The 57671-nt window shown below is 72.7% G+C and carries 44 protein-coding genes, 9 tRNA genes and 1 riboswitch (1 of these 54 only partly in view); of the genes, 28 read left to right on the top strand and 25 right to left on the bottom strand.

Annotated elements, in window-relative coordinates; all coding sequences use genetic code 11:
• Positions 1-425, top strand: partial view of a phosphoribosylaminoimidazolesuccinocarboxamide synthase gene (locus tag ACZ5DC_RS36610; RefSeq protein ID WP_468660121.1) — the 3' portion only. 475 nt of this gene lie to the left of the window's left edge; 425 of the gene's 900 nt are visible here — the last part of the coding sequence; its start codon lies off the left edge, out of view; it ends in the stop codon at positions 423-425.
• Between the two features lie 58 nt (positions 426-483).
• Here ACZ5DC_RS36610 and ACZ5DC_RS36615 read toward each other — a convergent pair.
• From ACZ5DC_RS36615 to ACZ5DC_RS36630, 4 genes are all read right to left on the bottom strand, one after another.
• Positions 484-556, bottom strand: a tRNA-Gly gene (locus ACZ5DC_RS36615).
• 352 nt (positions 557-908) lie between these two features.
• Positions 909-981, bottom strand: a tRNA-Gly gene (locus ACZ5DC_RS36620).
• 80 nt (positions 982-1061) lie between these two features.
• Positions 1062-1133 (bottom strand) — tRNA-Gly (locus ACZ5DC_RS36625).
• Positions 1134-1300: 167 nt separating this feature from the next.
• Complete coding sequence (locus tag ACZ5DC_RS36630) at positions 1301-1618, bottom strand: histone-like nucleoid-structuring protein Lsr2 (RefSeq protein ID WP_171154906.1); 318 nt, start codon at positions 1616-1618, stop codon at positions 1301-1303.
• Between the two features lie 311 nt (positions 1619-1929).
• Between ACZ5DC_RS36630 and purS the strand changes: the two genes are divergently transcribed.
• The 9 genes from purS to purM all read left to right on the top strand — a co-directional run bounded on the left by purS (position 1930) and on the right by purM (position 11938).
• Positions 1930-2193 (top strand): phosphoribosylformylglycinamidine synthase subunit PurS, encoded by a 264-nt coding sequence (gene purS, locus ACZ5DC_RS36635; RefSeq protein ID WP_014673609.1) that lies wholly within the window; start codon positions 1930-1932, stop codon positions 2191-2193.
• On the top strand, positions 2190-2870 hold the full coding sequence (gene purQ / locus ACZ5DC_RS36640) for a phosphoribosylformylglycinamidine synthase subunit PurQ (RefSeq protein ID WP_468660123.1): 681 nt from the start codon (positions 2190-2192) through the stop codon (positions 2868-2870). The genes purS and purQ overlap by 4 nt, the downstream gene beginning before the upstream one ends.
• Entirely contained in the window at positions 2867-5125 is a 2259-nt protein-coding gene (gene purL / locus ACZ5DC_RS36645) for a phosphoribosylformylglycinamidine synthase subunit PurL (RefSeq protein WP_468660125.1), read from the top strand. The genes purQ and purL overlap by 4 nt, the downstream gene beginning before the upstream one ends.
• A gap of 282 nt (positions 5126-5407) precedes the next feature.
• Positions 5408-5758, top strand: coding sequence for an effector-associated constant component EACC1 (locus ACZ5DC_RS36650; protein WP_468660127.1), 351 nt, complete (start codon positions 5408-5410; stop codon positions 5756-5758).
• Positions 5755-7779, top strand: coding sequence for a caspase, EACC1-associated type (locus ACZ5DC_RS36655; RefSeq protein ID WP_468660129.1), 2025 nt, complete (start codon positions 5755-5757; stop codon positions 7777-7779). The genes ACZ5DC_RS36650 and ACZ5DC_RS36655 overlap by 4 nt, the downstream gene beginning before the upstream one ends.
• A 38-nt stretch (positions 7780-7817) precedes the next feature.
• Positions 7818-8615, top strand: a complete 798-nt coding sequence (locus ACZ5DC_RS36660; RefSeq protein ID WP_468660131.1) for a maleylpyruvate isomerase family mycothiol-dependent enzyme — start codon at positions 7818-7820, stop codon at positions 8613-8615.
• Between the two features lie 36 nt (positions 8616-8651).
• Positions 8652-9107, top strand: a complete 456-nt coding sequence (locus ACZ5DC_RS36665; protein WP_468660133.1) for an META domain-containing protein — start codon at positions 8652-8654, stop codon at positions 9105-9107.
• Between the two features lie 201 nt (positions 9108-9308).
• Positions 9309-10838, top strand: coding sequence for an amidophosphoribosyltransferase (gene purF, locus ACZ5DC_RS36670; protein ID WP_468660135.1), 1530 nt, complete (start codon positions 9309-9311; stop codon positions 10836-10838).
• Between the two features lie 32 nt (positions 10839-10870).
• Positions 10871-11938 carry a phosphoribosylformylglycinamidine cyclo-ligase gene (gene purM, locus ACZ5DC_RS36675; protein ID WP_468660137.1) on the top strand — a complete coding sequence of 356 codons (1068 nt, stop codon included), beginning with the start codon at positions 10871-10873 and terminating at the stop codon, positions 11936-11938.
• Positions 11939-12004: 66 nt separating this feature from the next.
• Here purM and ACZ5DC_RS36680 read toward each other — a convergent pair whose 3' ends face one another.
• Both ACZ5DC_RS36680 and ACZ5DC_RS36685 read right to left on the bottom strand, forming a co-directional pair.
• Entirely contained in the window at positions 12005-12253 is a 249-nt protein-coding gene (locus ACZ5DC_RS36680; RefSeq protein ID WP_189890681.1) for a DUF3073 domain-containing protein, read from the bottom strand.
• A gap of 289 nt (positions 12254-12542) precedes the next feature.
• Entirely contained in the window at positions 12543-13649 is a 1107-nt protein-coding gene (locus ACZ5DC_RS36685) for a Leu/Phe/Val dehydrogenase (protein ID WP_468660140.1), read from the bottom strand.
• Positions 13650-13849: 200 nt separating this feature from the next.
• Between ACZ5DC_RS36685 and ACZ5DC_RS36690 the strand changes: the two genes are divergently transcribed.
• Positions 13850-14692, top strand: coding sequence for a DUF8083 family protein (locus ACZ5DC_RS36690; protein ID WP_468660142.1), 843 nt, complete (start codon positions 13850-13852; stop codon positions 14690-14692).
• Between the two features lie 517 nt (positions 14693-15209).
• On the top strand, positions 15210-15416 hold the full coding sequence (gene bldC, locus ACZ5DC_RS36695) for a developmental transcriptional regulator BldC (RefSeq protein ID WP_003949541.1): 207 nt from the start codon (positions 15210-15212) through the stop codon (positions 15414-15416).
• 475 nt (positions 15417-15891) lie between these two features.
• Here the strand turns inward: bldC and ACZ5DC_RS36700 are convergent, their stop codons facing one another.
• From ACZ5DC_RS36700 to hrpA, 3 genes are all read right to left on the bottom strand, one after another.
• Positions 15892-16086: a DUF6274 family protein gene (locus ACZ5DC_RS36700; RefSeq protein WP_468660144.1), complete on the bottom strand. Its 195-nt coding sequence runs from the start codon at positions 16084-16086 to the stop codon at positions 15892-15894.
• 311 nt (positions 16087-16397) lie between these two features.
• Positions 16398-16472: transfer RNA gene (locus tag ACZ5DC_RS36705), tRNA-Asp, on the bottom strand.
• A 94-nt stretch (positions 16473-16566) separates the two neighbouring features.
• On the bottom strand, positions 16567-20511 hold the full coding sequence (hrpA, locus tag ACZ5DC_RS36710) for an ATP-dependent RNA helicase HrpA (RefSeq protein WP_468660146.1): 3945 nt from the start codon (positions 20509-20511) through the stop codon (positions 16567-16569).
• A gap of 87 nt (positions 20512-20598) precedes the next feature.
• On the opposite strand from hrpA, the gene ACZ5DC_RS36715 reads away from it, so the two are divergent.
• Positions 20599-21657 carry an ABC transporter permease gene (locus ACZ5DC_RS36715; RefSeq protein ID WP_468660148.1) on the top strand — a complete coding sequence of 353 codons (1059 nt, stop codon included), beginning with the start codon at positions 20599-20601 and terminating at the stop codon, positions 21655-21657.
• Here ACZ5DC_RS36715 and ACZ5DC_RS36720 read toward each other — a convergent pair.
• The 5 genes from ACZ5DC_RS36720 to ACZ5DC_RS36740 form a co-directional block, all read right to left on the bottom strand.
• Positions 21654-21974 (bottom strand): hypothetical protein, encoded by a 321-nt coding sequence (locus tag ACZ5DC_RS36720; RefSeq protein ID WP_468660150.1) that lies wholly within the window; start codon positions 21972-21974, stop codon positions 21654-21656. The genes ACZ5DC_RS36715 and ACZ5DC_RS36720 overlap by 4 nt on opposite strands.
• Positions 21975-22077: 103 nt before the next feature.
• Positions 22078-22151, bottom strand: a tRNA-Phe gene (locus tag ACZ5DC_RS36725).
• 24 nt (positions 22152-22175) lie between these two features.
• Positions 22176-22250: transfer RNA gene (locus ACZ5DC_RS36730), tRNA-Asp, on the bottom strand.
• Positions 22251-22286: 36 nt separating this feature from the next.
• Positions 22287-22359, bottom strand: a tRNA-Glu gene (locus ACZ5DC_RS36735).
• Between the two features lie 80 nt (positions 22360-22439).
• Complete coding sequence (locus ACZ5DC_RS36740; protein WP_468660152.1) at positions 22440-23966, bottom strand: metallophosphoesterase family protein; 1527 nt, start codon at positions 23964-23966, stop codon at positions 22440-22442.
• A 98-nt stretch (positions 23967-24064) separates the two neighbouring features.
• On the opposite strand from ACZ5DC_RS36740, the gene ACZ5DC_RS36745 reads away from it, so the two are divergent.
• The 5 genes from ACZ5DC_RS36745 to ACZ5DC_RS36765 all read left to right on the top strand — a co-directional run bounded on the left by ACZ5DC_RS36745 (position 24065) and on the right by ACZ5DC_RS36765 (position 29419).
• A complete protein-coding gene (locus ACZ5DC_RS36745) occupies positions 24065-24415 on the top strand; it encodes a metallopeptidase family protein (protein WP_058081062.1) in 351 nt (116 codons plus the stop codon).
• A 197-nt stretch (positions 24416-24612) separates the two neighbouring features.
• Positions 24613-25125, top strand: coding sequence for a hypothetical protein (locus ACZ5DC_RS36750; protein ID WP_468660154.1), 513 nt, complete (start codon positions 24613-24615; stop codon positions 25123-25125).
• Positions 25126-25364: 239 nt separating this feature from the next.
• On the top strand, positions 25365-27584 hold the full coding sequence (locus ACZ5DC_RS36755; RefSeq protein ID WP_468660156.1) for a DEAD/DEAH box helicase: 2220 nt from the start codon (positions 25365-25367) through the stop codon (positions 27582-27584).
• A gap of 157 nt (positions 27585-27741) precedes the next feature.
• Positions 27742-29247, top strand: coding sequence for an amino acid permease (locus tag ACZ5DC_RS36760; protein ID WP_468660158.1), 1506 nt, complete (start codon positions 27742-27744; stop codon positions 29245-29247).
• A 99-nt stretch (positions 29248-29346) separates the two neighbouring features.
• Positions 29347-29419 (top strand) — tRNA-Lys (locus tag ACZ5DC_RS36765).
• Between the two features lie 131 nt (positions 29420-29550).
• Here ACZ5DC_RS36765 and ACZ5DC_RS36770 read toward each other — a convergent pair.
• Both ACZ5DC_RS36770 and ACZ5DC_RS36775 read right to left on the bottom strand, forming a co-directional pair.
• Positions 29551-30204 carry a hypothetical protein gene (locus tag ACZ5DC_RS36770; protein ID WP_468660160.1) on the bottom strand — a complete coding sequence of 218 codons (654 nt, stop codon included), beginning with the start codon at positions 30202-30204 and terminating at the stop codon, positions 29551-29553.
• Between the two features lie 187 nt (positions 30205-30391).
• A complete protein-coding gene (locus ACZ5DC_RS36775; protein WP_468660162.1) occupies positions 30392-31078 on the bottom strand; it encodes a TetR/AcrR family transcriptional regulator C-terminal domain-containing protein in 687 nt (228 codons plus the stop codon).
• A 148-nt stretch (positions 31079-31226) separates the two neighbouring features.
• On the opposite strand from ACZ5DC_RS36775, the gene ACZ5DC_RS36780 reads away from it, so the two are divergent.
• Entirely contained in the window at positions 31227-31823 is a 597-nt protein-coding gene (locus ACZ5DC_RS36780) for an NADPH-dependent FMN reductase (protein ID WP_468660164.1), read from the top strand.
• 12 nt (positions 31824-31835) lie between these two features.
• The gene (locus tag ACZ5DC_RS36785) at positions 31836-33278 is read left to right on the top strand and encodes a DHA2 family efflux MFS transporter permease subunit (RefSeq protein WP_468660166.1); all 1443 of its coding nucleotides are present in this window, start codon (positions 31836-31838) and stop codon (positions 33276-33278) included.
• Here ACZ5DC_RS36785 and ACZ5DC_RS36790 read toward each other — a convergent pair.
• Positions 33275-33919, bottom strand: a complete 645-nt coding sequence (locus ACZ5DC_RS36790; protein ID WP_468660168.1) for a GTP cyclohydrolase II — start codon at positions 33917-33919, stop codon at positions 33275-33277. The genes ACZ5DC_RS36785 and ACZ5DC_RS36790 overlap by 4 nt on opposite strands.
• Before the next feature lie 150 nt (positions 33920-34069).
• A complete protein-coding gene (locus tag ACZ5DC_RS36795) occupies positions 34070-34597 on the bottom strand; it encodes a MarR family winged helix-turn-helix transcriptional regulator (protein ID WP_468660170.1) in 528 nt (175 codons plus the stop codon).
• Positions 34598-34679: 82 nt separating this feature from the next.
• Here ACZ5DC_RS36795 and ACZ5DC_RS36800 point away from each other — a divergent pair, with 82 nt between their 5' ends.
• Positions 34680-35810, top strand: coding sequence for a dihydrofolate reductase family protein (locus tag ACZ5DC_RS36800; RefSeq protein ID WP_468660172.1), 1131 nt, complete (start codon positions 34680-34682; stop codon positions 35808-35810).
• 150 nt (positions 35811-35960) lie between these two features.
• Here the strand turns inward: ACZ5DC_RS36800 and ACZ5DC_RS36805 are convergent.
• Positions 35961-36034, bottom strand: a tRNA-Met gene (locus ACZ5DC_RS36805).
• A gap of 124 nt (positions 36035-36158) precedes the next feature.
• Here ACZ5DC_RS36805 and ACZ5DC_RS36810 point away from each other — a divergent pair.
• The 3 genes from ACZ5DC_RS36810 to ACZ5DC_RS36820 all read left to right on the top strand — a co-directional run bounded on the left by ACZ5DC_RS36810 (position 36159) and on the right by ACZ5DC_RS36820 (position 39839).
• Positions 36159-37340: a PP2C family protein-serine/threonine phosphatase gene (locus tag ACZ5DC_RS36810; protein WP_468660174.1), complete on the top strand. Its 1182-nt coding sequence runs from the start codon at positions 36159-36161 to the stop codon at positions 37338-37340.
• A 242-nt stretch (positions 37341-37582) separates the two neighbouring features.
• Positions 37583-37750, top strand: a riboswitch (cyclic di-AMP (ydaO/yuaA leader).
• Positions 37751-37760: 10 nt separating this feature from the next.
• The gene (locus ACZ5DC_RS36815; protein WP_468660176.1) at positions 37761-38798 is read left to right on the top strand and encodes a M23 family metallopeptidase; all 1038 of its coding nucleotides are present in this window, start codon (positions 37761-37763) and stop codon (positions 38796-38798) included.
• A 96-nt stretch (positions 38799-38894) separates the two neighbouring features.
• Complete coding sequence (locus ACZ5DC_RS36820; protein ID WP_468660178.1) at positions 38895-39839, top strand: aldo/keto reductase; 945 nt, start codon at positions 38895-38897, stop codon at positions 39837-39839.
• A gap of 24 nt (positions 39840-39863) precedes the next feature.
• Here the strand turns inward: ACZ5DC_RS36820 and ACZ5DC_RS36825 are convergent, their stop codons facing one another.
• From ACZ5DC_RS36825 to ACZ5DC_RS36840, 4 genes are all read right to left on the bottom strand, one after another.
• Entirely contained in the window at positions 39864-41159 is a 1296-nt protein-coding gene (locus ACZ5DC_RS36825; protein WP_468660180.1) for a PrsW family intramembrane metalloprotease, read from the bottom strand.
• Between the two features lie 42 nt (positions 41160-41201).
• The gene (trmB, locus tag ACZ5DC_RS36830) at positions 41202-42035 is read right to left on the bottom strand and encodes a tRNA (guanosine(46)-N7)-methyltransferase TrmB (protein ID WP_468660182.1); all 834 of its coding nucleotides are present in this window, start codon (positions 42033-42035) and stop codon (positions 41202-41204) included.
• A gap of 33 nt (positions 42036-42068) precedes the next feature.
• Positions 42069-43286, bottom strand: coding sequence for an L-2-hydroxyglutarate oxidase (lhgO, locus tag ACZ5DC_RS36835; protein WP_468660184.1), 1218 nt, complete (start codon positions 43284-43286; stop codon positions 42069-42071).
• 97 nt (positions 43287-43383) lie between these two features.
• The gene (locus tag ACZ5DC_RS36840; RefSeq protein ID WP_468660186.1) at positions 43384-44808 is read right to left on the bottom strand and encodes an MFS transporter; all 1425 of its coding nucleotides are present in this window, start codon (positions 44806-44808) and stop codon (positions 43384-43386) included.
• 735 nt (positions 44809-45543) lie between these two features.
• On the opposite strand from ACZ5DC_RS36840, the gene ACZ5DC_RS36845 reads away from it, so the two are divergent.
• Both ACZ5DC_RS36845 and ACZ5DC_RS36850 read left to right on the top strand, forming a co-directional pair.
• Positions 45544-47619, top strand: coding sequence for an asparagine synthase-related protein (locus ACZ5DC_RS36845; protein ID WP_468660188.1), 2076 nt, complete (start codon positions 45544-45546; stop codon positions 47617-47619).
• Positions 47620-47728: 109 nt separating this feature from the next.
• Positions 47729-51163 (top strand): AfsR/SARP family transcriptional regulator, encoded by a 3435-nt coding sequence (locus ACZ5DC_RS36850; RefSeq protein ID WP_468660190.1) that lies wholly within the window; start codon positions 47729-47731, stop codon positions 51161-51163.
• Here ACZ5DC_RS36850 and ACZ5DC_RS36855 read toward each other — a convergent pair.
• Both ACZ5DC_RS36855 and ACZ5DC_RS36860 read right to left on the bottom strand, forming a co-directional pair.
• Positions 51150-53102, bottom strand: coding sequence for a sigma-70 family RNA polymerase sigma factor (locus ACZ5DC_RS36855; protein ID WP_468660192.1), 1953 nt, complete (start codon positions 53100-53102; stop codon positions 51150-51152). The genes ACZ5DC_RS36850 and ACZ5DC_RS36855 overlap by 14 nt on opposite strands.
• Before the next feature lie 246 nt (positions 53103-53348).
• Positions 53349-54125: a TetR/AcrR family transcriptional regulator gene (locus tag ACZ5DC_RS36860; protein WP_468660194.1), complete on the bottom strand. Its 777-nt coding sequence runs from the start codon at positions 54123-54125 to the stop codon at positions 53349-53351.
• Positions 54126-54501: 376 nt separating this feature from the next.
• Between ACZ5DC_RS36860 and ACZ5DC_RS36865 the strand changes: the two genes are divergently transcribed.
• Together ACZ5DC_RS36865 and ACZ5DC_RS36870 are read left to right on the top strand one after the other, a co-directional pair.
• Positions 54502-55881 carry an NAD(P)/FAD-dependent oxidoreductase gene (locus ACZ5DC_RS36865; protein ID WP_468660196.1) on the top strand — a complete coding sequence of 460 codons (1380 nt, stop codon included), beginning with the start codon at positions 54502-54504 and terminating at the stop codon, positions 55879-55881.
• Between the two features lie 132 nt (positions 55882-56013).
• Positions 56014-57666, top strand: a complete 1653-nt coding sequence (locus ACZ5DC_RS36870) for an ATP-binding SpoIIE family protein phosphatase (RefSeq protein ID WP_468660198.1) — start codon at positions 56014-56016, stop codon at positions 57664-57666.
• The last annotated feature ends 5 nt before the right edge of the window (positions 57667-57671 follow it).

A 57671-nucleotide genomic window follows, 5' to 3' on the forward strand; every position in this document is an offset into this window, starting at 1 on the left:
GCGAGCACGACGAGAACGTCTCCTACGAGGAGGTGGCCCGCCAGGTCGGCGCCGAGACCGCCGCCCAGCTGCGCCAGGCCACGCTCGCGGTGTACTCGCGCGCCCGGGACATCGCCCGGGACCGGGGGATCATCCTGGCCGACACGAAGTTCGAGTTCGGCTTCGAGGGCGACACCCTCGTCCTCGCCGACGAGGTCCTCACCCCGGACTCCTCCCGCTTCTGGCCGGCCGACCAGTGGCAGCCGGGCCGGGCGCAGCCGTCGTACGACAAGCAGTTCGTGCGGGACTGGCTGACCTCGCCGGAGTCCGGCTGGGACCGCAGGAGCGAGCAGCCCCCGCCGGCCCTGCCGGAGGAGGTCGTGGCGTCGACCCGGCGGAAGTACGTGGAGGCGTACGAGCGGCTGACCGGCACCAGCTGGTCGTAGGGCGGGAAGAGCAGGGCATGAAAAAGACCCCGGTCCAGTGGACCGGGGTCTCATCCCGAGCGGACGACGAGGCTCGAACTCGCGACCTCAACCTTGGCAAGGTTGCGCTCTACCAACTGAGCTACGTCCGCGTTGCGCCGTGGCGCGAGAGCAACTATACCCAACCTCGGGCGTGCGTGAGACGCACTGCCCGACGCCGGTTCCCGGCGCCGGCCTTCGTGGCCGCCGCGCAGGGCGGGCGGCCCGCCCGGCGATCTGCGCGTCCGGCGCTCCGCCGGCGGCCAACTCGGGCTCCGCGCAGCGGTTTCCCGGTGTGCGGGGTAGCCGAGCCGCCGGGCTCGGGCCGTCCTCGTGGCGACCGGACCGTCGTCAGGGAAACAACAGCCGTACCGCAGTGCTCAGGAGGTGACTCCTCTCACACCATCAGAGTCCCTGCCCGGACGACGAAAAGACCCCGGTCCAGTGGACCGGGGTCTCATCCCGAGCGGACGACGAGGCTCGAACTCGCGACCTCAACCTTGGCAAGGTTGCGCTCTACCAACTGAGCTACGTCCGCACTGCTCCCGATCGGCTCCCACCGATCGGTGCGAGCACCAGCCTACCTGATCCACACATGTGGTCGTGTCGGCGGTGCAGAGCGGGTGACAGGAATCGCACACTGCGCCTTCCCCCTGGAAGGGGGATGTTCTACTACTGAACTACACCCGCACGGTCCTCGGGATCCGGCCTGTCGGCCTCGCCCCTCGGCGTGTCCCAGACATTAGCTGATCAACGGGGGGGTAGCGCAAGTCGGGTCGCTCCGAGGCCCCGTATGCCCCAAGTGCACGGTCCCCAGGGCCGTCTGACGGACCCTGGGGACTCGCCCCTTCGCGGGCTCACTGCGCGGCGCTGAACGCCTCGTAGACCTTCTTCGGGATGCGTCCGCGGGCGGGGACGTCCATCTTGTTGGCCTGGGCCCAGGCGCGGACGGCCGCCGGGTCGGGGGCGACCTCCGTCTGCTTGTACGCCTTGCCGGACCGCGACCGCTTGCGGCCGGCCTCGACGTAGGGCGCGAGCGCCTCGCGGAGTTTCTCGGCGTTGCTTTCGTTCAGGTCGATCTCGTACGACTTGCCGTCGAGTCCGAAGGCGATCGTCTCCGCCGCTTCCGAGCCGTCGATGTCGTCAAAGAGAGTGACCACGACCTTTTGCGCCACGAATAATCGGTCCCTTCGTGCAGCACGTCGTTACAGCTCAACGCCGACGACGTGCCGAGTATCGGCTATTGCCAATTCATTTGTACAGTGCCCGGCAATGCAAAGTGAAGCCCGACTAAATCCGTCCGCGCGTCCGGGTGCAATAGGTGCCGCGGACGGACTGTGGAACTTTCCCAGAACTTTTCACGGGCGTGTGGCTTCGACACCCGATCGTGATGCGCCTCACGTACTTTCCTCCAACTCTACCCGCGTAGAAATTTCGTGCGGGTAGTCTGAAGGAACCTGCTCAGCACCACACACCGGGAGTGCCAGTGGCACGCGTCGTAGTCGACGTCATGCTCAAGCCGGAGATCCTCGACCCCCAGGGCCAGGCGGTCCAGCGTGCGCTGCCGCGCCTGGGTTTCGAAGGGATCTCGGACGTACGTCAGGGAAAGCGTTTCGAACTGGAAGTTGACGGGCCGGTCGACGAGGCCGCGCTCGCCCGCATCCGCGATCTTGCGGAATCCTTCCTCGCCAACACCGTGATCGAGGACTTCACCGTCCGGGTCGATGAAGTCGCGGAGGCGGCCAAGTGACCGCTCGTATTGGCGTCGTCACTTTCCCGGGAAGCCTGGACGACCGGGACACCCGGCGCGCGATCCGTATCGCCGGGGCGGAACCGGTCGCCCTCTGGCACAAGGACAAGGACCTCAAGCAGGTCGACGCCGTCGTGCTGTGCGGCGGTTTCTCCTACGGCGACTACCTGCGGGCCGGCGCCATCGCCCGTTTCTCGCCGGTGATGGAGCCGCTCGTCGAGCAGGCGAGGGCCGGACTGCCGGTCCTCGGCATCTGCAACGGCTTCCAGATCCTCACCGAGGCCCACCTCCTCCCGGGCGCGATGCTCGGCAACGACCACCTCCACTTCATCTGCCGCGACCAGAAGCTGCGGGTGGAGAACGCGGAGACCTCCTGGACCGCCGACTACCGCGCCGGCCAGGAGATCCACATCCCGCTGAAGAACATGGACGGCCGGTACGTCGCCGACGCGTACACGCTCGACAAGCTGGAGGCGGAGGGCCGCGTCGCCTTCCGCTACCTGGACTTCAACCCGAACGGCTCGCTCAACGACATCGCCGGCATCACCAACGAGGCCGGGAACGTCGTCGGCCTCATGCCGCACCCCGAGCACGCCGTCGAGCCGCTGATCGGTAGCGGCCGTACCGACGGGCTCCCGTTCTTCACCTCGATCCTCAAGAAGCTGGTCAACGCATGAGCCGGACGCCTCTGGACACGGTCGAGCACGCGGCCGCGACCCCCGACGTCGAGCTGCCCTGGGCCGAACTGGGCCTGAAGAAGGACGAGTACGAGCGGGTGGTGGAGATCCTCGGCCGCCGCCCCACCGGCGCCGAGCTCGCCATGTACTCGGTCATGTGGTCCGAGCACTGCTCGTACAAGTCCTCCAAGGTCCACCTGCGCCAGTTCGGCGAGAAGGCGCCGCAGAGCGACGCGCTGCTCGTCGGCATCGGCGAGAACGCCGGTGTGGTGGACGTCGGCCAGGGCTACGCCGTGACCTTCAAGGTCGAGTCGCACAACCACCCGTCGTACGTCGAGCCCTACCAGGGCGCGGCCACGGGTGTCGGCGGCATCGTCCGCGACATCATCGCGATGGGCGCCCGCCCGGTCGCGGTCGTCGACCCGCTCCGCTTCGGCGCGGCGGACCACCCCGACACCAAGCGCGTCCTGCCCGGCGTGGTCGCGGGCATCGGCGGCTACGGCAACTGCCTGGGCCTGCCCAACATCGGCGGCGAGGTCGTCTTCGACGCCTGCTACCAGGGCAACCCGCTGGTCAACGCCGGTGCCATCGGTGTGATGCGGCACGAGGACATCCACCTCGCGAAGGCCTCCGGCGCGGGCAACAAGGTCATCCTCTACGGCGCCCGGACCGGCGGCGACGGCATCGGCGGCGCGTCCATCCTGGCCTCCGAGACCTTCGACGACGCCAAGCCCTCGAAGCGGCCCGCCGTGCAGGTCGGCGACCCCTTCCAGGAGAAGCTGCTGATCGAGTGCACCCTGGAGGCGTTCCGGGAGAAGCTGGTCGTCGGCATCCAGGACCTCGGCGCGGCCGGCCTGTCCTGCGCCACCTCCGAGCTGGCCTCCAACGGCTCCGGCGGCATGCGCGTCACCCTGGACGACGTCCCGCTGCGCGACTCCACGCTCTCGCCCGAGGAGATCCTCATGAGCGAGTCCCAGGAGCGCATGTGCGCCGTCGTGGAGCCGGACAAGGTCGACCGCTTCCTGGAGATCTGCGAGAAGTGGGACGTCATCGCCACCGTCATCGGTGAGGTCACCGACGGCGACCGGCTGGAGATCTTCTGGCACGGCGAGAAGATCGTCGACGTCAACCCGCGCACGGTCGCGCACGAGGGCCCGGTCTACGAGCGCCCCTACGCGCGCCCCGAGTGGCAGGACGCCCTCCAGGCCGACGACGCGAACAAGCTGCCCCGCCCGGAGACGGGTGAGGAGCTGAAGGCGCAGGTCATCAAGCTGGTCGGTTCGCCGAACCAGGCCTCCAAGAAGTGGATCACCTCCCAGTACGACCACTTCGTGCAGGGCAACACCGTCCTCGCCCAGCCGGAGGACTCCGGCATGATCCGCGTGGACGAGGAGACCGGTCTCGGCGTGGCCATCGCGACGGACGGCAACGGCCGCTACGCCAAGCTGGACCCGTACACGGGCGCCCAGCTGGCCCTGGCCGAGGCCTACCGCAACGTGGCCACCACCGGCGCCAAGCCGCTCGCGGTCTCGGACTGCCTGAACTTCGGCTCGCCCGAGGACCCGGCGGTCATGTGGCAGTTCGCGGAGGCCGTGCGCGGTCTCGCCGACGGCTGCCTGCAGCTGGGCACCCCGGTGACCGGCGGCAACGTCTCGCTGTACAACCAGACCGGCGAGGCCGCCATCCATCCGACCCCGGTGGTCGCCGTGCTCGGCGTGATCGACGACGTCGCCCGCCGCACCCCGGTCGCCTTCCAGGAGGAGGGCCAGCTGATCTACCTCCTCGGCGACACCCGGGAGGAGTTCGGCGGCTCGGCCTGGTCCCAGGTGGTCCACGACCATCTGGGCGGTCTGCCCCCGCAGGTGGACCTGGAGCGCGAGCGCCTGCTGGCCGAGATCCTGATCTCCGCGTCCCGCGACGGCATGATCGACTCCGCGCACGACCTGTCCGACGGCGGTCTGGTGCAGGCCGTGGTGGAGTCCGCGCTGCTCGGCGGCAAGGGCGCGCGTCTGGTCGTACCCGACGGCCTGGACGCGTTCACCTTCCTGTTCTCCGAGTCGGCCGGCCGCGCGATCGTCGCCGTGCCGCGCTCGGAGGAGGTCCGCTTCAACGACATGTGCGGTGCGCGCGGCCTGCCGGCCACCCGCATCGGTGTCGTCGACGGCGACGCGGTCGAGGTGCAGGGCGAGTTCACCCTCCCCCTCGCCGAACTGCGCGAGGCCCACGAGGGCACGATCCCGGCGCTGCTGGCGTAGCGCGTCCAGGGGCCACGGCCCCCAGGGGCACGCCGGAGCCCCCGCCCGGAGACACGTCCCGGGCGGGGGCTTCCCGCTGCACCGGACGCGGGTCCCGGCCCCCTGCCCGGCAAAGGCGCCGCCGGGGCCCGGCAGGCCGACGGGTGAAGGTTCGGGAAGCCTCGTCGGCCGCAGGCGTGACCGCGTGCGGCGCGGGGAAGGAGTGGCTTGCCAACCCGCCTGTGCCCGTGGGGGAGTCGGGCAGTAGGCGACATCCGTGAGTGAGCCCGGGGGAGCGGCCGGATGGAGATCAGGTTCGAGGCGGCCGGAGCCGCCCGCGAGGAAGAACTGCTGTCCCTGTACGACTGGCTGGCGGCGGACCGCGCGCTGCGCGGCCGGGTCCGGGTGACCCGGGTCGCCGAATCCGGCGCGGGCACCGGGCGGATGGGCCCGGGTGTCGACCTGGTTCTCGCGGTGCTGTCCGCCGTCAGCGGCCTGGGTCAGCTCCAGCTGTCGTACCTGGCCTGGCGGCGGAGCGTCCGGCCACGGGCCCGTGTCACCATCGACATCACCGGAGCCGACCCCGGCCAGGTGGCCGAACTGCTGCGCGGCTTCGGACAGGACGGCGACGAGGCGGACGGGGAGCCGCGGTGACCGACGGCAGGGACGCCGGGACGGTCGAGAGCTTCGGCCGGATCGACCCCGAGCGCTCCGCCTGTGTCCTGATCGGCGTGGACGACTACGCGCACCTGGACCCGCTGCGCAGCGTCAGGCTCAACCTCACGGAGCTCCGGTCCGCGCTCACCGACCCGGACATCTGGGGCATCCCGGACGACGGTCGGCGGATCCGTGCGGTGTCCAACCCCGCCTCACCGGCCGAGCTGGTCCGCCCGATCCGGGAGGCCGCCGCGCTGGCCGAGGACACCCTGATCGTCTACTACGCGGGTCACGGCCTCAAGGACCGCCACGAACAGCAGCTGCTGCTGACCCTGCCCGACTCGGTCGAGGACCAGCCGGACACCTGTGTCCGGTCCGGAGACGTCCGCCGCGCCATCCGCGACACCGGCGCCGCGCTGCGCCGGGTCCTGATCCTGGACTGCTGCTACAGCGGGCAGGTGCTGACCGAGATGACGGACGGCCACCGGCACGTCGTCGAGATGGCCGTGTCGACGCTGGAGGACGTCGAGGGCTCCTACGTCATGACGTCCGGGCCGCGCGACCGGCCCTCGCACGCCCCCGACCCCAAGCGCTGCACCCTGTTCACCGGCGCCCTGGTCGACGTCATGCGCGAGGGGTTGCCTGACGGCCCGGAGATGCTGGGGCTGCACGACCTCTTCCTGGAGGTCACGAAGCGCATCCGCACCCACCGGCCCGAGGTGCCGCAGAAACCACAGGACCAGGACAGCAACGGCGTCGGCGCCCTCGGCTTCGTCCACAACGCCGCCGTACGGGCCCGCCGGCCCGGGTACGCCAAGCCGCCCGAGCCCACCCGCTGGCAGCGCGTCCGCACCCCGGTCCTGTCGCTGACGGCCGGCGTCCTGGGTCTCGCCCTCGGCCTGGGCGTCCCGCCCCTCGCCGACTGGTGGCACGACAACCACCCGGCGCCCGCCGCGGGCCCCTGCGCGGTCCCCTCGCCGTCCGACCCGGCGGCACCCCGCGCGGAGCTCCTCGACCACTCCGACGCCCTGGACAAGAAGAGCGTCTACTACGAGAAGATCGCCGGCCTGTCGGCCCTGGCCCTGGTCGCGCAGGGCGAGGAGGTCAGGGCGCTGGCCCTCGCCGACAACTCCCCGGGCCGGGTCTGGCCGCTCGCCCTCGGTTCCCCCTTCGAGCTGGACCCGGTCCCCGCCACGTCGGTGCCGCTCCGCCGCGCCGACGGCACGAGGTTCCCGATCGACGGCGACTGGTACGACGGCGAGGGCATGGTCGTCGAGAAGGGCGGCAAGACCATGCTGATCGCCTCCGAGACCGGCCCGGCCATCCGCCGCTTCGAGATCGCCAGCGGCCGGCAGATCGGCAAGGACTTCCCCGTCCCGAAGGAACTGCGCTTCTCTCCCGAGGGCGCCGCGCAGACCGGCCGCAGCATCGAGTCACTGGCCGTCTCCCCGGACGGCCGCCATCTCTACGCCGGCTGGGAGGCACCCCTGGCCAAGGACGGCGACCAGCGCGGCCGGGGCATCATCCGCATCCAGCGCTACACCGGGTCGGCCGGCGGCGCCTACACCCCGGACGGGCAGTACGCGTTCATGGCCGATGACGGCATGTACCTGTCCGAGCTGAACGCCATCGACGACGACGGCAACCTGCTGGCGCTGGAGCGCCAGTACACCGCGGGACTGGGCCCGGCCATCCGGATCGTCCAGCTCTCCCTCGCCCACGCCGAGAACGTCACCGGACTGACCTCCCTGTGGCACCAGCCGCCGAAGATCTTCGCCACCGACGAACTGGTCGTCGACCTGGCCACCTGCCCCGCGGGCGGACGCGGCCAGGTCACCGCCCCGGCCTCGTCCGCCCGGTACCCGCTCCTCGACAACGTCGAGGGCATGGCCCTCGGCGCCCCCTGGACATCCGGCCGCTACAAAGGCTGGCACCCGCTGTACCTGGTCTCCGACGACAACGACAGCGACGACCAGATCACCCGTCTCTACTCGCTCGCGGTGAGGCTGCGCCCGTGAATCGCGGTGGAGCCGCGCCCCTGACTAGGGTCACCGCCATGCCCACGGCCAAGAAACGCACCCGGACCTACGACCCCGCCAAGACCCGTACGGCGGTCCTCGCCCAGCTCACCCACGTGCGGGACGCCGTCCGCACCCTCGGCCCCGACCAGCTCGGCCTCCCCACCCGGCTCGACGCCTGGACCGTACGGGACCTGATCGCGCACATCGGCATGGCCGGCACCGCCGTCCAGCGGGCCCTGGAGCGGCCCGCCCCGCCCCGGCAGACCGTGACCGTGGTCGAGTGGGCGTTCTCCACCGGGTCGCGCGCCGGTGCCATCGCCGACCACACCCGGGGTCTGACCGCCGCCCACCCCGACCCCGGCGCCCACCTCGCCGACGTCGACCGGAGCCTGCGCTCCCTGCTGGACGAGCACCCCGGCAGCCGGCTGCTGGACACCAGCGCGGGCGCCCTGCCGCTGGACGACTACCTCGTCACCCGCGCCGTCGAACTCGTCGTCCACACCGACGACCTGAACGATGCCGTCCCCGGTCTTCAGGTGCCGTACGACCGGCAGGCCCTGGCCGCCGCCACCCGGCTGCTCGCCGACGCCCTCGCGCTGAAGGCGCCCGGCGGTTCCACCGAGGTGCGGGTGCCGCCGTTCGCGGTCGTGCAGTGCGTCGAGGGCCCCCGGCACACCCGGGGCACCCCGCCCAACGTCGTGGAGACCGACCCGCTGACCTGGATCAGGCTCGCCACCGGCCGTACGGCCTGGGCCGACGCGCTGGCGGCCGCCAAGGTCAGCGCGAGCGGGGAGCGGGCGGACATCGGGGGACTGCTGCCGGTCATGGCGTGACCGGAACCGGGGCCCGCCCGCGTGCGTCGAACCAGCATGAACCGGTACAAGCAGCGCGTGACCCTGGCGGTGGCCGCCGTGCTTCTCCCGTTCACGGTGGCCTGTGGCGGCGAGAAGGCGGAGAGTGGAGCGGTGAGCGTCCAGCAGCCGGTGACCGGGATCGACTGGCGGGTCGACGGCATCACCGTCGGCGCCGCCACCCGGCACGCGCCCGCCTCCGCCCGTCTGCGCATCGACGAGGACGGCAAGGCGGGCGGCAACCTGGGCTGCAACCACTTCAGCGCCCGCGCCACCGTACGCGGGGACCGCATCACCCTCGGCGACCTGCGCACGACCAGGATGGCCTGCGGCGAGGAGCGCATGGAGTTCGAACGCGCCCTCGCGCGCATCCTCACCACCGGCACGCTCACCGCCCAGGCGGACGACGGCAAGGCGACGCTCACCGACGGCGACGGCGACCGCGTCCACCTCAGCCGCGGCGCCGCCGGATGATGTGCGACACCTCACTCGGGAAGACGGCGAAGACGCCCGTGACCGGCCCGTACGGCCCGGCCGGAGCCCTCGGCCACCGGTGAAGAACGGGACTGACCAGGGAAAACGCGGAATCCCCCAAGATGATCCCGACCGGCCGGACCGTTATGGGCGCGCATCCCCAATTCGGACCAGTGGTCGACCTCGCCTACACTCGGTTGCGTGCCACGTGGTGACGGTCGACTCAATCACGATCTGCTTCCCGGCGAGAAGGGCCCCCAGGACGCTTGCGGCGTCTTCGGCGTCTGGGCTCCGGGTGAAGAGGTCGCAAAGCTCACGTACTTCGGGCTCTACGCCCTCCAGCACCGGGGTCAGGAATCCGCGGGAATCGCGGTCAGCAACGGCTCCCAGATCCTCGTCTTCAAGGACATGGGCCTGGTCTCCCAGGTCTTCGACGAGACCTCGCTCGGTTCGCTCCAGGGTCACATCGCGGTCGGACACGCCCGCTACTCGACCACCGGCGCCTCCGTGTGGGAGAACGCCCAGCCGACGTTCCGTGCCACCGCGCACGGTTCGATCGCGCTCGGACACAACGGCAACCTGGTCAACACGGCGCAGCTCGCCGAGATGGTCGCCGACCTGCCCAACGACAACAACAGCCGCTCCACCCGGGTCGCGGCCACCAACGACACCGACCTGCTGACGGCCCTGCTGGCCGCCCAGGTCGACGAGAACGGCAAGCCGCTGACCATCGAGGAGGCCGCCCACGCGGTGCTCCCCAAGGTCAAGGGCGCCTTCTCCCTCGTCTTCATGGACGAGCACACCCTCTACGCTGCCCGTGACCCGCAGGGCGTCCGCCCGCTGGTCCTCGGCCGGCTGGAGCGCGGCTGGGTGGTCGCCTCCGAGACCGCCGCGCTGGACATCACCGGCGCCAGCTTCGTCCGCGAGATCGAGCCGGGCGAGTTCGTCGCCGTCGACGAGAACGGCCTGCGCAGCTCCCGATTCGCGGAAGCGAAGCCCAAGGGCTGTGTCTTCGAGTACGTGTACCTGGCCCGCCCGGACACCGACATCGCCGGCCGGAACGTCTACCTCTCCCGCGTGGAGATGGGCCGCCGGCTGGCCAAGGAAGCCCCCGTAGAGGCCGATCTGGTCATAGCGACCCCGGAGTCCGGCACCCCGGCCGCCATCGGCTACGCGGAGGCCTCCGGCATCCCCTTCGGCGCGGGTCTCGTGAAGAACGCCTACGTCGGGCGCACGTTCATCCAGCCCTCGCAGACCATCCGCCAGCTGGGCATCCGGCTGAAGCTGAACCCGCTGAAGGAAGTCATCAAGGGCAAGCGCCTGGTCGTCGTCGACGACTCGATCGTGCGCGGCAACACCCAGCGGGCCCTGGTCCGCATGCTCCGCGAGGCCGGCGCCGCCGAGGTCCACATCCGGATCTCCTCCCCGCCCGTCAAGTGGCCCTGCTTCTTCGGCATCGACTTCGCCACCCGCGCGGAACTGATCGCCAACGGCATGACCATCGAGGAGATCGGCACCAGCCTCGGCGCCGACTCCCTGGCCTACATCTCCATCGACGGCATGATCGAGGCGACCACGATCGCCAAGCCGAACCTGTGCCGCGCCTGCTTCGACGGCGAGTACCCGATGGAGCTGCCGGACCCGGAGCTGCTCGGCAAGCAGCTGCTGGAGACCGAGCTGGCGGCCGGTCCGGCCGCCACCGCGGCGACCGACGCGATCCGCCGCCCGTAAGTTCTGCCGTACGACACGAAGGTTCTCACCCCATGTCTGAGACGACTGGTGCCAGCTACGCAGCCGCGGGCGTCGACATCGAAGCGGGAGACCGCGCCGTAGAGCTCATGAAGGAGTGGGTGAAGAAGACCCGGCGCCCCGAGGTGCTGGGCGGCCTCGGCGGCTTCGCCGGGCTCTTCGACGCCTCCGCCCTCAAGCGCTACGAGCGCCCGCTCCTCGCCTCCGCCACGGACGGCGTCGGCACGAAGGTCGACATCGCGCGCCGGATGGGCGTCTACGACACCATCGGCCACGACCTGGTCGCCATGGTCATGGACGACATCGTGGTGTGCGGCGCCGAGCCGCTGTTCATGACCGACTACATCTGCGTCGGCAAGGTGCACCCCGAGCGTGTCGCGGCCATCGTCAAGGGCATCGCGGAGGGCTGTGTGCTGGCCGGGTGCGCCCTGGTGGGCGGTGAGACGGCCGAACACCCGGGCCTGCTGGGCGAGGACGACTTCGACGTCGCCGGCGCCGGTACGGGCGTCGTGGAGGCCGACCGGCTGCTCGGCGCGGACCGCATCCGCACGGGTGACGCCGTGATCGCCATGGCGTCCTCCGGGCTCCACTCGAACGGGTACTCCCTGGTCCGCCACGTGCTGCTGAACACGGCGGGCCTGGCCCTGGAGTCGGAGGTGGCCGAGCTGGGCCGCACCCTCGGCGAGGAGCTGCTGGAGCCCACGAAGATCTACTCGCTGGACTGCCTGGCACTGACCCGCACGGCCGAGGTGCACGCCTTCAGCCACATCACCGGTGGCGGGCTCGCCGCGAACCTGGCCCGCGTCATCCCGGACGGGCTGCACGCCGTCGTCGACCGCTCCACCTGGGCCCCGGGCGCGATCTTCGACCTGGTCGGGACGACCGGGAACGTGGAACGCCTGGAGCTGGAGAAGACCCTCAACATGGGCGTCGGCATGATCGCGATCGTCCCGGAGGAGTCCGCGGAGGTCGCCCTCGCGACGCTGGCCGACCGGGGCGTCGACGCCTGGGTCGCCGGTGAGATCACCGAGCGGGGCGAGAAGACGACCGGCGCGGAGCTGGTGGGGGACTACGCCGTCTGACCCGGCGGACAGCACAAGAGCCGGTCGGTGGCTGTGCCACCGACCGGACTGGTGCTCAGTGCAAGGTCAAGCGCCTCGACGGTGCTGTGCGGGACCTTCGTCCTCGTCCTCGTCGTCCTCATAGAGGTCGGCGTAGCGAGAGTACAGGTCGTCGTCGTCTTGCTCATCGTCCGTGAAACGGTCGCCGTTCGGCGACTGGTTCGACGTCGATGCGCCCAGCTCCTCGGCCAGGCGTGACAGGTCCGTCCCGCCGCTGTTGTACTTCAGCTGGCGGGCGACCTTCGTCTGCTTGGCCTTGGCCCGGCCGCGCCCCATGGCTCGACCCCCTCAACGACGGGGCTCGACGGCCCCAGAGTCTGACACGCGTTCATGATCTGGAACGGACTCTCAGGGAGAGGCCGGTCCGTAGGGCTTCCACGGTACCTGAGCCCGCGCCCATACGGTACGTCGCCCGCAGCACGCGCGTCTGCCCAGGACCTTCGAGGCGCCCTGTCCTCGCTGGTCAGTGGCGATTTTAACCACTTATCGGGGAACGACCCGCCGGTGGGAGTGAGAGTTCTCTCGAAGTTCCCGCCGACGGGTACCGCTCATGTGTGCGATCGGCTCAGAGCGCGGCGCGGGCCGCGCGGGCGTCGGCCATCCGCTGCTCGGCGATCCGGTCGGCCGCGGCGGCCGGCGGAATGCCGTCTTCCTTCGCACGTGCGAATATGGCCAGCGTGGTGTCGAAGATCTTCGCCGCCTTCGCCTTGCACCGGTCGAAGTCGAACCCGTGCAGCTCGTCGGCCACCTGGATCACCCCGCCGGCGTTCACCACGTAGTCCGGCGCGTAGAGGATCCCGCGGTCGGCGAGGTCCTTCTCCACGCCCGGGTGGGCCAGCTGGTTGTTGGCCGCACCGCAGACCACCCTGGCGGTGAGCACCGGGACGCTGTCGTCGTTCAGGGCGCCGCCGAGGGCGCAGGGGGCGTAGATGTCGAGCCCCTCGACCCGGATCAGGTCCTCGGTGGTGGCGACGGCCGTCACCCCGGCGGGGTACTGCTCCAGGAGACGCTGGACGGCGTCCACGCGCACGTCCGTGATCACGACCTCGGCGCCCTCGTCCCGCAGGTGCTTCACCAGGTGGTGGCCGACCTTGCCGACGCCGGCGATGCCGACCTTGCGGCCGCGCAGCGAGGGGTCCCCCCACAGGTGCTGGGCGGAGGCGCGCATGCCCTGGTAGACCCCGAAGGCGGTGAGCACCGAGGAGTCGCCGGCGCCGCCGTTCTCGGGGGAGCGGCCGGTGGTCCACCGGCACTCGCGGGCCACCACGTCCATGTCGGCGACGTACGTGCCGACGTCGCACGCGGTGACGTAGCGGCCGCCGAGCGAGGCGACCATGCGGCCGTAGGCGAGGAGCAGCTCCTCGGTCTTGTCGCGCTCCGGATGGCCGATGATCACGGCCTTGCCGCCGCCGTGGCCGAGACCGGCCATGGCGTTCTTGTACGACATGCCGCGCGCGAGGTTGAGGGCGTCCGCGACGGCCTCGGCCTCGGTCGCGTACGGGTAGAAGCGCGTGCCGCCGAGGGCGGGGCCCAGGGCGGTGGAGTGGATGGCGATCACGGCCTTAAGGCCGCTGGCGCGGTCCTGGCAGAGCACGACCTGCTCATGGCCGCCCTGGTCCGAGTGGAACAGGGTGTGCAGGACATCAGCAGGCGCGCCGGTTACGTCGGTCACTGTGGTGACTCCTGTGTACTAGCGGCGAGTGGGGTTCGGTCCCCGTACGGGTGGCGGGAAACCGTGGCATGAGCGTAGAGCCTCGGCTTCCTCACCGTCCGCGCAGTGTTCAGGATCACTCTCCGGGGCCCGCTGTGCACGTATGGGCGTGGCACGATTTGCAGTGGTTTCGAGCCGGGTCCGCTGGGGAGGGAGCAGGCGTGCCGAAGGTGTCCTCCGTGGTCGTCCCCTATGCCGCGTACCTGCGCGTGTACGAGCCGCTCGGCGCCTTCCCGGAGCCGGAGCGCGCTCACTGGGAGCGCTACGCCCGCCGCTCCGACCGCCCCTCCTACCAGGACGAGCTGCGCCGCTCCCTGGCCGGCCTGCTGCCGGTCCCGCCGATCGCGGTGCCGGTGCACGAGAGCGGCGACGCCTTCGTGCTGGAGGTCGACGGGGTGGTCTGCGTGTGCCCCTGGCGGACCCGGCTGCGGGGCTGGCAGGCCCTGGAGGAGCTGGCCGGGGAGCTGCCCCCGCCGGTGCTGGACGCGGTGCTGCCGCCGGTGGTGCGCCGGCAGGCCGCCCAGGACTACGAGCGCTGGCTCGCCCGCAACCCGGACGCCCGCCCGTGGATCCGCACGGCGACCTGGCAGGTGCCGCTGAACTGGTTCGTGCTGGTCTCGGACGAGGAGCGGCGGTACGACAAGGGGACGGCCGACGTGCCCCCGGTGCTGCGCTACCGCACGCCGATGGTGCAGGCCCGGCGCCGGGTGGCGCGGGCGCTGCGCACGCTGAAGGACGCCGTCGAGGAGGGCCCGCTGATCGACGGCCTGGTGGACGTCGGCCGCTGGCTGGAGGAGTTCCACCCGCGCTCGCTGGTGGAGCTGGACTACGGCGGCCTGGTGCACGTGCTGCCGGCCGGCGAGCTGGAGGGCGACCACTCGGCGGCGGACGTGGCGGCCGGGATCGAGGCGCTGCGCCGGGGTGACGGGGCGGCGGCCGGCGAGGCGTACGGGCGCCTCGTGGAGCGGTGGCGGGCGGTACGGGACCGGCGCTCCGCGAACTGAGTGACGTACGTCACGGTCAAATGGGTGACCGAGGACGTACGTTCTACTCTCCTGGACATCTGACGGGGCGTCGGCCCCGATCTGGACGTATGTCTCAAGGGTGATGGACGGCACTTAACCGGCCCTTGCGCCTCTTGGCACCCCTCGTGCCAAAATAGGACAAGGAGTCCGGGGAGGACTCCTTCCGCCCAACTGTGCTCCATGATGGGCGGATTCTCAGCATTGCACGCTTTGGGGGGTCTGGTGACCTCTGATCGTCCTGTGACTGATCGTCACAGTGGCGTGACTGTCCGCTATGGCATGGTCCATCGGCTTCCGTCGCTGATGAACACCTGGGAGGGCAATTCCATCGGTTTGGCCGACGCGGCTGGACAGATGGTGTAGTTGTAGTGCCGAGGACAAGCCGTTCGTCCTATAACCGACTCGACTCGCGTCCGCCATTTCGGGCAACGCGGGTCAAGGTGCAGAATTTAGAGGAAAGAACCGAGAAGGTTCGGTTCTCCCGAGGAGGCCGCTCATGACCGCTCGCACCCCTGATGCCGAGCCGCTGCTGACCCCGGCTGAGGTCGCCACCATGTTCCGCGTCGACCCCAAGACGGTCACGCGGTGGGCGAAGGCCGGCAAGCTCACGTCCATCCGTACGCTCGGCGGGCACCGCCGTTACCGCGAGGCCGAGGTCCGCGCGCTGCTCGCGGGCATCCCGCAGCAGCGCAGCGAGGCCTGAACAACTCCATAACCGGGCAAGACGGTCGGTTCCCCCAACTGGCCGAGGCGCCCGAACCCTGGCTCCAAGCGACGCGGGACCTGCCCCAACAGGACCCTCGCCCAGGCCGAAGAGAACGTCATAGGCAAGCGACACAGGGTGCGTCGTCGATCGCGCTGGACTCCGCCGAGTCCAGCGCGATCTTTTTTGTGCGCAGGTCGGGGGTATGGGCGGCGCTTGTGAGCGTCCTTGTCGGAGTCTGGGGAGGGGTGTCGGAACGACTGTGTGGGACCTCTGAGGGTGGTGCAATTGCACATATTAAATTGACCCGTTGTATGAGAGGGGTAAGTACCGCTGTTTCAAAAACTCATGCGGTGACTCCCGTCACACGCCCGGACGCTTGTTGCCCGCGGCCCGCATGCGTTAGAGGAGCGTCCGTGCGGGGGTGCGCGCCCCAGACTCCCACGCCCGTAAGGAGGTTGGGGCCGGCCGGGGGTCAGACGCGAGGGGTGGCCTCGCCGTCCTCGGCGGCCTCCTGCCCGGCCTCCCGGGCCTGCGGGGCGGCGTCCATCGCCAGCCGCAGCAGGCGGTGGCAGATCGGACAGTGGCGGGTGAGGTGCCCGTAGGACGAGGCGGCCGACAGATGCGCCCTCAGGAGCGCCCGCGTCTCGTGCCTGACCGACGCCGCCATACGCCACCTCCGGGGCCGTGCAGAGGGAACGAGCCCTGCTCCCTGAGTACCGGCGGAATGTGACGCCGTCAAGACGACGGGGGCTCCGCCGGTTCGGCCGGGCTGCGGAGCGCCGGTGCCGGGAAGGCGCCCCTCGGGCCGCCCCCAGCCCCCAACGGCCCTGCCGGGCCTCGTCCTCAGACGCCGGACGGACTGGTTCCCCCGGCCGGCGACACGGCCGAGGCCCGCTCTCCCTCGCGGGATGCGCGCCTCTGGCTCGGGTACGACTGAGGCCCGCTCTCCCTTGCGGGAGGCGGGCCTCAGAAGTTGTGCGGTCCTGACGGGATTTGAACCCGCGGCCTCCACCTTGACAGGGTGGCGAGCACTCCAAACTGCTCCACAGGACCTTGCTCGCGGCGCTTTTTCCTGCGTTGCGCTGCGAGAAGAGACTGTACAGGAGGGTGAGCCCCCTGGTCGAACTCACCCTCCGTGCGACAGCGGTTACGGGACGGCGGCGTCGATCGCCTTGACGATCCGCTTGTCGGAGACGGGGTACGCCGTGCCGAGCGCGTGGGCGAAATAGCTGACCCGCAGCTCCTCCAGCATCCAGCGGATGTCCAGGACGTCGGCCGGCACCGGCCGGCCCTTCGGGAGCTGCTCCAGGAGCCAGGCGTACTCGTCCTGCATCTCGTGGACCTTCTCCATGCGCGTGGTGTCCCGCTGGGCGTTCGTCGGCATCTGCTGCAGGCGCCGGTCGGCGGCCACCAGGTAGCGCATCAGGTCCGGCAGGCGTCGTATGCCCGCCCAGGTGACGAAACCGGGCTTCACGAGGGCGTCCAGCTGCTTGCGGACGTCCGTCAGGTTCGCGAGCAGCGACGGGCTCCGCACGGTCTTCAGGCGGCGCTCACAGGCCTGCCAGGCGGCGAGGACCTGCTGCACCTGGGTGACCGTGCGGACGGTGGTGTCCACGATCTCCGCGCGCACCTTGTCGTACAGCTTGCGGTACGACTCCTCGTCCCACGCCGGCCCCCCGAAGTCCGCGATCAGCTTGTCCGCCGCGGCCATCGCGCAGTCGTCGAACAGGGCCTGGATCGAGCCGTGGGGGTTGGCCGAGAGGGCGAGCTTCTGGGCGTTCGTCAGCTTCTCGGACGCGAACTTCGCGGGATTCACCGGGATGTTGCGCAGGATGAGCCGGCGGGTGCCCTTCCACATGGCCTCCGCCTGCTCCGCCTCCGTGTCGAAGAGGCGGACGGAGACCGTGTCGCCGTCGTCCACCAGCGCCGGGTACGCCTTGACCGGCTGGCCCGCCCGGCGTGTCTCGAAGACGCGGGTGAGGGTGCCGATGGTCCAGTCCGTCAGGCCCTTGCGCTCCAGGGACTCCCCGCCCTCGCGGGACGCGGTCGCCGCCGCGGCCTGCGACAGGGCCTGACGGGCCTTCGGCTTCAGCCGGAGCTTCAGCGCCTCCAGGTCCTTGTCCTCGGCCAGCTTCCGGCGCCGCTCGTCAACGATCCGGAACGTGATCTTCAGGTGGTCGGGGACCTTGGCCCAGTCGAAGTCCTCCGCCTCGAACGGAACGCCGACCATCCGCTTCAGCTCGCGCGCCATCGTGACGGTCAGCGGCTCCTGGAGGGGCACCGCCTTCTCCAGGAACGCCCTCGCGTAGTTCGGCGCCGGCACGTAGTTGCGGCGGATCGGCTTCGGCAGGGAGCGGATCAGCTCCGTCACCACCTCCTCGCGCAGGCCCGGGATCTGCCAGTCGAAGCCCTCGTCCGTGACCTGGTTGAGGACCTGGAGCGGGATGTGGACCGTCACACCGTCGGCGTCCGCACCCGGCTCGAACTGGTAGGTCACCCGGAACTTGAGCTGCCCCTGCCGCCAGGTGTCGGGATAGTCGGCCTTGGTGACCGCCTCCGCCGACTCCCGGATGAGCATCTCCCGCTCGAAGTCCAGGAAGTCCGGCTGCTCGTGCCGCTTCCGCTTCCACCAGGAGTCGAAGTGGGCGCCCGAGACGACGTGTTCGGGCACCCGCTGGTCGTAGAAGTCGAAGAGCGTGTCGTCGTCGACCACGATGTCCCGGCGCCGGGCGCGGTGCTCCAGCTCCTCGACCTCGCTGAGCAGCTTGCGGTTGTCGGCGAAGAACTTGTGGTGCGTGCGCCAGTCGCCCTCCACGAGCGCGTTGCGGATGAACAGCTCGCGGGAGACCTCGGGGTCGATCCGGCCGTAGTTCACCTTGCGCTGGGCGACGATCGGCACGCCGTACAGCGTGACCTTCTCGTACGCCATCACGGCCGCCTGGTCCTTCTCCCAGTGCGGTTCGCTGTACGTCCGCTTGAGCAGGTGCCCGGCCAGCGGCTCGACCCACTCCGGTTCGATCCTGGCGTTGACCCGCGCCCACAGGCGGCTCGTCTCCACCAGCTCGGCCGACATCACGAACTTCGGCTGCTTCTTGAACAGCGCCGAGCCCGGGAAGATGGCGAACTTGGCGTTGCGGGCGCCCAGGTACTCGTTCTTGTTGCCGTCCTTCACGTCCTTCATCCCGACGTGGGAGAGGAGGCCGGCGAGGAGGGAGACGTGGACGCGGTCGGCGGGGGCCTCGTCGTCGTTGAGGTGGATGCCCATCTGCTTGGCGACCGTGCGCAGCTGGGTGTAGATGTCCTGCCATTCGCGAATGCGCAGGAAGTTCAGGTACTCCTGCTTGCACATCCGGCGGAAGGACGACGAGCCGCGCTCGCGCTGCTGCTCGCGGATGTACCGCCACAGGTTGAGGTAGGCGAGGAAGTCGCTGGTCTCGTCCTTGAAGCGGGCGTGCTGCTGGTCGGCCTGGGTCTGCTTCTCGGCCGGGCGTTCGCGCGGGTCCTGGATGGACAGCGCGGCGGCGATGACCATGACCTCGCGGACGCAGCCGTTCTTGTCGGCCTCCAGGACCATCCGGGCCAGACGGGGGTCGACGGGCAGCTGGGCCAGCTTGCGGCCGGTCTCGGTGAGCCGCCTGCGGGGGTCCTTCTGCGCCGGGTCCAGCGCGCCCAGCTCCTGGAGGAGCTGCACGCCGTCGCGGATGTTGCGGTGGTCCGGCGGGTCGATGAAGGGGAACTTCTCGATGTCGCCGAGGCCGGCCGCGGTCATCTGGAGGATGACGGAGGCCAGGTTCGTCCGCAGGATCTCCGCGTCCGTGAACTCCGGGCGTCCGAGGAAGTCGTCCTCGGAGTACAGGCGGATGCAGATGCCGTCGGACGTACGGCCGCAGCGGCCCTTGCGCTGGTTGGCGCTGGCCTGGCTGACCGGTTCGATGGGCAGCCGCTGGACCTTGGTGCGGTGGCTGTAGCGGCTGATCCGGGCGAAGCCGGGGTCGATGACGTACTTGATGCCCGGCACGGTCAGGGAGGTCTCGGCGACGTTGGTCGCCAGAACGATCCTGCGTCCGGTGTGCGGCTGGAAGACCCGGTGCTGCTCGGCGTGCGAGAGCCGGGCGTACAGGGGCAGCACCTCGGTGAAGCGGTACTTCCTCTTCTCCAGCGCGTCCGCGGTGTCCCGGATCTCCCGTTCGCCGGAGAGGAAGACGAGGATGTCGCCCGGGCCTTCGGCCTGGAGTTCCTCGACGGCGTCGCAGATGGCGGTGATCTGGTCCCGGTCGGCGTCGTCCGAGTCCTCCTCCAGGAGCGGCCGGTAGCGCACCTCCACGGGATACGTCCGCCCGCTGACCTCGATGATCGGGGCGTCGCCGAAGTGCCGGGAGAAGCGCTCCGGGTCGATGGTCGCCGAGGTGATGACGACCTTCAGGTCGGGCCGCTTCGGCAGCAGCTGGGCGAGGTAGCCCAGCAGGAAGTCGATGTTGAGGGACCGCTCGTGGGCCTCGTCGATGATGATCGTGTCGTAGGCGCGCAGCTCGCGGTCGGTCTGGATCTCGGCGAGCAGGATGCCGTCCGTCATCAGCTTGACGAAGGTGGCGTCCGGGCTCACCTGGTCGGTGAACCGCACCTTCCAGCCGACGGACTCGCCGAGGGGCGTCCTCAGCTCCTCCGCGACCCGCTCGGCGACGGTCCGGGCGGCGATCCGGCGGGGCTGGGTGTGCCCGATCATGCCGCGCACGCCCCGGCCCAGCTCCAGGCAGATCTTCGGGATCTGGGTGGTCTTCCCGGAACCGGTCTCACCGGCCACGATGACGACCTGGTGATCACGGATGGCGGCCGCGATCTCGTCCTTCTTCTGGCTGACCGGCAGCTGCTCGGGGTAGGTGACGGCCGGCACGCGTGAGCGCCGCTCGGCCATCCGGGCCTCGGCCTTGCCGATCTCGCCGTCGATCTCGGCGAGGACGGCGGCCTGGGCCTCCGGCTTACGGATCTTGCGTGCGCCCTCCAGCCGCCGCCCGAGCCGGTGCGCGTCGCGCAGCGACAGCTCGGTCAGACGGGGTGCGAGGGTGCCGAGGGCGGGGGCGGGATGCGTAGACATACGCGATCCAGGATCTCACCTGGGGCGAAAAACAAGCGAACGATTTGACCGGGGCGGTATGTCACGGCATGACCTAGCGTGGTCGATATGCCTGATTCCACCCATGGAGACCACGGCCGCCCCCCGACCCGCGCGGAGCGCTGGGCGGCGTTCAAGGCATCCCCCTTCCTCCCCGCCACCGTCCTGCTCCTGATCATCTCCGCCGCGGCCGGCTTCTTCGCCGGGTCCTACACGTACGCCATGGCGAACCCGACCCCGCACAGCATCCCCGCGGCGGTGACGGGCGCCTACGACCGGCCCGCGGCCCGCCGGTTCGTCGGCGGCATGGAGAAGGCGCTCGGCGCCTCCCTGAAGCTGCGGCCGTACGACAGCCGGGAGGACGCGGTACGGGCGGTGGACCAGCAGGAGGTCTTCGCGGTGGTCGACGCGCCCGCCGACGGCCGGACGATCACCCTCGACGTGTCGGGGGCCTCCGGCGCGACGGTGGCGCAGGTGCTGGGGGAGACGGCGTTGAAGATCGGCAAGGCCACCGGCATCACCGTGGTGCTCCACGACCTGAAACCGTTGCAGAGGGGCGACCCGAGAGGACTGGCCATCTTCTACATCTCCCTGGCCGCCGTGATCATCGGATTCGTCGGCGCCATCCAGCTCAGCGTGCACGCGTCGGCGCTGAACCCGCTGGAGCGGATCTGCTTCACCGTCGCCTACGCCCTGCTCGGCGGGTTCACGATCGCCGCGGTGGTGGACTGGCTGCTGGAGGCGGTGCGGCTGCCGTTCGTGGAGTCCTGGGCGATCCTCACCTTCACGATGTTCACCTCGGGCATGGTCTTCACGATGTTCAACACCCTGTTCGGGCGCTGGGCCATGCTGCCGACGTGGGGGCTGATGGTGCTGCTGGGCAACCCCTCGTCCGGCGGTGCCGTCTCCTGGCCCCTGCTGCCGTCGGTACTGGGGACCATCGGCCGCTGGCTGCCGCCCGGCGCCTCGGTGAACGCCCAGCACACGGCGGTGTACTTCCGCGGACACCAGCACGCGTTCCCGTTCCTGGTGCTGGCGGGCTGGGCGGTCGTCTCCTGCACGGTCTTCCTGATCTGGCGGCACCGCCACCCGGGCGGCAGACCGAGACAGCCCGCGCACGCGGCCTAGGGGGTGCGCTGGGCGGGCGGGGCCGGCGGGGCGGCCTCGGTGTACCGGCGGGCCGGGCCGTCCCCGAGGGCGATCGACCTCGCGGTGTTGGAGACGGCCTTGATGCCCAGGTAGGCGGTGGTCGTGCTGCTGACGGCGGTGAACGCGGCGGTGAGGATGCCGACGATCACCGCCTTGTCCCCGTCGAGCTGCCACACACCGAACACGGCCACCGCGGCGATCGCCAGATTGCTGACGACGACCGCGAGCAGCCCGTACCGGGCCCGGTCCTTCTCCAGCTCGGTGTCCTGCGTGGCTCTGTCCTGGTCCCGGCCCATGTCTCCCCCGCTGAACTTGGTCCCCGACTGAACGTGGCCCCGATACAGAGAGCCCCTCTCCGGTGATCCTGGAGAGGGGCTCAGGCCCTGGTGAGGGCGGTTGTGGCTGGGGCCGGGGTCGAACCGGCGACCTTCCGCTTTTCAGGCGGACGCTCGTACCAACTGAGCTACCCAGCCACGGTGTTTCACGTGAAACACCAGCGGTCCTGACGGGATTTGAACCCGCGGCCTCCACCTTGACAGGGTGGCGAGCACTCCAAACTGCTCCACAGGACCAAGCTTGCGTGCAACAGTGTCGCACACGGTATTGCGTGCCCCCAACGGGATTCGAACCCGTGCTACCGCCTTGAAAGGGCGGCGTCCTAGGCCGCTAGACGATGAGGGCTATCGGCCCGCCTGGGCGCTTCTCAGCGCGTCGGGGACGTGAGAAGCATATGGGATGGCGAGGGGTATCGCCAAAACGGTTCACGGCGAGGTGCCGGGAGGGGTCGGGGAAGGGGACCGTGAGCTGCCGGTGGCGTCCGGCTGGTTGTCGTCCGCCAGATGGCGGCTGACCTCGGCCGTCGTGAGCCCCAGGCCGCCCAGCTTGATCGCGTCCCACGCCTGCAGCCTGCGGCTGTCCCGGTCGAAGTAGAGGATCGAGGCCTCGATCGGGGCCGGGTACTGCCGCTCCACCGCCCGCAGCCCGCTGCCGCCGGTCGAACCCTCCATGCGCAGCCGGGTGCCGTACCGCAGCAGCTCCGTCCCCTCGTGGTGCAGATGCCCGCACAGCACCAGCGGCACCGTGCCGTCCGTCTCCCGGGCGGCGGACGGCTCGTGCGCGATCGCCACGTCCACGGGCGTGCCGGCCGTCCGCTGATCGCGCAGGGCGCTGGCCAGCCGGTCGCCCGCCAGCTGCTCGGACGCGGCACTGCCGGGCGCGGTCGAGCGGTCGGGGGTGAACTGCGGATCACCGATGCCCGCGAAGCGCAGGCCCGCCACCGTCTCCGCCCGCCCGTCGTCCAGGACGCGCACGTTCTTCATGCGCTCCAGGTAGCGCTGGGTCGTCCGGGAGTCATGGTTGCCGCGCACCCAGACGTACGGCACGCCCAGGTCCCGGATCGGGTCGAGGAAGCCGTTCTCCGCCGCCGTACCGTGATCCATCGTGTCGCCGGAGTCGACGATCACGTCCACCTTGTACTGCTCCACCAGCGAGCCGATGATCTTCCAGCTCGCCGGGTTCAGGTGGATGTCCGACACGTGCAGGACGCGGATCGTGGAGGGGTCCGGCCGGTAGGCGGGGAGGGTGGAGGTGACGTCGTAGAGCTTCGTCACGTTCGTCACCAGGCGTGCCAGCTCCTTCTGGTAGACGTCGAACTCCGTGACGATGCTGCGGGCGTTGCCGACCACCGACGGCGCCGAGCTGAGCAGCCCGGAGAAGCGCGGCTCCAGGACCGACTTCGGATTCCAGGTGGCGTACGCCGACGCGGCGGAGGCGGCCAGCAGGGCCAGGGCCAGCCCGCCGGCGGCCACGGCCCGGCGCGGGCGGCGGTACACGGCGAGGCCGAGGGCCGTGGCCCCGGAGACCACGGCGACGCAGGAGCGCACGGCCAGGTCCAGCGTGCCGTGCTCGACGTCCCGGGTGACCTCGTCCTGGAGACCGGAGAGCCGCTCGGGGTGGTCGACCAGCGCCTGCGAGCGGAGTGGGTCCAGCTGGTCGACGTTCACGTCCAGGCGGACCGGCGCCACGTGGCTGTCCAGGCTGAGCGAGCCCAGCGGGGACACGTTGATCTTCGTGCCGCCGCTGAGGGAGGGGCGCAGCGCCATCGTCGTGTCCATCGGGCCGACCGGGGCCCGGACGTTGCCGACGATCAGCAGGCCCAGCCAGGCGCCGACGAGGACGACCGTGGTGAGACCCAGGGCCCGCAGCCAGGGGCTGGGGCGGGCGGCGAGTTCCAGGACGGGCAGGGGGCGGCGGGCGGGGCGTGGGCGGTTCGGGGTCCGGTTCGGCATGGTGCTCAGGGCTGCGACGGGGACGCGGGACGTGCCATTGGTGCCGTATGCCCAGGTCTCCTGGTGGATATGCGGCGGTGTTACCGGACAATGACCCTGTGCTGGAGATGACGCGCGAGGAGTTCGAGGAACTGGTCGCCGAGGCGCTCGACCGGATTCCGCCGGAGCTGACGCGGCTCATGGACAACGTGGCCGTGTTCGTGGAGGACGAGCCGCCCGCCGACGACCCCGAGCTGCTCGGGCTCTACGAGGGCACCCCGCTCACCGAGCGGGGCGAGTGGTACGCCGGTGTCCTGCCGGACCGGATCACCGTCTACCGCGGGCCCACACTCAGGATGTGCGACAGCCGCGAGGACGTCGTCGCGGAGACCGAGGTGACCGTGGTGCACGAGATCGCCCACCACTTCGGAATCGACGACGCCCGCCTCCACGCCCTCGGCTACGGCTGAGCACACCGTCGCGCGCGGGTGACGAAGCGTGCGTGATGCCCTGGCCGCGGGGCCAGGCGCCCGGTTCCCGTGGGCGCACGGGTGATTGCGGGGGCGGTCGGGGGCACGTCTGCCGGGTGGAGCGGCGCGCGTGTCCTCCTGTGGGTGGCTGGAGTTGGGGAGGTTGACTCCTTTCCTTGCCCCCGGAGGTGGCCACCGTGCGCCCCTTGTACGTACCCGTCCGTCTCGCCGCCGCGGCACTGGCCGTCACCGCCGCCGCCGGCTGTGTGAGCGTGGGCGACGACGCGGGCCGGGCCCGGCCCTCCCACTCGGCGGGGCAGCGCGGCGGCGAGGTGCCCGACGGCGGCCCGGTGGCCGGCGCGGGCGGCTTCGCCGGGGAAGGCGGCGGGGCCGGTGACGGCAAGCACGGGCACGGCGGCAGGGCGAAGCGGGGGAAGAAGGGCGCCGCGTCGGCCACCCCGTCCGCCGCGCGCAGCGCCTCCCGCGCACCGGCCGAGCCGGGCGAGACCGTCGAGCCCGGCGAGCCGGTGCCGACGAACGCGCCGCCGACGCCCCCGGTGACCTCCGCCCCGCCCGAGCCGCCGGCCTCCACCCCGCCGCCGCCCGTCACCGAGCCTCCGTCGGCCGAGCCCTCCTCGTCGGCGCACGAGGAGACGGGCCCGCAGCTGGTCCGGCGCGAGCCGGCGCCGGCGGCGGGCGTACCGGCGTAGACGCGTGCGTGCGGCCGGACGGCGAGTGTGAGCTGTGCCTCTGCGGCTCCATTTGCCTTCGGGGGTGGTAGGTGCGTATGGTGGTAGATCGTTTGATCCCATTTGCCCGGCGCCACCACAGAGCGCGCCGTGTGGCGCGTACTCTCCTTTGCCGTGGCGGACCGCATCGAGGCGGTCGTGAGCGATTCACGGAGTTGACGGGCGCGTGCCGAAGAGACTCCGGAAGGTTTCGCATTCGCATGTCCGTGTCCAGCACTGACCAGTTCGTCGTGTCCGAGAACGAGATCGAGATCGAGAACACCATCGAGATCGAGACCGCACTCGTCGACGAGACGACCGAGGTCACCGAGGCCCCCGAGGCCGCTGACACCCCCCAGACCACCTTCGCCGACCTCGGCCTCCCCGAGGGCATCGTGCGCAAGCTCGCGCAGAACGGCGTGACGACCCCCTTCCCGATCCAGGCCGCGACCATCCCGGACGCCCTGGACGGCAAGGACATCCTCGGCCGTGGCCGCACCGGCTCCGGCAAGACCCTCTCCTTCGGCCTGCCGACCCTGGCCCGGCTGGCCGGCGGCCGTACCCAGAAGCACAAGCCGCGCGCGGTCATCCTCACCCCGACCCGCGAGCTGGCCATGCAGGTCGCCGACGCCCTCCAGCCGTACGGCGACGTCCTCGGCCTGAAGATGAAGGTCGTCTGCGGCGGCACCTCCATGGGCAACCAGATCTACGCCCTGGAGCGCGGTGTCGACATCCTCGTCGCCACCCCGGGCCGGCTGCGCGACATCATCAACCGCGGCGCCTGCTCCCTGGAGGACGTGCGGATCGCCGTCCTTGACGAGGCCGACCAGATGTCCGACCTGGGCTTCCTGCCCGAGGTCACCGAGCTGCTCGACCAGGTCCCGGCCGACGGCCAGCGGATGCTCTTCTCCGCCACGATGGAGAACGAGATCCAGACCCTGGTCGACCGCTACCTGAACAACCCCGTCTCCCACGAGGTGGACGCGGCTCAGGGCGCGGTGACGACCATGTCGCACCACATCCTCATCGTGAAGCCCAAGGACAAGGCGCCGGTCACCGCCGCGATCGCCTCCCGCAAGGGCCGCACGATCATCTTCGTCCGCACCCAGCTGGGCGCCGACCGCGTCGCCGAGCAACTGCGCGAGGCCGGTGTGAAGGCCGACGCGCTGCACGGCGGCATGACCCAGGGCGCCCGTACCCGCACCCTGGCCGACTTCAAGGACGGCTACGTCAACGTCCTGGTCGCCACCGACGTCGCCGCGCGCGGCATCCACGTCGACGGCATCGACCTGGTGCTCAACGTGGACCCGGCCGGCGACCACAAGGACTACCTGCACCGCGCGGGCCGTACCGCCCGTGCGGGCCGCACCGGCACGGTCGTGTCGCTGTCCCTGCCGCACCAGCGGCGCCAGATCTTCCGCCTCATGGAGGACGCCGGCGTCGACGCGGCCCGCCACATCATCCAGGGCGGCGCCGCCTTCGACCCGGAGGTCGCCGAGATCACCGGCGCCCGCTCCATGACCGAGGTCCAGGCCGAGTCCGCCGCCAACGCCGCCCAGCAGGCCGAGCGCGAGCTCGCCCAGCTCACCAAGCAGCTGGAGCGCGCCCAGCGTCGCGCGACCGAGCTGCGCGAGGAGGCCGACCGGCTGGTCGCCCGGGTGGCCCGCGAGCGCGGCGACGACCCCGAGGCGGCGGTGGCCGAGGCGCAGGCGACGGCGGCGGAGCAGCTCGCCGTGGCCGAGGAGCCCGTGCAGCGCGAGACCGAGCGCGAGGAGCGTCCGGCGGCTTCGGCGCCGTACGAGCGCCGGGAGCGGCGGAGCTTCGACCGCGACCGTGGCTCCGAGCGCCGTGACGACCGCCGGGATGACCGCCGGGATGACCGCCGTGACGACCGTGGCGGCCGTTCCTTCGAGCGTCGCGAGGACCGCGGCGACCGTCGTCCGTTCGACCGGGACCGGGACCGTGGCTTCGAGCGTCGTGACGACCGCCGCGACGACCGTGGTGGCCGTTCCTTCGAGCGTCGCGAGGACCGCGGCGACCGTCGTCCGTTCGACCGGGACCGGGACCGTGGCTTCGAGCGTCGTGACGACCGCCGCGACGACCGTGGTGGCCGTGGTTTCGAGCGTCGTGACGACCGCCGTGACGACCGGGGCGGCCGTTCCTTCGAGCGCCGCGACGACCGGGGCGAGCGCCGTCCGTTCGACCGTGACCGTGGTGGCCGTTCCTTCGAGCGCCGTGACGACCGGGGCGGCTTCCGCCGTGACGAGCGCGGTGGCCACCGGGGCAGCGACCGTCCGTTCAACCGCGACCGCCGCGACGACCGCCCGGGCTTCCGGTCCGCCGGCCACGACCGCCCCTACGGCCGTCGTGACGACCACCGCGGCGGCACCGGCTCCTTCGGCCGCCGCGAGGACAAGCCGCGCTGGAAGCGCAACGGCTGACACGGCAACGGCTGATCCGGCGTCGGCTGACGCCGGGTGAGACAGGGCGAGGGCCCGTACGACACCGTTCGTACGGGCCCTCGCGCGTACCCGGGCCATCGATGTCCGGTCAGCTAGTGACGCATGTCACGCACCCGGTGAGGGAATTGCTGGGGGCATGACAGATGACGAGAACGCCGGTGGCCTGTCGGACGAGGAACGGCTGGCCCAGCTCGGCTACACCCAGGTCCTCGCCCGCCGGATGTCGGCGTTCTCGAACTACGCCGTCTCCTTCACGATCATCTCGGTGCTGTCCGGCTGCCTGACCCTGTACCTCTTCGGCATGACCACCGGCGGCCCCGCGGTGATCACCTGGGGCTGGGTGGCGGTGGGCCTGATGACACTGTTCGTGGGCCTGTCGATGGCCGAGATCTGCTCGGCCTACCCGACCTCGGCGGGCCTGTACTTCTGGGCCCACCGCCTGGCGCCCCCGCGTTCGGCGGCGGCCTGGGCGTGGTTCACGGGCTGGTTCAACGTGCTGGGGCAGGTGGCGGTGACCGCCGGCATCGACTTCGGCGCGGCCTCCTTCCTCGGCGCCTGGCTGAACCTCCAGTTCGGCTTCCGGGTGACCCCCGGCCGCACGGTGCTGCTGTTCGCGGCGATCCTCCTCCTGCACGGCCTGCTGAACACCTTCGGCGTCCGGATCGTCGCGTTCCTGAACAGCGTGAGCGTGTGGTGGCACGTCCTCGGTGTCGCGGTGATCGTCGGCGCGCTGGCGCTCGTCCCCGACCACCACCAGTCGGCGTCCTTCGTGTTCACGCACTTCGTCAACGAGACGGGCTGGGGCAGTACCCCGTACGTGGTGCTCCTGGGTCTGCTGATGGCCCAGTACACCTTCACCGGCTACGACGCCTCCGCCCACATGACCGAGGAGACCCACGACGCGGCCACCGCGGGCCCGAAGGGCATCGTCCGCTCCATCTGGACGTCGTGGATCGCGGGCTTCGTCCTCCTGCTGGGCTTCACGTTCGCGATCCAGTCGTACGGCGGTGCCCTCACCTCCCCCACCGGCGCACCGCCCGCCCAGATCCTCCTGGACGCCCTCGGCGCCACGGCCGGCAAGCTCCTGCTGCTGGTGGTGATCGGGGCTCAGCTCTTCTGCGGCATGGCCTCCGTCACGGCCAACAGCCGCATGATCTACGCCTTTTCGCGGGACGGCGCGCTGCCCTTCTCCCACGTCTGGCACACGGTCAGCCCGCGCACCCGGACCCCGGTGGCGGCGGTGTGGCTGGCCGCGCTCGGCGCCCTGGCCCTGGGCCTGCCGTACCTGATCAACACGACGGCCTACGCGGCGGTGACGTCCATCGCGGTGATCGGCCTGTACATCGCGTACGTCATCCCGACCTTCCTGCGCGTCCGCAAGGGCACCGCGTTCACCCCCGGTCCCTGGCACCTGGGCCGCTGGTCCCGCCCCATCGGGGTGGTCTCGGTGGCCTGGGTACTGGCGATCACCGTCCTGTTCATGCTGCCGCAGGTCTCCCCGGTCACCCGGGAGACGTTCAATTACGCCCCGGTCGCCGTCCTGGTCGTCCTCGGCTTCGCGGCGACCTGGTGGCTGGCCTCCGCCCGCCACTGGTTCCTCACCCGGCGCCCCGCCCCGGCTCCCATCCCGGCCGAAAAGTAACCATCCCCCCGCACCGGCGCCACCCGACGCGGCCGTGTCCCCGATACCCGATCGGCGACACGGCCTCGTCCGGCTATGCTCGGACAGGCAACATCGCACGGGCCGTTAGCTCAATTGGCAGAGCAGGGGACTTTTAATCCCTTGGTTGTGGGTTCGAGTCCCACACGGCCTACCGTCCGCGGGCCCGGGGATCACCCCTTGCGTCCCGCGGCACAGCGCCCGGGACGGCTTCGGCCGGCTCGGGCGCCGTCGCGTTCCCGGGGCGCCCGTGCCGCCGGTACGCCCGTGCCGGCCCCCGCGCCGTCAGTACCTCTGCGCCTTGGCCAGTCGGGCGGTCAGGTGGGGCTCGGGAGGCTTGTGGCTGATGGCGTAGCGCTCCGCCTTCTGCCCCGGCTTGACGTTCTGCGCCCCCACGACGACGGTCTCCACGACCTTGCCGTGGGAATCGCTGAAGTCCACCTGGACCGCGAAGGACGCGGGCTTGTCGGTGCGGTTGGTCATCGTGACGAGGAGGGCGCGCACGTTGTGGGTCTGCGACAGGGGGACGCCCGTCATGGAGACGTCGTTCGTCGCGTTGCCCCGCCCCTTCACCTTGGCGAGCTGCTTCTGGGCCTCCGCGCGGGCGCGTTCGGTCTCCGCGGACACGGATGCCTCGAACTCGGACGCGCGGGCGGAGGCGGACGCGGACGCGGCGGAGGCGGAGGCGCTGGCCTCCGCCTTCTTCGACTCCGACCAGGACGACATGCCGGACGGCGCGGTGCCGGAGAAGTTCGACGTGGCGGGTGCGGTCGGGGTGCGGGTGGCGGCGGCACCGCCGTTGCCGTTGCCGTTGCCGCAGGAGGCGACGGCCAGCACACCGGTGAGCGCCGCGCCCATGCCGTACACGAGGGGTCTCGGGCGCGGGCGTCTGGCGCGGGACGGCTCGGTGTCCTGGCCGGTCACGTTGGATTCCGACACGGCGACCTCCACGGTGATGCGGGCAGCGGACAGCGGGCAGCGGACACGGTGCCCGGTCGGTCCTGGTACAGACCACAAACATGGTCATACAAGGTGAGGTCCCGCGCGATCCGGCGCAGCGGGAAGAGCCGGCACAGACGGTGCGGAACGGTGCGGTTCGGGCCCGGCCCGGCCGGCACGGCTCCCGTTACTTCGCCCCGTACGCCCTGAGGAACGCGCTCACCCCGGCCCTGAGCAGACGGTCCGTCTCCGCTTCCGGCAGGGGCAGGACGCCGTAATGGGTCGTCTGGATGATGCGGTGCGAGATCAGGGCCGTGAAGTGGCCGGCGGCCACGCCCGCGTCGCCGTGCAGGTCCAGCAGGCCGGCGTCTTCGAGGTGGGCCATCGCCTCGGTGAGGGCCCGGCCGACCGGTTCCGGGCCGGCCTCGTGCCACGCCTTGAGGACCTCGGGCGGGACGTGGTCGGCCTCCGCGTGGATGTGCCGGACCAGGGCGAAGTGGTTCGCGTAGTCGCTCATGAGCCCGTGGAAGGCGCGGGCCAGCGCGACCAGGTCGCGTTCCAGGTCGCCGGGGCGGGGTGGGCGCCGCGGGTCCAGCACGGCGTGCAGGCGCGCCAGTTGGGCGTCCCGGACCTCGCTCGACGTCCAGGTCACGACCGTCTGGAAGAGCTGGGCCTTGCCGCCGGGGAAGTGGTTGTAGAGCGTGCGGGTGGAGACGTCGGCCGCGGCGGCGAGCGCGTCGACCGAGGCGCGGGCGTAGCCCTCGCGGCCGAAGACCGTGCAGGCCGCGCTCGCGATGGCCATCTGCTTCTGCCGTTTGCGGGGTGACACCTCGTCCCGTGCCCGTGCCGGCCGGGACTCGTTCGCCTCGTCCACGCCTGCCGCCCTTTCCGTCGTGACCGGGCCACTCTAGCCGAAGTACAACGACCGTTGTAATTCTTACAACGCTCGTTGTACTTTCATGGCGAGGCGGTCACCCGTACCGGTCACCGCCGGACCGAGATTCGCCACAAGGGGGACAGCTGTGTCCGTTTCCGATGCGCTTCGCGTCACCGTCATCGTCGGCAGCGTGCGTGAGGGCCGGCTGGGGAGGGCCGTCGCCGACTGGTTCCTCACCACGGCCGCCGCCGACCCGGGCCTCGACCTCGACGTCATCGACCTCGCCGGGGTGGAGCTGCCGCTGGTGCTGCCCGGCTGGGGCGGCACCCCGGGCCCGGAGGCCGTCGCCGCGCTGCGGGACGTGTCACCGCGGCTCGCCGCCGCCGACGCGTTCGTGATCGTCACCCCCGAGTACAACCACAGCTTCCCGGCGGCCCTGAAGAACCTCATCGACTGGCACCACCGCGAGTGGCAGGCCAAGCCGGTCGGCTTCGTGTCGTACGGCGGTCTCGGCGGCGGGCTGCGCGCGGTGGAGCAGCTCCGGCTGGTCTTCGCCGAACTGCACGCCGTGACCGTGCGCGACTCGGTCAGCCTGCACGGGCCCTGGTCCGGCCTGGACGAGGACGGCACCCCGCGCGACGCCGACGTGTGCGCGGGCGCGGCCAAGGGCATGCTCGGCCAGCTCGCCTGGTGGGGCCGGGCCCTGCGGACCGCGCGCGCCGAGCGCCCCTACGCCGGCTGAGGGGCGGCTGCGATGAGCAGGCTCCGGTCCGCCGGTTCCGCCCGGCCCGTTCCCCCCGCCGGCGTGGCGGGCCCTGCCGCGGCCTCCCCGGCCGTCCTCCGCCGGGTCGTCACCGTCGTCGTCCTCGGCACGACCATGTCCGTGCTGGACATGACGATCGTCAACGTCGCGCTGCGCCGCCTCTCGGTGTCCTTCGGCGCCCCGCTGGAGACCATCCAGTGGGCCGCGACCGCGTACACCCTGGCGCTCGCCGCGGTCATCCCGGCCGCCGCGTGGGCGATGGGCCGCGCCGGCGCCAAGCGGACCTACATGACCGCGCTCGCCCTGTTCACGCTGGGCTCGCTGCTCGCCGCCTGCGCCTGGGACGCGGGGAGCCTGATCGCGTTCCGCGTGGTGCAGGGGCTGGGCGGCGGCCTGCTGCAGCCCGTCGGCATGGCGATGGGCATGCGGGCCGCGGACCGGGCCCGGCTCGGCCGGGCGATGGGCCTGCTGGGGCTGCCCATCCTGATCGGCCCGGTCGCCGGTCCGGTGCTCGGCGGCCGGCTGGTGGACGCCGCGTCCTGGCACTGGATATTCCTGATCAACCTGCCCGTCGGCGCCCTGGCCCTGGTGCTGGCGGCCCGGCTGCTGCCCCGGGACGCCCCGGAGGCCCGTGGCCGCGACCTGCCCCGGCTGGACGTTCCCGGCCTGCTGATGCTCTCGCCCGGTCTGGCCCTGCTGCTGTACGGCCTGGCGCGGGGCGGTGAGCGCGGGGACTTCACGGCGCCCGGCGCGCTGCTGCCGACACTCGCCGGCGCCGTCCTCGCGGCGGCCTTCGTACGGCGGGCGCTCACCGTCCGCGCACCGCTGCTGGACCTGCGGCTGCTGCGGGAGCGCACCTTCGCCGCAGGTATCGCCACGCTCGCCCCGTTCACCTGCGGCTACTTCGGATCGATGCTGCTCGGGCCGCTGTACTGGCAGCAGGAGCGGGGCCTGAGCGCGACGGCGGCCGGGCTGCTCGGGGCGCCGACCGGGCTGGTGGTCGGGGTGACGATGCAGATCGCGGCCCGGCGGATCGACACGGCGGTGCCGCGCCGGCTGATCACGGCCGGCTGCGCGGTGGCCGCCCTCGGAATGGGGCTGATGGCCTGGCAGACCGGGACGGCGGGGGTCGCGCCCTGGCGGGTCGTCGTCGCGGGCATGGTGATGGGCGTCGGCGCCGGGATGACGCTGATGCCGGCGATGACCACCGCGACCCGTGGCCTGCCCCCGGACCGGCTGCCCGGAGCGAGCACCGCGCTGAGCATCAACGCCCAGCTCGCCGCGTCGGTCGGCACGGCCCTGCTGTCGGTGGTGCTGGCCGCGGCGGGCCCGTCACCGGCCGGCTTCCGGCTCACGTACGCCGTGACGGCCGCCCTGCTCGCCGCCGCCGTCCTCTGGGCCCTCCGGCTCCCCGGCCGCCCCGCCGCCGGCTAGCCCGCAGTCAGCTCGGTCAGCTCGGTCAGTTCCGCCAGCGGCAGGGTGTGCTGGGTCTGGAGCACCTTCGCGCGCAGGTAGCGGACGTTGTGGGCGGTGGTGAAGACACCGGTCGGCACCCGGTCCCGTACCGCGATCCCCAGCGAGCGCAGCTGTTCGGCCTTGTCGGGGTTGTTGGAGAGCAGGTCGAGCTCGGTGATGCCGAGGGCGCCGAGCATCTGGGCGGCTGCCGTGTAGTCGCGGGCGTCCTCCGGCAGGCCGAGGGCGGCGTTCGCCGCGTAGGTGTCGAGCCCCTCGTCCTGGAGGGCGTACGCGTCGAGCTTGTTGTAGAGGCCGATGCCCCGGCCCTCCTGGCGCAGGTAGAGCAGGACGCCGCCGCGGCCGGCGATGCGCTCGACCGCCTCGCGCAGCTGCGGTCCGCAGTCGCAGCGGGCCGAGCAGAAGACGTCCCCGGTCAGGCACTCGGAGTGCAGGCGCACCAGCGGGACGGGACCGGGCTCGCCGAGGACGACGGCGAGGTGTTCCCGGCCGTCGGTGAGGCCGTGGAAGGTGACGAGTTCGGCGTCGGTGCCGTAGCCGTCGGCGAAGCGCAGCGGTACCCGGACGCGGGCGCGCGGGGTGGCGGCGGGGATGTCGGGCATGCGGGTCCTCCGGGACAGTTGCTTCAGATTTGAAGCAGCGGTTCGCAGGGACCCTACCTCTGCTTAAAAGTTAAAGCAATCGCGCACCCGGCGGCCCGGCCCGCTCGGCAGGACGCCCGAGGTGCCGCTCGGCAGGACGCGGGGTTCCGCTCAGGAGGACGCCGAGGGTGACGAGCACGACGAACGGCGCCGCCAGGGAACGTCCTCGGCGCCGCACCGGTCGTCCTCGCCCTGCAGCCCGCGCGCGATCCCCGTGCAGATCTCCTCCAGCTGCCCCACCTGCTCCGGGGTCAGCCGGTCGAACAGGGTGCTGCGGACCGTCTCGACGTGCCCGGGCGCCGTACGCTCCAGGACGGCCACCCCCTCGTCCGTCAGCACGGCGAGCGAGCTGCGCTTGTCCCAGCGGCAGTTCTCCCGGCGCACCAGGCCGTCCCGCTCCAGCCGGGTCACCACGTACGTGAGCCGGCTGCGGGTGATCTTCAGCGTCTCGGCGAGATCGGTCATGCGCAGCCGCCGGTCGGGGGCCTCGGAGAGGTTGGCCAGCACCGAGTAGAACAGGTGCGGCATGCCGCCCTCCTGCTGGAGCTGCCGGTCGACGGCGTCCTCCAGGAGACGGGAGGCGGCCATGTAGGCGCGCCAGGCGCGCTGCTCGTCGGGCGTGAGCCAGCGGGTCGTCATGTTCCCAGTGTAAGTTTGTTTAAAACTTGAACCAGCTCGTCCGCCGGACGGGTGAGCTCCGCCTCCGGAAGAGAGGGCGCCGATGCCCCTGCCGTACGTGCTGCTGTCCGCCGCCGTCTCCCTCGACGGCTACCTGGACGACACCGGCCCCGACCGCCTGATGCTGTCCAGCCCGGCCGACTTCGACCGGGTCGACGCCGTACGGGCCTCGGTCGACGCGATCCTCGTCGGCGCCGGGACGATCCGCGCCGACAACCCCCGCCTGCTGGTCAACTCCGCCGAGCGGCGCGCGGAGCGGGTGGCGCGGGGTGAGCCGGAGTACCCGCTGAAGGTCACGGTCACGGCCACCGGCGACCTCGATCCGGACGCCAGGTTCTGGCACACCGGCGGCGACAAGATCGTCTACACCACCGACCGGGGCGCCGAGCGGGTCGCCCGCCGCCTCGGGGGCAGCGCCGACGTCGTCCCGCTCGGTCCCGACCTGGACTGGCGGGCCCTGCTGGAGCACCTCCACGACGTGCGCGGCGTCGGCCGCCTGATGGTGGAGGGCGGCGGCACGGTCCACACCCAGCTGCTGCACCAGGGACTCGCCGACGAGCTCCAGCTGGTCCTCGCCCCGCTGTTCGTCGGCGATCCCGCGGCGCCCCGCCTGTTCGGGCCGGGGGCCTACCAGCCCGGACGGCTGCGCCTGCTCGACACCCGCCGGATGGAGGACGTCGTGCTCGTGCGGTACGTGCCGACGGCCCCCGGCACCGGGCCGGTCGCCACCGCCGCCGACCGTCACTGGCTGCGGACCGCCTGTGAACTGGCGGCGCTGTGTCCGCCGTCGGAGACGGCGTTCAGCGTCGGTGCGGTGGTCGTGGCCGCCGACGGCACGGAGCTGGCCCGCGGCCATTCGCGGGAGGGCGCCGATCCCGTCGTGCACGCGGAGGAGGCGGCGCTCGCGAAGATCGCCGCGGACGACCCGCGGCTGGCCGGTGCCACCGTGTACAGCAGCCTGGAGCCCTGTGCCCGGCGTGCGTCCCGGCCGGCGCCCTGTGCCGAGCTGATCCTCCGGGCGGGGGTGCGCAGGGTGGTCACCGCCTGGCGTGAGCCGGACACGTTCGTGGCGGCGGCCGACGGAAGCGGGGTCCTGGCCTCGCGGGGCGTGCGGGTCGTCGTGCTGCCTGAGCTGGAGGAGCCGGCCAAGGCGCCGAACGCCCACCTGCTGTGAGTGCCCGCCCGCCCGCCGGGGTGCCCGGCGGGCGGGCGCGGGTGCGTCGCGGCCTCTTACGCGGCTCCCCGCCCCGCTGCGGGGCGCCGCCGCGGGCCGGGAACGACTCAGGGCCCGGAATCCTGGGGATTCCGGGCCCTGCGCCTTCAGTAGCGGGGACAGGATTTGAACCTGCGACCTCTGGGTTATGAGCCCAGCGAGCTACCGAGCTGCTCCACCCCGCGTCGTTGTGACTCCAGTGTACGCCATGCGCGGGACCGCTCGCACACCCCTTTCGGCCCACACCGGTCGCCGCCCGCCCCGGGCCCCGGAAACCTGGAGGTACGTCGGACAAGCGGGAGACACGCGGTGCGCCCTGGAAAGGTGGAGGAGAGCCCGTACGCCAGGGCGGGCGGCCGGCTCCCCGGCGACCCCGTGCCCGACCCGGGGCTCGGTGACGAACCGGTGCCGGTGCGCGCCCGCCGCCGCCCGGGCCCCCGTGCCCTGGCCCGCGCCCTGCCCGCCCTGCTCGTCGTCTGCGGTGTCCTGTACGGCCTGCTCGCCCCGGACGACTTCACCGCCGTCCCGTTCTTCACCGCGGCCCCGCTGGTCGCCGCGCCCCTGTCCTCGCTGCGCACCACCGTCCTGACCGGTCTTCTCTCCCTCGCCGCCGCCTACGCCGTGCACACCGACGCCGGGGCCCATCCCGCCGTGGGCACCCTCACCGACGTGGTCACCGTCGCGACGGTCGCGCTGCTGGCCGTCGCCATCAACCGGGTGGTCCGGCGGGGCGACCGGCGGCTCGCCTCCGCCCGCGAGATCGCCGAGGCCGCCCAGCGGGCCGTCCTGCCGGAACCGGACGAGCGGATCGGCGGCTACGAGATCGCCGCCTGCTACGAGGCGGCACGGCAGGACGCGTTCATCGGCGGCGACCTGTACGCCGTGCAGGACAGCCCCCACGGCGTCCGGCTGGTCGTCGGGGACGTGCGCGGCAAGGGCATGGGCGCGGTCGCCGCGGTGGCCGTGGTGATCGGCGCGTTCCGGGAGGCGGCCGAGCAGGAGGCCACGCTGGAGGCGGTCGCCGAGCGGCTGGAGCGGGCGCTGGCCCGCGAGGGCACCCGGCGCGACGGGATCGACGCCTTCGAGGGGTTCACCACCGCGGTCCTCGCCGAACTCCCGCACGGCGACGGCCCGGTACGGATCGTCAACCGCGGCCATCCGCCGCCGCTGCTGCTGCACGCCGACGGCACCCTGCGCACCCTGGCGCCCGCCGAGCCCGCGCTGCCGCTCGGCATCGGCGACCTCGGCATGTGGCCGGACCGGGCCACCGAGACAGCCTTCCCGAGCGGCGCGACCCTGCTGTTCCACACCGACGGCCTGTCCGAGGCCCGGGACGCCCACGGCCGGTTCTACGACCCCGAACGGCGGCTCGCCGGGCGCGCCTTCGCCGGCCCGGCCGCGCTGGTCGGCCGGCTCGCCGAGGAGGCGCGCCGGCACTCCGGGGGCGGCATGGCCGACGACATGGCGCTGCTCGCCGTGCGGCGCCCCTGACCCTCACCGAAGGTGACCGGGCGACCGCCGTGCGCATAACATCTGAGTCACCATCAAAACCGAAAGTGACTGCTGAACGGGCCGGATGCTCGGTCAACTCGCCCGTTTTGGCGGGGTAGTGGCCGATAGCTCCGCCGGTAAAGACGTGAATGATCAAGCCGAACGGCTTGGAAAGTGACTGTCGGGTCTATTAACGTTCGATAACGCAGCGCGGTCGTCACAGCCGTCACAAGAGGCGGCTCCGTGCGCACGCGCCGAATCCCGCAAGGGAGCCGGGGAACCACCACCCTGGGGTGAATCACGCGAATGCCGTCCGTGAACTCGTCGAGTCCACGACCGGTATACGCGCGTAGGAGACCTTCCTGCTCCGAACCCGTCAGCTAACCCGGTAGGCGAAAGGAAGGAAAGGAGTACGCCCGCGTGGCGTCCAACCGGCCTGCCCCAGAAGCCCCGTACATACCGGCACAGCGCGAGCCCGAGACCTTCGGGTACGGCGCCTACCGCGCCGAGGAGGGCCCCTGGGAGGAGTGGAACCCCACCGAGGAGTCCGTCGCCCCGGTGCGCGGCCGGCATCGCGTCGCAAAGCAGCGCGGCGGCTTCGCGCGCAGCTCCACCGTCCTGGGCGTCGGCGTCATGGCCGCGGTCGGCGCGGGCGGCATGGCCAGCGCCAACACCGGCAAGCCGCCGGTCTCCATCTCCCTGCCGGACCTGCCCTCGGTCGGCTCCCTCTTCCACGACCACTCGGCCGACTCCCACCCGGCCGAGGCCGCCACGGCCACGCTGAGCACCGTCGGCGTGACCACGGCCGCCGGCGAGGACAGCGCCGACGCGGGCGAGGCACTGCGCAACCGGATCATGGCCCAGGCCGAGCAGCAGCAGGGCCAGGCCGAGAGCAGGGCCACCGCCGCCGCGGTCGCCGCCGCCGAGAAGCAGAGCGCCGACGCCGCCGCCCAGGCCGAGAAGGAGGCCGCCGCCCAGGCCGCCGCGGCCAAGGAGAAGGCGGAGGCCGCCGCCGCGAAGAAGGCGGAGGAGGAGCGGCTGGCGAAGCTGGCCGAGCAGTACACGCTGCCCACCTCCTCGTACACGATCACCTCGACCTTCGGCCAGGCCGGCGGGATGTGGTCCTCCGGCTACCACACCGGTCTCGACTTCGCCGCCCCCACCGGCACCCTGATCAAGGCCGTGCACAGCGGCACGATCACCGAGGCGGGCTGGGCCGGCTCCTACGGCTACCGCACCATCCTCACCCTGGACGACGGCACCGAGCTGTGGTTCTGCCACCAGTCCTCGATCAGCGTCTCCGTCGGCCAGAAGGTCACCACCGGCGAGGTCATCGGCCGCGTCGGCGCCACCGGCAACGTCACCGGGCCGCACGTCCACATGGAGGTCCACCCCGACGGCCAGGCCACCGGCATCGACCCCATGGCGTGGCTGCGCGGCAAGGGCCTCAACCCCTGACGGTCCCGTCCCGCGCAGGGACCTTTGCGAGATCTTGACGGGGACTCCGCCCCGGCGGTGGGATGCGATCACCCACCGCCGGTGTTGCCATGACGTATGACGTCACTTCGTAACCTAGGCCCGTCCGATCTCGAGGTCTTCCCGCTCGCCCTCGGTGGCAACGTCTTCGGCTGGACCGCCGACGAGCAGACCTCCTTCGCCGTCCTCGACGCCTACACCGCCGCGGGCGGCAACTTCATCGACACCGCCGACTCCTACTCCGCCTGGATCGAGGGCAACCGGGGCGGCGAGTCGGAGACGATCATCGGCAAGTGGGTCAAGGCCCGCGGCAACCGCTCCGAGGTCGTCATCGCCACCAAGGTCAGCCAGCACCCGGAGTACCAGGGCCTGTCCGCGGCCAACATCAAGGCCGCCGCCGACGCCTCCCTGCGCCGCCTGGGCACCGACCACATCGACCTCTACTACACCCACTTCGACAAGCCCGAGGTGCCGGTCGAGGAGATCATCGGCGCGCTGGACGAGCTGGTGAGGGCCGGGAAGGTCCGGCACATCGCCGCGTCCAACATCAGCCCCGAGCGGCTGCGGGCCTCCCTGGACTTCTCCGACCGCGAGAGCCTCGCCCGCTACGTCGCCGTCCAGCCGCACTACAACCTGGTCTCCCGGGACACCTACGAGGGCCCGCTGCAGGACCTCGTCGCCCGCGAGGGCCTGTCCGCCGTCCCGTACTTCTCCCTCGCCTCGGGCTTCCTCACCGGCAAGTACCGGCCCGGTACGACCGTCGACAGCGCCCGCGCCGAAGGAGCCCAGAAGCACGCGGAGTCCGAGCGCGGCCAGAAGGTCCTCGCGGCCCTGGACGAGATCGCCGCGGCCCACGGGGCCCCGGTCGCCACGGTGGCCCTGGCCTGGCTCGCCGCCCAGCCCACGGTCACGGCCCCGATCGCCTCGGCGAGGACGGTGGAACAGCTCCCGGCGCTGCTGGGGGTCGCGGAGCTGGAGCTGACGGAGGCCGAGGTGACCCGGCTGACGGAGGCGTCCGCCTAGCCGCTCTCCCGTCAGCCCCCGGGACTACGTCCGGTACGGGTTGTACGCGGGGTACGGCACCGCCGGATACCCGTACGGCGCCGGCCCCCAGAACACCGGCGCGGGAACCGACGCCCTGCTCGCGTACTCCAGCGCGGGCCGGGCCACGTCCCTGCGCTTCCACAGCTCGTCCAGCAGCTCACGCTCCCGGACGACGAAGTCGGGGCCGGCCTTGCCCTCGCGCCCCCGGTGCCGCAGGAACGCCAGCGAGGTCGCGTACGCCTCGTACCGGGCCACCTCCCGCGCCGCCTGGCGTCCGTGGTGGTGCCGGGCGTAGTCCCGGGCCATCCGGCGCGCCCGCATCGACCCCAGCGCGAACGGCTCGGCCGGGCCCAGCCACCCGGCCAGCACATACGTGGGCAGCTCCGCCCGCACGGTCCGCAGCTCCCGCTGCCGGGTCCAGACCGCCAGCCAGGTCACCACCGCGAACACGGGCACCATGAAGGCTCCGTAGACGGCGAAGAAGCCGTACTCGCCGAAGGTGGAGGAGCCGTTCCAGAAGGCGTGCATGCTCATCGCGAGCAGCAGCCCCACGACCGGCAGCAGCACCCGCCGCACGTGCTGCCGCTCGGCGGACAGCGCGGCGATGCCGAAGCCGATGCCGGTGAGGACGGTGAACAGGGGGTGCGCGAACGGGGACATCACGATGCGCACGAAGAAGGTGGCGGCGGTGACGGAGGCGATGCCGCGGTCGCCGGTGAGCTGGTCGGTCCCGAAGGCCGTACCGAGGTAGAGGATGTTCTCGGTGAACGCGAACCCGGTGGCGGTGACGCCCGCTATCACCACCCCGTCCACGATCCCGGTGAAGTCACGCCGGCGGAAGAGGAACACCAGCAGGACGGCGGCGGCTTTCGCGGACTCCTCCACGATCGGCGCTATCACGGTGGCGCCCAGCGTGTCGGCACTGGCCGGGTCCGCGGTCGAGGTGGCGATCCACTTGGTCGCGAAGCTGTTGGCCACGATGGCTATCAGCGCCGCCGCGCAGGCCCCCCAGGCGAAGGAGAAGACCAGATTCCGCCAGGGGCCCGGCTCCACCCGGTCCAGCCACCGGAAGGCGGCCATCAGCCAGGGCACGGGCAGGACGGCCAGTCCGAGGCCGACGAGGAAGCCCTCCGTGCCCGTCTGCCGCCGCACGAGCGCGAGGATGACCAGACCGGACAGGGCCAGCAGGGAACTCAGTGCTCCGTACCGCACCCACCGGCGCTGCCACCAGTGCGGGTGGCGCAGCACACCGTCGCCGGGGCTCGGGGGGTACGTCGGAAACGGAGGACTGGTGGCCACGGCATCGACCCTAACGGTGGCGGGGCGAGGGGCTGGAGCGGATTATCGGCCCAGCTCAGCGGTGCTGTGCGGTACGCGCCGGAACAGCAGGTCGTTCACCACATGTCCCTTGTCCAGTCCCTGTCCCTCGAAACGGGTCAGCGGCCGGAACTCCGGGCGCGGTGCGAAACCGCCGTCCGGCCGGGTGTTCTCGAAGCCGGGGTGGGCGGTGAGCACGTCCAGCATCTGCTCGGCGTACGGCTCCCAGTCGGTCGCGCAGTGCAGGAGCGCGCCCGGCCTCATCCGGGACGCGGCGAGCGTCAGGAACTCGGGCTGGATGAGCCGCCGCTTGTGGTGCCGCTTCTTGGGCCAGGGGTCGGGGAAGTAGACCCGCAGCCCGTCCAGCGCGTCCGGGCGGAGCATCTCCCGGAGCAGGATGATCGCGTCGCCGTTGCCCACCCGGACGTTGGACAGGCCGTTGCGGTCGGCGAGACCCAGCAGGTTGCCCTGGCCGGGGGTGTGCACGTCGACGGCCAGGATGTTGGTGTCCGGGTCGCCCGCGGCCATCCGCGCGGTGGCCTCGCCCATCCCGAACCCGATCTCCAGGACCACGGGACGGTCGTTGCCGAACAGCTCGGCGAGGTCGATCACCCGCTGCCCGTCGATGTCCAGCCCCCACTTGGGCCACAGCCGCTGCAACGCGTCGGCCTGCCCGGCCGTCACCCGGCTCCGCCGCGGCTGGAAGCTGCGGATCCGCCGCTCGAAGTGCGACCCGGCCGGGTCGGCCTTGGGCCCGTCGGGAAAGCGCGGCTCGCCCTTGGCCCGGGTGTGCCGGTCGGGGACACCGGGGTCGTGGGGGGCCGGGGGCGGGGCGGGGGGGTTCAGGGAGTCAGACACAGTACGACCGATTTTACGGGTGCCGACCGGCCGCTACAGCGAGCCGAGCATCGCCAGCGCCCGGCGCCCGATCTCCCGCCCGATCGGCAGCGAGGCCGTGGCCGCGGGCGAGGGCGCGTTCAGCACGTGCACCGCCCGCGGCCCCTCCCGGATCAGGAAGTCGTCCACCAGCGTCCCGTCCCGCAGCACCGCCTGCGCCCGCACCCCGGCCGGGGCCCGCACCAGATCCCCGGCCTCGGCCCCGGGCAGCAGTCTTCGCACGGCCTCCAGGAACGCCCCCTTGGACACCGACCGGCGCAGCTCGCCGGCGCCGTAGCGCCAGTGCCGCCGGGCGATGGCCCAGGACCCCGGCCACGCGACCGTCCCGGCCAGCTCCCGGGGCCGTACGACCCCCCAGCCGTACCCCTCCCGGGCGAGCGCCGGCACCGCGTTGGGCCCGATGTGCACGCCGCCGTCGATCCCGCGCGTCAGATGCACCCCGAGGAACGGGAACGCCGGGTCCGGCACCGGGTACACCAGCCCCCGCACCAGTTCCGGCCGCGCCAGCTCGTAGTACTCCCCGCGGAACGGCACGATCCGCACCCCGGGGTCGTCGCCGGTCAGCCGGGCCACCTCGTCGCAGTACAGCCCGGCGCAGTTCACGAGCACGCGCGCGCGTACGACGTCCCCGGTCGCGGTGAGCACGGCCACGCCCCGCTCCGGCCGCCGGTCCACGCGCACCGCCCGGGCGCCGTACCGGATCTCCGCGCCGGAGGCCCGCGCCAGCTCGCCCGCGACGCCCGCGAAGTCGCACACCCCGGTCGTACCGACGTGTATGGCGGCGAGGCCGCGCACCTCGGGTTCGTACTCGGTGATCTGCGCGGGGCCCAGCTCCCGCACCGGGATGCCGTTCTCCCGGCCGCGCTGCACCAGCGCGTGCAGCCGCGGCAGCTCGTCCCGCTCGGTGGCGACGATCAGCTTGCCGGTGACGGCGTGCGCGATGCCGTACTCGGCGCAGAACTTCACCATCTCGGCGGCGCCCCGCACCGCGTACCGCGCCTTGAGCGAGTCCGGACGGTAGTAGATCCCGCTGTGGATCACCCCGCTGTTGCGCCCCGTCTGGTGCCGCGCCGGCCCCGGCTCCTTCTCCAGCACGACCACGCGCGTACCGGGCGCGGCCCGGGTGATGGCATACGCGGTCGACAGCCCGACGATCCCCCCACCGATGACGAGCACATCACAGTCGTACGCCCCGGCCCGCACCTGCACCACCTCCGCCTCCGATAGTGCATTGCGCCACTGACAACGGCTTCAAACGCCGGGCCGTACCCCGAAGGGGCTCGGCCCTACGCCGGAGCCATCAGCGGCCCTACGCCGGAGCCATCAGCAGGGGGCGGGCCCGCTCCCGCAGCTCCACCACGCGCGGCTCGTCCCCGTACGGCTCCAGCCGGTGCAGGAGGTCCTTCACGTACTCCGTCGTGCGCGCCGACGAGATGCGCCCGGCCACCTCCACGGCCCGCACCCCCTGCTCGCACGCCGCGTCGAGGTTGCCGGACTCCAGCTCGGCGACCGCGGAGACGACCAGCCGCAGTCCGTGCGACCGCACGAACTCCTCCGTCGGCTTCGACAGCGCCTGCTCGGTGAACCTGCGCACCTGGCGCGGTGCCTTCAGGTCCCGGTAGCACTCGGCGGCGTCCGCGGCGAACCGGTCGTACCCGTAGAAGCCGAGCCAGGACGGGTCGTTGTCGCCGGGACGGGACCGTTCCAGCCACCCCTCCGCCGCCTTCAGCGCCCCGCCGGCCGCCTGCGCGTCTCCCGCGCGCGCGTGGGCCCGCGCCTCGACCAGCCGGAAGAAGCTCATCGTCCGCGCGGTCGCCAGCCCCCGGTTCCGCTCCAGCGCGGCCTGCGCCAGGTCGACCCCCTCGTCGCCGAAGCCCCGGTAGGTCGCCTGCAACGACATGGAGGCGAGGACGTAACCCCCCAGCGGGACGTCGGCCGCCGCGCGCGCGAGCCGCAGCGCCTGGATGTAGTACCGCTGCGCGGCCTCCTGCTGCCCGGTGTCGAAGGCCATCCACCCGGCGAGCCGGGTGAGTTCGGCCGAGGCGCCGAACAGGGCGCGGCCGACCTCGTCGGAGTAGGAGCCGAGCAGCAGCGGGGCCGCCTCCACCCGCAGGCACTCCGGCACCATCGACGAACGCCAGTCCCCGCCGCCGTACTTGGAGTCCCACCGCCTGGCGTCCTCGGCGGCCTCCCGGAGCTTCTGCACATCGCTGTGGCCGACTTTGATCGGTGCGCCGGACCCCTCGGCGGAGCCCGCCTCCCGCGCGACCGAGCTGTCGGCGGGGGTTATCAGCCAGCGCGAGGCGGGCGTGGCGTACGCGCTGACCGCGAACGACCCGGCGAGCGACTGCCAGATGCCGCCGGAGCCGGCGCGGCGGCCGGCGAGGTCGAGGCGGTACAGCTCCGTCGCGGACCTCACCGCCTGGCCCACGTCCCTCGGGAAGGCGAGGCCCACTTCGGGCGCGGGATCGGCGTCCGCCAGGCCGATCTCGTGCAGCGGCACCGGCCGGCCGAGCTTCTGGCCGATGGCGGCGGCGATGAGGTGCGGCGCCGCACCCTGCGGCACCATGCCCTTCGACACCCAGCGCGCGACGGACGTCTTGTCGTAGCGAAGCGTCAACCCGCGCTGCGCGCCGAGGTCGTTGACGCGGCGGGCGAGTCCCGCGTTGCTGATTCCCGCGAGGGCGAGAACGGCGCCGAGTTTTTCGTTCGGCCCGCGTTGCTCCCTGGACATGCGCCACCCCTCGACACAGACGGCTGCCGCTCTGGCATAACCACGCGGCATTCGTAAACCCAGCGTAGTTCGCCGCATCCCAAGCGTTAAGGGGCATTGTTCCGGTTGGCGGGATTGTGGTCCGTACGAAGGTCCGTTCCCTGTACGCACCGTGCACGGTGCGTCGCCGCGTGCCCCCGCACGTGTGGCCGTGCGCCCGTCCGTGCGCTCTTCTCCGGCCACCCGGGGAGCGGTTCCATGGCTCTTGCGTGGGTCGGCCCGCTGTACTGGATCCAGTGGGCTGGGGGACACCGCCGCCTTCATCCCCGCGGGTGGCGGACCGGTCCGGGAGGCGATGCCCGCCTCCCGGACCGTGCGCGCGTGTGGACCGCCGCGCGCTCCGCAGGCCCCTACGGAGCGTGCTCATCTCCGGTGCCCCTCCATTTAATTGGCCGAAAACCGCCCCATGCCATCTGCGCCCAATTGCCGTTCCGACCATGCAACTTGAGGGCGCGAAGGGCGGTTTGGGGGAGCGCGCAGGGGGCGCATTCGCGCCGGGGTCGTGCGGTACCGCCCGGCCCCCACCCACTCCGCCGACGCCGGCCGGCCGCCGACTCCGAGGCCCGTGCCGCGTGTTCCCCTTGGGTTTCCCCCGATCGAAGGCGGTGCCGCCGCCCCTCTCCCGCGCGCCCTTCATGGCAGCATGGGGTCCGGTTCGTACGGTGCACTGTTCGTCCACAGCCTGTGGAGGCGTCGATGCGGTGGTTGGTGGGTTGGAGCAGCACCGCCGCGGGCGCCGCCGGGATCGGATCCGCCGGTGCCGTCGGATACGACGGCGAGACCCTCCACCCGGTCGGCTCCCAGCTCCTGTGGGGCGACCCCGATCCGCTGTGGGCCGTCGGCGACTGGCGCCCGGACGAGGTGCGCGTGGTGCACGCCGACGCACAGCACCGGATCGCCGTCCTCGGCATCTGCGGCGCCACCGACGAGGAGCTGCGGCGCGGCCTGTTCACCGCGCGCGGGGGCGCCCTGCGCCACCTGACCACCTGGCCCGGCAGCTACACGGCCGTCGTCCAGGCCGGCCGCCGCATCACCGTCTGCGGCGACCTCGCGGGCGCCCGGCCGGTGTTCTACACCCCCTGGGCCGGCGGCACCGCCTACGCCACCGCCGCGCTGCCCCTCGCCGACCTCGTCGAGGCCAACCTCGACTTCACCCACCTCGCCGCCCTGCTCGCCGCCCCGGACGTCCCGGCCGCGCTGCGCGACAGCACCCCCTACGAGGGCGTACGGCGCATTCCGCCGGGGCACGCGCTGGTGCTGCGCGCCGGGGCGCGGGAGGTCGCCGGGTACGAGCCGGTCGCCTCCCTCGCCGTGGCCGCGCCCCCGGCCGACCCCGGCCGCGCCGTGGACGCCGTCCGGGACGCGCTGGTGGAGGCCGTCCGCACCCGGCTGTCGGCACCCCGGCACGTGCCCGACCTGGACCCCGGGCCGGTTCCCGGCATGGGCCCGGCCGAGCGGCGGGCCGCGCGCGGCATGCCGGCCCCCGGCATCGGCGCCGACCTGTCCGGCGGCCCCGCCTCCGGCACGCTCGCCCTGCTGGCCGCCGGACTGCCCGGCAGACCGGGCACGCTCCTCGGCCACGGCACGGGCGCGGGCGAACGGCTCCTCGCCGTCACGTTCAACGACCTGGCCGTGCCCGGCCGCGAGGCCGAACTCGAACGCGCCGGCGCCCTGGCCGCCGATCCCCGGCTGCACCACGTCGTGGTCACCGGCGACGAGGAGACCCTGCCGTACGCCGACCTCGAAGGCCCGCTGACCGACGAGCCCGGCCCCTCCCTGGTCCTGGCGGCCCGGCACCGCGCGCGGCTCGCCGCCGGCAGCGCCGACCACTTCACCGGCCACGGCGCCCGCCAGGTCCTGGACGCCCACCCCGCCCGCCTCGCCGACCTGCTCGTGGACCGCAAACGGCGCCACCTGGTCCGGCCGGTCGCCGCGCTCGCCCGCGCGGACGGCTCCGTGATGGTCCCCGCGCGCGTGTACGGCGCGGCCCGGCGCCTCGCCCGCACCCCCTACCGGGCGGGCCTCGAGGTGCTGGCCGAACGGCTGATGCGGCGCCGCTTCGACGAGCCCAAGGGGGCGGTCGGCGCCTCCCTCGCCGCGCTGTCCTGGGCGAGACCCGGCCCGGCCGCCCGGTGGCTGACGGGGGAGGCGCTGGCTGAAGTATCGGTTCTGCTCCAGGCGGAGGCGGACCGCTCCGCGACCGGCGCACAGCGCCCCGGTGACTACCGCGCGCGTGCGGCACTCGCCCGGCACGCCGCCGACCTCCGCGTCCTGGAACAGGCCGCGGAGATCCGCTCCCAGCGGCTGCACGCGCCGTTCCTCGACAACCAGGTCGTGCGCGCCTGCCGCGCCCTCCCCGAGGCCCTGCGCGTCCAGCCCGGCGCCCGCGCCGCCATCCTCCGCACGGTCCTGGAGGGCGCCGGCGTCACCGACCTCCCGTCCGGCTGGGGCGCGCCCTCCCACGCGTCCTCGGCGGCGGCCGCCCGCGCGGGGCTGCGAGCGGCCGCCGACCCCCTCATGGACCTCTTCGCCACACCGCTGCTGGCCGACGCGGGCCTGGTGGAGGCGCGTGTCGTCCGCAAGGCGCTGCGCGCGGCCGCGGCGGGCGAGACCCTCCCCCTGGACGGACTGGCCGACCTCGTCTCCCTCGAACTGTGGCTGCGCCGCCTCCTCTCCCGCCGAGGCACCTGCTGGACGGGCACCCCGACCCGCTCCCGCGCGGTCCCCTCGGGGATCCAGCCGAGGCGGAGCGCGCTGACGCCGGGGGCGTGAGCGGTGGGGGCGGCTCAGCCGGGGGGTGCGGGTGGTGGCACCGGGCGCCCCGCCGCCCCGGGAACCGAAATTCTGTGCCCCATCCCGCACCCCCCGCCACAATGACCAGGTGCGGTACAGAATCCTGGGCGTGACCCAAGCGGCGGACGACCAGGGCACCCCCGTACCCATCGGCGGCCGGCGCCTGCGGACACTCCTCGCCGCCCTCGCCCTCCGCCCCGGCCGCACCACCGCCCCCGACACCCTCGTCGGGGAGATCTGGGCGGACGACCCGCCCCAGGACGCCCCCGCCGCCCTCCAGGCCCTCGTCGGCCGACTGCGCCGCACCCTCGGCCGGCACAGCGTCGCCTCCACCCCGGGCGGCTACCGCCTCGAAGCGACCGACGACGACGTGGACCTCCACGTCTTCGCACGCCTCGCCCACAGCGGCACCCGGGCCCTCGCCGCCGGCGACCCGGCCACCGCCCACCGCACCCTCACCCAGGCCCTCGCCCTCTGGAACGGCCCGGCCCTCGCCGACCTCCCCGACCGCACCGCCGCCGCCCGCCCCGAGGCCCTGCGCCTGGAGGCGACCCGCGCCCGCGCCGCCGCGGCCCTGGACCTCGGCCGCGCCCAGGAGGCCGTACCGGAACTGCGGGAGCTGACCTCCGCCCATCCGTACGACGAGCCCCTGCACGCCCTCCTCATCCGCGCCCTGCGGGACACGGGCCGCCCGGCCGACGCCCTCGCCGCCTACGAGGCCGCCCGCCGCACCCTCGCCGACTCCCTCGGCACCGACCCGGGCCCGGAACTGCGCTCCCTGCACGCCTCGTTGCTGAAACAGCAACCCCTGGAGACCCCCGCGCGCCCGGAGGTCACCGCGCATCCGGAGACCCCCGCGTACCCGGAGACCCCCGCCCACCCGGCGATCCCCCAGTCCGCGCACCCCCGCAAGCCCCCGGCGCGTTCGTCGCTCCCCGCGCCCCCGCGACGCCCCGAGCGCACCGGCAATCTCCGTCCCCGCCTGACCTCCTTCGTCGGGCGGGAACCGGAGCTGAACGCCATTCGTTCCGACCTGCACAGGGCCCGCCTGGTGACGCTCACCGGACCGGGCGGCTCGGGAAAGACCCGTCTCGCCGAGGAGGCCGCCGCACCGCTCCCCTCGGCCTGGCTGGTCGAACTCGCCCCGCTCGACCACCCGGAGGCGGTGCCAGGCGCGGTGGTCAGCGCGCTCGGTCTGCGCGAGACCGTGCTGCTGACCAACGAGCTGGCGACCCCGCAGGCCGACCCCACGGCCCTGCTGATCGAGTACTGCGCCCCGCGCAGCCACCTGCTGATCCTCGACAACTGCGAGCACGTCATCGGCGCGGCGGCCGCCCTCGCCGAGACCCTCCTCACCCACTGCCCGGGGCTCACGATCCTCGCGACCAGCCGTGAACCCCTCGGCGTCCCCGGTGAGTCGGTGCGCCCGGTCGAGCCCCTCGTCCCAAAGCAGGCGCACCGCCTCTTCGCCGAGCGCGCGAAGGCCGTCCGTCCCGACGCCGACGCGGTGCTCGGCGACAGCGTGGCCGTCGCGGAGATCTGCCGCCGGCTGGACGGGCTGCCGCTCGCCATCGAGCTGGCCGCGGCCCGGCTCAGACTGCTGACCCCGCGCCAGATCGCCGACCGCCTGGACGACCGCTTCCGCCTGCTCACCTCCGGAAGCCGCACGGTCCTGCCCCGCCAGCAGACCCTGCGCGCGGTCGTGGACTGGTCCTGGGAGCTGCTGGACGAGCGGGAGCGGACGGTCCTGCGCGAGGTGTCCGTCTTCGCCGGCGGCTGGGACCTCGCGGCGGCCGAGGCCGTGTGCACCGGCCCGGCGGCGGACCTGATCGGCGCGCTGGTCGACAAGTCCCTGGTGGTCGCCGCCCCGCACGACCCGGACGGCACCGGCGCCGGCATGCGGTACCGCATGCTGGAGACCATCCACGAGTACGCCGCCGAGCGTGCGGCCGAGGTCCCCGGGCTGCGCGCGGCGGCCGAGCGACGCCACCGCGCGTGGGTGCGGGTGCTGGTGGAGGAGGCGGAGCCGCGGCTGCGTTCGGCGGACCAGCTGCCCTGGATCGCCCGCCTGGAGAGCGAGCTGGACAACATCCGCGCGGCCCTGGACCGCGCGGTCCGGGCGGGGGACGAGGCGCAGGCGGGCGCCATCGTCCTGGCCACCGGCTGGTTCTGGTGGCTGCGCAACCACCGTCAGGAGGCGGTGGCCTGGGTGCGGCTGGTGCTCCGCCTGGGCGTCGCCCTGGACACGCTGCCCCCGGGCGCGCCGGCCGACGAGGTGAGGGCGCGGACGGAGACCGCCGACCCGGTGGGCGCCTTCCTCGCCGCCCCCGGCGGGGAGGAAGGGCACCCGCTGCGCGAACTGCGGATGGACCTGCGCATGCTGGACCTGTTCCTCACCTCCGAGACGGACACGGAGAACCTGGCGGCCGACGAGCGGGCCCGCGAGTACCTCGCGCGCGTGCGGGCGGCCTACGAGGGCGGCGGACCGCGGGCCGCCCGGCTCCCGGGCATCATCTGGCCGCTGACCTCCTACTACCTGGGCGGGCCGACGGACATCCGCCTGCTGATGACCGAGTGCGTCGACAACTGCCGCCGCCACGGCGGCGACTGGGAGCTCGGGGTCGCCCTGATGTACCGCGCCCACGTGACCGTCGACTCCCCGGGCAACCTGCGGGGCGTCGACGAGGACCTGGCCGAGCTGCGGACGCTCACCCGGCGCGTCGGCGACCGCTGGATGCGGGCGCAGGTGTGCGGCGCGTCCGGCGAGGCGGCCATGACCCGGGGCCGGTACGACGAGGCGCGCGGCGAGTACGAGGAAGCACTGCGGCTCGCCTACGAGGTGGGCGCCCACGCCGAGTCACCGTTCCTCATGGCCCGGCTCGCCGAGATCTCCTACCGCTCCGGAGACCGGGAGGCCGCGCTGGCCGCGCTGGACGAGGCGGGAAGGGCCGCCGACCGGTTCGCGGTACCGGAGTCCCGGGCCTTCGTCCTGCTCCTGCGCGCCCACATCGCCCTGCACGACAACCAGCACGCGCAAGCCCGCGAGCTGTACGAGGCGACGCGCGCGGTGATCCGGGACGGCACCCCGCCCCCGCAGTTCGTCGCGGCCCAGCGGATGGTCGAGGCACTCCTCGCGGCCGACGAGTCGGGGCCCGCGCACGGACTGGCGATCCTGGCGGAGGCCCTGCGGGAGGCCGTGGACCACCAGTGCGCCGAGTCGATCACGGCCGGTCTGGTGGACGTGGCCGCCGGTCTGCTGGCCCGGCTCGGCGATCTGCCGGGCGCGCTGCGGCTGTTCGCCGCCGCGGACCGCTGGCGCGACGGCCTGGAACGGCCCGAGCCGGAGCGCGGCGAGGCCGCCCGGGTGCGTGCCGGGGCCCGCGCGGCCCTCCCGGCCGGCCGCTACGCCGCCGAGTGCGCCCGGGGCGCCTCCTTCGGCGTGGCGGACGTCCTGCGCGAGCTGGGTGCCGCGGCGGCGGCCGGCGCGGCATCCCGGGGCGGCGGCCCGGCTACCGGCAGGTGAACCGGGACTGCGCCCAGTCCGCGAGCGCCGCCCGGTCGAAGGCGTTGCCGTGCGGTTCCACCACGAGCCGTACGGTCGCGCGCCCGGTGAGGTCGACGTGGACGGGGACGGCCGGGTCGCGGCCCCTGACCATGCCGGACCGCCACAGCCGTACCCCGTCGGCGTAGACGGAGAAGGAGACCTTGCCGAGGCCGCGCGTGAGGTCGTCCACGCCGGCCAGCGCGTCGTAGGCGGCGCACCGCCGGTTGAGGACGACGGTGACGGAGGAGTCGCCGCGGACGGTGACCCCGCGCGCGTACCGCTCGCCGCCGACGGACAGGCCGTACCGCTGCCACACCCAGCTGCTCTCGCCGAGCGCGATCTCGGGCCGGGTGCCGTCACCGGCGACGTCGAAGCGCAGCTCGCTCAACTCGTAGACGGTGGGCGCCGGCGGCGCAGTGGGCGTCGGGGTCGGCCTGGGCGTGGGTGCCGGTTTCGTGGTGGGGGCGGGGGTGGGGGTCGTCGCCGGGGCGGGGACGGGGGCCGGTTTCGGTTTCGCCGGGGGCGGCGGCACGGCGGGCGTGCGGGAGGGCGTGCCGGCGGGCGTCGGCGCCGGTTCGGGAACGAGGGCTACGGGCTTCGGCGGGGACGTGCGGGGAGGCGGTGCGGGCGCGGGCGTCCCGGGCCGTACCACCGGTGCGGACACGGACGGGGAGGGGTCCGGTGCCGGCTGGGCGGCCTCCTTCGCCGGGTGGCCGTCGTTCACCAGGGCCAGCGCGACCGCGGCGGCGGCCACCACCACCACACCGGCGGCGATGCCGGCCTTCACCGGCGCCCCGAGTCCCTCGGAGGCCGCGGCCCCGCCCCCACCGCCCGCCCCGCCGGACGAGCCACCGGCCGCGGCGGCGGCGCCGGCCGCTCCGGCCCCCGCGCCCCCGGCCACGATCCCGAGGGCCTTGGCGTACCCGGCGGCCCCGAACCAGCCGATGACCGCGACCGGGACGACCGCGGGGATACCGCTCGCCACCTCTTCGATCTCCGCCGCCGCCAGCCGGCACCTGGCGCACTCCGCCAGGTGCTTGCGCAGCCCCCGCTCGGCGCGGACGCGCAGCTTGCGGCGGGCGTAGCCGCCGAGCTGGTCGGCGTAGCGGGCGCACTCCTCGTCGTGGGACAGGGCAGCGCTGACGTGCGCCTGGAGGTACGCCTGCTTCAGCCCCTCGCGCGCGCGGCTGGCGAGCACCCGGGTGCCGTTGGCGTCCAGCCCGAACAGCACGGCCACCTCGCTCGGGGACTCGTCCTCCACCTCGGTGTGCCACAGCACGGCCTGCCAGCGTTCGGGCAGCGAGCGGAAGGCCCGCATGGCCATGGACTGCTCGGCCTCGCGCAGGGCGCGGACGTCGGCGGCCAGACCGAGGCCAGCTGCGGAGGTGCCGATGAACGCGGTGTCGTCGGCGGCCTCCGGGACCCGGGCGGCCTGCTGGGCGAAGAGGGCGAAGTCGTCGACGAGTTGCTCCCGCCGGGCGGACTTCGCCCAGTGGGCGGCGACCCGCCGGACGGAGGTCAGCAGATAGGCCCGTACGGCGTGCTCCGGACCGGAGCCGCCCCGCACCGCTTGCAGCGTCCGCGCGAACACCTCGGCGGTGAGGTCGTCGGCGGTGTGCCCGTCCCGGCAGCAGGTGCGGGCGTAGCGCCGTACCGCGTCGGCGTGCCGCCGGTACAGCTCCGCGTAGGCGGAGTCGTCACCGCCGCGCATCCGCTGGATCAGCTCGGCGTCGGCGGGCGGCGTCTCCCGGCGCGGGGGCGGCACGCTCCCCTCACGCTGGGCCGGCACGTTCCCGTCTCGGGCCCCGCCGGACGGCGCCGGCCGCCCGCCTTGGTGCGGCACCTGGGGTGAGGTCAGCTCCCGGGTCTCCGCGTCCCCGTCGTCACCGCGCGACCCGTCCCACCCGTCAACGCCCATCGCGGACAGCCCCCGACCCCGGCCCAGCCCAACCCGTCAGGCGTCAGCCTGCCACAGCGAGCTTCCCCGGAAGCCCCCGCGCGCACCTCATCCACTCGTCCGAGCGCACGTGCCCCCGCACCGCCCCGAACACCCGTCGGGGCGCACGCCCCCAGGCGCCAACGGCACCACCCGACATCGCCTGGCGCACGGGTGGTGCCGCTGGGGATGGAGCGCCCCCGGAGACGAAGCCGAGGTGCGGGCCGGTCACGTACGGGACCGCAGCCCCTCCAGCAGGATGTCCAGCAGCCGCGCCGACGCCGCCGCCTGCTGCGCCGCGTCCGGCAGCGACGGAGCCGCCGTGGCGATCACCAGCAGCACGTCCCCCACGGACACGTCCGTCCGCAGCTCACCCGCCGCCCGGGCCCGGTCCACCAACTGCCCGACCACATCGAGCAGCGCCCCGGCTCCGGCGTCGTCGGCCACCGCGGCCTCCTGCGCCACGAGCCGCAGCTCACCGTTCCCCGGCTGCACCCGCTGCTGAGGCACCCGGGCCTCTCCGACGAGGCCGACCGCATCACCGGCCGTACCGGACTCATCCGGAGCGGCGGAGCCGACCCGCAGCACCTGCGGCGGCAGCAACCGCCCCGCCCCCGACGCCACGGAGGTCCGCAGGAACCGCGACAGCGCCGACCACGGCTCGTCCTCCTGCCCGAGCGCCGCCCGGGCCTGCTCGGTCAGCCGGGCCGTCTCCTCCTCGGCAATCCGCCGGACCAGCACGTCCTTGCTGGGAAAGCGCCGGTACACCGTGCCGACCCCGACCCGGGCCCGCCGCGCCACGTCTTCCATCGGCGCGCCGTACCCCAGCTCGCCGAACACCTCACGCGCCGCACGCAGCACGTGCTCCAGATTGCGCTGTGCGTCCACCCGCAGCGGGGTCGTCCGCGCGGCGTCCGCGCGTCCGCCGCCCACCGCCGCGCTCATCGCCTTGCCGCCGGGCGCGACGGCGGCCGCCGATGCCCAATGCGTGTCCTGAACATGCATGTGTTTCCCCCGGTAATGACGTCTCCCCCCGGAGACTCCCCGCCACTGAACGCGAGGTGCGCGGAAGCGGCATCGGTCCCGACCGGATCCGTCCGTCGCGGACCCGTTCGACCACATTCCCTACACCCCGTCGACACACGAACATAGTTGAGAGGCAGTCAATTCAGAAGGGGCAGGTTCCGTACAGTGCGCCCCCCGATCGGAGTACGGGGTGTATACATCCCGATTCCCGCCCTTCGCACCCTGTCGGCCGCCCTCGCTGACCTGCCCCCTTTCGTCCCGCGCGGACGCCACGGCCGGCCGTGCGCACGCCCGGCCGCCGGTCACACAAATTGTCGGGGCTGTGGACAAACACCAGCGCCGGGTGCGTCATGGGATGGTGAAGGAACGTGCGCGCATTCTGGTTGTCGGCGGCGGCTACGTCGGGATGTACACGGCCCTGCGCCTCCAGCGGAAGCTGAGGGCCGAGCTGCGGAGGGGCGAGGTCGAGATCACCGTCGTCACCCCCGATCCCTACATGACGTACCAGCCGTTCCTCCCCGAGGCCGCCGCGGGCTCGATCTCCCCGCGCCACGTCGTCGTACCGCTGCGCCGCGTCCTGGACCACTGCCACGTCGTCGTCGGCGAGGTCACCTCCGTCGACCACGCCGTACGCACCGCCGCCGTCACCACCCTCGCCACCGCCGAGGAGGGCCGGACCGCCGAACTCCTCGGCTACGACGAACTCGTCCTCGCCCCCGGCTCGGTCTCCCGCGCCCTGCCCATCCCCGGCCTCGCCGAGTACGGCATCGGCTTCAAGACCGTCGAAGAGGCCATCGGCCTGCGCAACCACGTCATCGAGCAGATGGACATCGCCTCCTCCACCCGCGACCCGGCCGTCCGCGACGCCGCTCTCACCTTCGTCTTCGTCGGCGGCGGTTACGCGGGCGTCGAGGCCCTCGGCGAACTGGAGGACATGGCCCGCTACACCGCGCGCTACTACCACAACCTCCGCCCCGAGGACATGAAGTGGATCCTCGTGGAGGCCACCGACCGCATCCTCCCGGAGGTCGGCCCCGAGATGGGCCGCTACACCGTCACCCAGCTGCGCCGCCGCAACATCCAGGTGCTGCTGGACACCCGCCTGGAGTCCTGCGCCGACCGCGTCGCCGTGCTCAGCGACGGCCAGCGCTTCCCGACCCGTACGCTCGTGTGGACGGCCGGCGTCAAACCGCACCCGCTGCTCGCCGCCACCGACCTGCCGCGCACCGACCGCGGCCGGCTGCGCTGCACCGCCCAGCTCACCGTCGAGGGCGCCGAGCACGCCTGGGCCGCCGGTGACGCCGCCGCCGTCCCCGACGTCACGGCCGCCGAACCCGGTACCGAGACCGCCCCCAACGCCCAGCACGCCGTCCGCCAGGCCAAGGTGCTCGGCGACAACATCGTCCACTCCCTGCGCGGCGAGCCCCTGGAGACGTACGCGCACAAGTACGTCGGCTCGGTCGCCTCCCTCGGCCTGCACAAGGGCGTCGCACAGGTCTACGGGCGCAAACTGAAGGGCTACCCTGCGTGGTTCATGCACCGCCTGTACCACCTCAGCAGGGTGCCCACCGTCAACCGCAAGGCCCGGGTGCTCGCCGAATGGACCCTCGCCGGGCTCTTCAAACGGGAGATCGTCTCGCTCGGTTCGCTCGAACACCCCCGGGCGGAGTTCGAACTCGCGGCCGGGGGAAAGCCTCCTCACAGCCCCTCCGACGACCCGAAGGGGTCGTCCTGACCGGACTCAGGAACTCCACGGCCCGCCCCGGCGTCTGACGGTTGTCGCCCGCCGCGGCCCGCTCCCTGCCAGACTGCCCTACGACGTCGGACGGGCGCCCGCCCGCCCTAGCACCCACGAGGCTTCCCCCAAGTGAACTTCACGCGCTGGAGCGCCCGGCTCCCCGGAACGCAGCGCCGCGCCGCCGCGCGGACCGAGACGGCGGTCTCCCCGGACCGGCGGGGGGAAGGCTCCGTGCCCGCGGCCCGTGCCGAACGGCCCGCCGACGGCACGGCCCCGGTACCCGCCGTCGACGAACTGCCCGCGCGTGACGTCCTGGACCGCGTCCCGGCCCTCGTCGCCCTCGTCCACGGCCCCGACCACCGCATCGCGTACGTCAACGACGCCTACACCACGGCCTTCGGCGCCCGCGCCACCGGCGTGGCCGCCCGCGAGTCCCTGCCCGAACTCGCCGAACTGGGCCTGCTCCCGCTGCTCGACCAGGTGCTGCGCAGCGGCAAGCCCCGCACCCTGAAGTCCCGCAAGGCCGTCGACGGCCGCTCGTACACCTTCACCTGCACCCCCGTCACCGAGGACGGCGACCGCGACGCCGGCGTCCTCGTCTTCGCCACGGACGTCACCGACCACGCCGAGGCCGCCGAACGCCTGCGCGCCAGCGAGCGCCGCCAGCGCGAGACCGCCGTCACCCTCCAGCGCTCCCTGCTCCCGCAGGAACTGGAACAGCCCGACGACCTGCGCATCGCCGCCACCTACCAGCCCGGCGGCACCGAGGCCGCGGTCGGCGGCGACTGGTACGACGTGATCACCCTCGGCGGCGGCCGGACCGCCCTCGTCATCGGCGACGTCATGGGCCGCGGGGTGCGGGCCGCCGCCGTCATGGGCCAGCTCCGCACGGCCGTCCGCGCCTACGCCCGTCTCGACCTGCCCCCGCACGAGGTCCTGCAACTCCTCGACGGCCTCGCCGCCGAGATCGACGCCAACCAGATCGCCACCTGCGTCTACGCCGTCCACGACCCGAACGAGGGACGCCTGGTCTACGCGTCCGCCGGTCACCTGCCGATCCTGGTCCGCGACGAGAACGGCACGGTCTCCCGCGCCGACGAACCCACCGGTCCGCCCCTCGGCACCGGCGGCTGGATCCACTCGTCCGGCTCCATCGCCCTCGGCGCCGGCTCCACGGCCGTCCTCTACACCGACGGCCTGGTCGAGCGCCGCGACGCCGACCTGGACGAGGGCATCGCCGCGCTCGAAGGCGCCCTCGCCGGCGCGACCGGAAGCCCCCAGGTCGTCTGCGACCGTCTGGTCCGCTCGGCCGGCGTCACCGCCGACCACGACGACGACGTCGCCGTCCTGGTCCTCCAGCACCCCGCGCGGACGGGCCCCGACGGCGACCTCTTCCGCAACGCGGCCCTCGAACTCCTCGGCGGCGTGGAAGCGGCCCCCCGCGCGCGTGCCTTCGCCTCGGGCGTCCTGACCAGCTGGCGCTTCCCCGCCGAACTGCACGACCTCGGCGTCCTCGCCACCAGCGAACTGGTCGCCAACAGCCTCCAGCACGGCATCCCGCCCATGCGGCTGCGCCTGCGCCGCACCGACCGCCGCCTCATCGTGGAGGTCACCGACGGCGACGACCACCTGCCGAGGCGCCGCCGCGCCGAGCCCGGCGACGAGTCGGGCCGGGGCATCGCCATCGTGGCGACGATCGCCTCCAGCTGGGGCTGCCGCCGCACCCCCGGCGGCGGAAAGGCGGTGTGGTGCGAGTTCGTCCTGCCGAAGGCGAAGCACTGACCGGG

It is taken from the genome of Streptomyces sp. NPDC031445 (assembly GCF_055581365.1).

Bases quoted from the DNA above. Each gene is read 5' to 3' on its own strand.
- ACZ5DC_RS36865 (WP_468660196.1), top strand. From the start codon at position 54,502: ATGGTGAAGGAACGTGCGCGCATTCTGGTTGTCGGCGGCGGCTACGTC.
- purL (WP_468660125.1), top strand. From the start codon at position 2,867: ATGAGCCGGACGCCTCTGGACACGGTCGAGCACGCGGCCGCGACCCCC.
- ACZ5DC_RS36680 (WP_189890681.1), bottom strand. From the start codon at position 12,253: ATGGGGCGCGGCCGGGCCAAGGCCAAGCAGACGAAGGTCGCCCGCCAG.
- ACZ5DC_RS36665 (WP_468660133.1), top strand. From the start codon at position 8,652: ATGAACCGGTACAAGCAGCGCGTGACCCTGGCGGTGGCCGCCGTGCTT.
- ACZ5DC_RS36790 (WP_468660168.1), bottom strand. From the start codon at position 33,919: ATGCCCGACATCCCCGCCGCCACCCCGCGCGCCCGCGTCCGGGTACCG.
- bldC (WP_003949541.1), top strand. From the start codon at position 15,210: ATGACCGCTCGCACCCCTGATGCCGAGCCGCTGCTGACCCCGGCTGAG.
- ACZ5DC_RS36795 (WP_468660170.1), bottom strand. From the start codon at position 34,597: ATGACGACCCGCTGGCTCACGCCCGACGAGCAGCGCGCCTGGCGCGCC.
- ACZ5DC_RS36845 (WP_468660188.1), top strand. From the start codon at position 45,544: ATGCGGTGGTTGGTGGGTTGGAGCAGCACCGCCGCGGGCGCCGCCGGG.
- hrpA (WP_468660146.1), bottom strand. From the start codon at position 20,511: ATGTCTACGCATCCCGCCCCCGCCCTCGGCACCCTCGCACCCCGTCTG.
- purM (WP_468660137.1), top strand. From the start codon at position 10,871: ATGTCTGAGACGACTGGTGCCAGCTACGCAGCCGCGGGCGTCGACATC.
- ACZ5DC_RS36760 (WP_468660158.1), top strand. From the start codon at position 27,742: ATGACAGATGACGAGAACGCCGGTGGCCTGTCGGACGAGGAACGGCTG.
- ACZ5DC_RS36700 (WP_468660144.1), bottom strand. From the start codon at position 16,086: ATGGCGGCGTCGGTCAGGCACGAGACGCGGGCGCTCCTGAGGGCGCAT.
- ACZ5DC_RS36720 (WP_468660150.1), bottom strand. From the start codon at position 21,974: ATGGGCCGGGACCAGGACAGAGCCACGCAGGACACCGAGCTGGAGAAG.
- ACZ5DC_RS36785 (WP_468660166.1), top strand. From the start codon at position 31,836: ATGAGCAGGCTCCGGTCCGCCGGTTCCGCCCGGCCCGTTCCCCCCGCC.
- ACZ5DC_RS36650 (WP_468660127.1), top strand. From the start codon at position 5,408: ATGGAGATCAGGTTCGAGGCGGCCGGAGCCGCCCGCGAGGAAGAACTG.
- ACZ5DC_RS36755 (WP_468660156.1), top strand. From the start codon at position 25,365: ATGTCCGTGTCCAGCACTGACCAGTTCGTCGTGTCCGAGAACGAGATC.
- ACZ5DC_RS36715 (WP_468660148.1), top strand. From the start codon at position 20,599: ATGCCTGATTCCACCCATGGAGACCACGGCCGCCCCCCGACCCGCGCG.
- ACZ5DC_RS36800 (WP_468660172.1), top strand. From the start codon at position 34,680: ATGCCCCTGCCGTACGTGCTGCTGTCCGCCGCCGTCTCCCTCGACGGC.
- ACZ5DC_RS36840 (WP_468660186.1), bottom strand. From the start codon at position 44,808: ATGTCCAGGGAGCAACGCGGGCCGAACGAAAAACTCGGCGCCGTTCTC.
- ACZ5DC_RS36820 (WP_468660178.1), top strand. From the start codon at position 38,895: ATGACGTCACTTCGTAACCTAGGCCCGTCCGATCTCGAGGTCTTCCCG.
- ACZ5DC_RS36860 (WP_468660194.1), bottom strand. From the start codon at position 54,125: ATGCATGTTCAGGACACGCATTGGGCATCGGCGGCCGCCGTCGCGCCC.
- ACZ5DC_RS36855 (WP_468660192.1), bottom strand. From the start codon at position 53,102: ATGGGCGTTGACGGGTGGGACGGGTCGCGCGGTGACGACGGGGACGCG.
- ACZ5DC_RS36740 (WP_468660152.1), bottom strand. From the start codon at position 23,966: ATGCCGAACCGGACCCCGAACCGCCCACGCCCCGCCCGCCGCCCCCTG.
- ACZ5DC_RS36660 (WP_468660131.1), top strand. From the start codon at position 7,818: ATGCCCACGGCCAAGAAACGCACCCGGACCTACGACCCCGCCAAGACC.